Source organism: Rhizobium atlanticum (genome assembly GCF_030182485.1).
Classification (GTDB): domain Bacteria; phylum Pseudomonadota; class Alphaproteobacteria; order Rhizobiales; family Rhizobiaceae; genus Rhizobium.
In genome coordinates this window covers 113,580-167,765 of sequence record NZ_JAQJCJ010000018.1, presented here as the reverse complement: position 1 = coordinate 167,765, position 54,186 = coordinate 113,580, and the positions used below count along the sequence as shown (strand labels likewise).

The following is a 54,186-nucleotide window of genomic DNA, read 5'->3' as shown; positions in this document are numbered from 1 at the left end:
GCCAAGGGCGACATCGTCATCCTCGACAATCTCGGCAGCCATAAGGGCCAAGCTGTCCGTCGTGCCATCCGGGCCGCAGGCGCGCACCTCTTCTTCCTGCCGCCTTACAGCCCGGACCTCAATCCCATCGAGCAAGTCTTTGCCAAGCTCAAGCACCTAATTAGGAGAGAACAGCCTCGCACAGTCGAAGCGACATGGCGCAAGGCTGGTGAAATGCTCGACTGCTTCTCGCCAGCAGAATGCGCAAACTACCTCACAAACTCAGGATATGCTTCCGTATGAAAGCAGCAGGCTCTAGCTGCCCCAGGCGGGTTCATAAAGGCTCCTTATGCCCAACGCTCTTTGGCGGCAGTCATCAACGGTTTTAGAGCAACGCCATTCATCGTGTTGCTCGTCGCGCTGTTACCCCTCACTCGGTTGATCACAGGAACCACAATCGGGGTGTGGGCCGCGGTCGTGCCGCTTTCAATAAGTGCGACGCCGTTCTTCGCTAGAATTGCGGAAGTCAGCCTGCGCGAGGTCGATGGCGGGCTGATTGAGGCAGCCCAGGCCATCGGCTGCAGGAGATGGCATATCGTCAGGCACGTCCTGCTTCCGGAGGCGCTTCCTGGAATCGTTGGCGGCTTCACGATCACCATCGTCAGCATGATCGGTGCCTCAGCGATGGCAGGTGCCGTGGGTGCAGGAGGCCTGGGTGATATGGCAATCCGGTACGGGTATCAGCGTTTTGACACGACGGTTATGGTGGCGGTAATCGTCGTGCTCATTGCCTTGGTATGTGTCGTACAGCTTGGCGGCGACGCTGTAGTACGCCGCCTGAAGGCACGATGAGGTCAATGATGGCTGACAATGTGTCTCATCGGCCGGTTGAAAATCGACTACCGCGTCCACCCGCAAAGCCGCATTTGATCACAAGCGACCTCGAGGCCCTGGCAATAGCGGAAAAATTGGCCGCGCGTTTCAAAATCGGGGCGTCGTCACGAGACCGCGAACGACGACTGCCTTGGGATGAAATAGAGGAATACACTGCGAGCGGTCTTGGCGGTATCACGGTTCCAGGCGAGTTTGGCGGCGCTGATGTCTCGTTGGTAACTGTCGCGAAGGTGTTTGAAACGCTGTGTGAGGCCGATCCATCCCTCGGCCAACTTCCGCAAAATCAGTTCGGCGTGCTCGCTTTGCTCCGTGATATCGGGGCCGAGACCCAAAAGACCCGCATTTTCGGTGACGTGCTCAACGGTCATCGGATTGGAAATGCCGGACCGGAGAAAGGCAGCCGGCTGGTTACGGCGAGCACAACTCGACTATCGATGGTCAACGGAGAGTCGAGGCTCACGGGGAGGCGTTTCTATTCGACCAGTGCAATATTCGCCCATTGGATTCCAACCCGTGCGGTTGATGACGACGATAACCCAGTCCAGGTCTGGCTTCGTCGAGACCAGCCCGGTGTGAAGGTTGTCGACGACTGGTCTTCCTTCGGGCAACGGACAACGGCAAGCGGATCGGTCATCTTCGACGACGCAGCGGCCGATCCCGATCTTATTTTCCGGATGGCCGAGTTCAAGGACAGGCCGGGGCTCGCCGGTCCCACTTCGCAATTGATACAGGCCGCGATCGATTGCGGCATTGCTGGCGCGGCAATATCCGATGCGGTGTCCTTCGTTCGAGACCGGGTACGCCCTTGGGTCGATTTCGGCGGCGAGCGCGCCGCGGACGACCCGACTATCATCCACGAAATAGGAAACCTTTACACGAGCTACCATGCGGCCCAGGAGGTACTCTATGAGGCCGCTGCCGCGCTAGATGAGATCGCGAGGCGGCCTGTGACCGAACGTTCCAGCGCAGAGGCCTCTGTAGCGGTGGCGAACGCAAAGATACTCACGACCGAAGTCGCGCTGGAGGCAAGCGAGATGCTTTTCGATCTAGCGGGTTCCTCGGCCACGCGCGCCTCCCACAATCTTGACCGCCATTGGAGGAATGCAAGAACGCACACTCTGCACGATCCGGTTCGTTGGAAGTATCACCTTGTGGGCAATTTCGAACTGAACGACATTTTTCCCAAGCGGCATCAATGGAACTAGTGATGAGTGATGAAGCAAAAGCTGCCGCGCCGGCCCCTCGGCCGTCAGGTGTCCCGCCGGTCATTGGTAGCCATGTGCAAGCCCTCGAAGTAGCCGATAAGCTCGCCGCCGGTTTTGCGGTGACGGCTTCCGAAAGGGATCGCGGCCGCGAACTTCCCTGGAGCGAGGTTGAACAGTTCTCCCAGAGTGGCCTTTGGGGTGTCACCGTTCCAAAGGAGTTCGGCGGCCCGGCGCTCGGCTCCAAGACGGTCGCGGATATCATATCGACGATCGGGGCGGCCGACGGATCGCTTTCGCAGATTCCTCAGAACCATTTCTATGCCCTTGAGGTGCTACGCGTCGGCGGAAGCTGGGAGCAGAAGCGCTTTTTCTACGATCGCGTCCTCGCCGGCGAGCGTTTTGGCAATGCGCTTGCGGAGATTGGCAATAAGGATTTCAAAAGAAGAACCTCCTTGCGCCAGGAGAACGGCGATTGGATCGTCAGCGGGCGCAAATTCTATTGCACCGGGGCGATCTTTGCGCATTGGATACCGACCCTTGCTGTCGCGCAGGAGGGAGGCGGGCAGGTTTCCTATCTGGTGATGGTTCCAAGATCATCGGACGGCGTCGCCGTCATCGACGACTGGGACGGCTTCGGGCAGCGCGTAACCGGCAGCGGCTCCGTGACGTTCGATAACGTTCGCGTCGAAGAACGGTGGATCATACCATTCCAGGCTTCGTTCGATACGCCGACTACGATCGGGCCTTTCGCCCAGCTGATGCACGCGGCCATTGATTACGGCATCGGCGTCGGAGCACATGAAGAAATGAAGCGCTTCGTCCGCGAGCGAGCCAGGCCGTGGATTGACGCCAATGTCGGTAGAGCCTCCGACGACCCGCTAACGGTCAGCGCAGTGGGCCAGGTGAACGTCAAGCTAAAAGCCGCCGCGGCATTGTTGCGTCGGGCATCCCGCTTTGTGCATGACGCACAATCCACGCCGACAGAAGCCACGGTAGCCGCGGCATCGGTGGCAGTAGCCGAAGCCAGAATTCTAACGACAAAAGCTGGTCTGCTGGCCGCAACGAAATTGTTCGAATTGTCAGGCACCTCCGCCACGGCGAGTGAGCTTAACCTCGACCGATACTGGCGCAATGTCAGAACGCACACACTCCACGACCCGGTTCGTTGGAAGTACCAGGCTATCGGAAACTATTACCTAAATGAGCGCGCCCCGCCGCGACACGGTGCCATCTAGGCGATTTTACGATGACAAAAAAACTGCTGATCAACGCGTTCAACATGAATTCGGTGGGCCACATCAATCACGGTCTATGGGCGCACCCGCGTGATCAATCCCACAAATACAAGACACTCGACTATTGGACGTCGCTTGCGAAGACGCTCGATCGCGGTCTTTTCGACGGAATTTTCCTGGCGGATATCGTTGGCGTCTACGATGTTTATCAGGGATCAGCCGATCTGACGCTCCGGGAATCGATCCAGCTGCCTGTCAATGATCCACTCTTGCTGATCTCGGCAATGGCGGCCGTGACACAACACCTTGGTTTCGGTGTCACCGTAAACGTGAATGGTGAGCCGCCCTATCTGTTTGCGCGCCGGATGTCGACCCTCGACCACCTTACCGGGGGTCGGCTTGGGTGGAACATCGTTACGGGCTATCTCGACAGTGCGGCGCGTGCGGTCGGGCAAGACGCGCAATCGGAGCATGACAGCCGATATGAGCGGGCCGACGAGTACCTCGAGGTCCTCTATAAGCTCTGGGAGGGGAGCTGGTCAGACGAGGCCGTCTTGCTGGACAAGGAAGGCCGCAGATACGCAGATCCGAACAGAGTGAGGCCGGTCATGCACGATGGCCTCTACTACAAGGCCACCGGTTATCATTTGGCGGAGCCTTCCCCTCAACGCACGCCGGTCCTTTATCAGGCCGGCACCTCGGGTCGTGGAAAGGAATTCGCTGCGAAGCATGCGGAATGTGTATTCATCACCGCAGTCGACAAGGCAGCCGCTCGCAAGACCGCGCGCGCCATCCGCGAGGGAGCGGTCAGTGCCGGTCGGAATGCCGACGATGTAAAGATATTCGTCGGCATAACGGTCATAACCGGCGCGACACGGAGCGCGGCGCAGGATCTATACCGGGATTATCTCAGCTACGCCAACCCCGAAGCCGGGCTGGCTCACTTTTCTGCTGGCACCGGGATCGACCTCTCCAGGTTCGGGCTGGACGAACCGATCTCCTACGGAACCTCCAACTCCATCCAATCTGTCACTCAGCTGGCGCAGGAGAAGCGTTGGACGAAGCGTCAGCTTTTGGAGGAACTCAAGATTGGAGGGCGCTATCCACTCATCGTAGGGGATGGCGACAGCGTGGCGTCGGAGATGATTTCGTGGATGGACGAGGGCGAGATCGACGGCTTCAATCTCACCAGAACTGTCGTTCCGGAGAGCTACGAGGATTTCGTCAATCACGTCGTTCCGAGATTACAGGAGCGCGGACGATACAAAACCGCTTATTCGGACGGTACGCTGAGGAAGAAGCTTTTCGGAGCAGGGGACCGACTGCCAGATCGGCATTTTGCTCGCTCGTTCGCGATCTGACCTTACATTTCGGTCGGCTCTCGACAGCAACAAGCAGTCAGTTGTTAGAACAGGATTTGGAAAGGCGGTGCGACAAGTGAAGCGCCTCCTTGTGGGGAGGGGTGTCCTGCCTGGTGACTACGACGCCGGCTTTCCCAGCGCCCTTTCCATCGCCGGATACAGGCCTTCCTTCAGGCTGATCTCGTCGAAGGGGCCGACGCGTTTGTAGAGGATGGTGCCGTCCGTGCCGACGAGGTAGCTTTCCGGAATGCCGTACACGCCCCAGTCGATCGCCGCCTTGCCGTTCGGATCGATTCCGATCGCCTGATAGGGATTGCCGAGTTCGCCGAGGAAGCGCAGGGCGTTCTCGTTCTTGTCCTTGTAATTGATGGCGACAATGTTTAGCCGGCCGTCTTTCGCCAGTTCCTTCAGGATAGGGTGCTCGTCGCGGCAGGGGATGCACCATGAGGCGAAGACGTTGACGAGGGTCAGCTTGCCGCTGACTGCGGCGTCGGTCAGCGCCGGCAGGTTGGCGCCCTCGAGCGGAGGAAGGCTCAGCGACGGCGCCTTGGTGCCGATCAGGGCGGAAGGGATTTCGGCGATGTTCTTGCCGTGGAAATCCTGGTCGTAGAGCATCTTCGCGGCCGTCGCGGCAATGCCGCCGAACACGATCAGCGGCAGAAGCGCCAGTGCATAGCGGCCAAATCCACGTGGCTTGGCAGTTTTGGTATCGGGCGTCTCGGTCATTCGCCATCCTTTGGCCGCGCCGAGCGGCGGCGGATACCGGCGGCTTCGAGCCTTGCAAGCTCGCGGCGGCGCGCCCGGCCGTCGGCCCAGGTCCACAGGATGACGGCGATCGTCACCAAAGCGGCGATGCCATAGGATGCATAGACATAGAAGGCGTGCGGCACGGCCTATTCCTCCCGGCTCGCCATGCGGGCGGCGAGACGGCGCTGGGCGGCGACACGGCGGCGCCAGATCTCGTTTCTCATGGCCATGATATGCAGCGTGAAGAACAGCAGGGTGAAGGCGATCGCCATGACGAAAAGCGGGCGCAGGAATTCCGGATCAATCGCCGGGCCGCCAAGGCGCATCACGCTTGCCGGCTGATGCAGCGTGTTCCACCAGTCGACGGAAAACTTGATGATCGGGATGTTGACGAAGCCGACCAGGATGAGCACGGCGCAAACGCGCGCCGCCCGCGACGGATCGTCGATGGCGCGGCTCAGCGCAATGAGGCCGAGATACATCAGGAAGAGGATGAAGACGGAGGTCAGCCTGGCATCCCAAACCCACCAGGTGCCCCACATCGGCTTGCCCCAGAGCGAACCGGTGACGAGCGCAATCAGGGTGAAGGCGGCGCCGAGCGGAGCTGCGGCCTTGGCGGAGACATCGGCGAGCGGGTGGCGCCAGACGAGCGTGCCGATCGCCGAGAGGCTCATGATCGTGTAACACATCATCGACAGCCAGGCGGCAGGCACATGGATATACATGATGCGCACGGTCTCGCCCTGCTGGTAATCGCCTTCTGTCGCAAAGCTCAGATAAAGGCCGACCGCAAAACAGAGGGTAGTGATGCCGGCCAACCAGGGAATGATGCGCGCCGCCAGCGCGAGAAACCGCGTCGGGTTGGCGAGATCGCTGATTTTGCTGATGGCAAGGCTGGTTTGGCTCATGGGCGCTTTCCTTACCTTGAACCGGCTTTTCCCGCAATCGAAAGGCATTCAATCCGCCGTGTTTCGCAGCGCCAGAGCGGCGGCGGCCGGGCCGATGACCGCGAAGAAGAGCGTCAGTGCGATCAATATCAGGAAGGGCGGCAGGAATGGCGCTGGTTCTTCGACCGCAGCATAGGTGGCGCTGACGCCGAAGATCAGCACGGGGATGGTCAGCGGCAGCACGAGGATCGAGACCAGCAGGCCGCCGCGGGGCAGAGCGACGGCGACGGCAGCGCCGACGGCGCCGATGAAGGTGATCGCCGGCGACCCGACGAAGAGCGTCAGCACTGTGGCGCCGATCGCCCTCTCGTCCATGTTCATGAACAGGCCGAGCAGCGGCGAAGCGATGACCAGTGGCAGGCTGGTCGCGGTCCAGTGGGCGAAGCATTTGAGGAGCACGGTCAGGACAAGCGGCGTTTCCTGCATCAGCATCAAGTCGAGCGATCCATCGTCGCGCTCGGCCTGGAACAGGCGGTCGAGGCCGAGAAGGGCAGCGAGCAGTGCGCCGATCCAGACGATGGCGGGGCCGATGCGGGAGAGAAGCTTGAGGTCAGGGCCGACGCCGAAAGGGATGACGGCGACGACGGTCAGGAAGAACAACACGCCGATCAGTGCGCCGCCGCCGGCGCGAATCGAGAGTTTGAGGTCGCGGAGGAAGAGGGCGGTCATGCGGGGTGGCTCTCTGCATCTACGGAGGACGGGGCACCCCCCTCTGCCCTGCCCGGCATTTCCCCCACAAGGGGGGAGATCGGCCGGGGGCGCGCTCTTGCCCCCATCAAACGCAGCGGATGAGGGGAGCCGATTTGTGCAGGATTAAGCTTTCGCAAAGTCGGCGCATCTTGCCGATCTCTCCCCTTGTGGGGGAAATGCTCGGCAGGGCAGAGGGGGGGGACCACACGGAAAACCATCACCCCCACACCCCCTGATCCACACCGGCGAAGCCCGTCATCTTCATTTCCTGCACAGTCTTCAGCCCCAGCGGCTGATGCGTTGCCGCGAGCACGATTCCACCCTTGGCCAGATGCGCCTCGATCAGTGCGGCAAACAGCCGGTCGGCGCTCGCATCCAGTGCCGCCGTGGGTTCATCGAGGATCCAGATGGGGCGGTGGGCGACGAGCAGCTTGGCGAAGGCGAAGCGGCGCTGCTGGCCGGCGGAGAGATAGCCGAAGGGAAGGTGGGTGATCCCTAAGAGGCCGACGGCTTCGGCGGCGTCTTCGAGAGGGAGGCCGGCGGCGCCCGGGCTGCTGAGGAAGGACTGCCAAAATTCCAAATTCTCTGCAACCGTAAGTTCATTCTTCATCGCATTTCGGTGGCCTAGGTAGTGGCTGACCTCGCCCGGATGGCGGCCTTGAGGGCTCTTATCGCGGAAGATGACAGTTCCCTTTTCGGGCTTGAGAAGACCGGCGGCAACGCGCAGCAAAGTGGATTTTCCCGATCCATTTTTGCCGGTCAGGACAAGGGCTTCTCCTGCTGTCAAGTGAAAGGAAATGTTTACGAAAATGAGATCCTCACCGCGCCTTGCAGCCAGATTTTCGGCAGTGAGTTGCATGCGTCGGCTCTTTCTTCGTTTCGGCTCGCGGGAGGGTCAAAAAATCTCCGATTTTGACCGTGGTCGGGTATGGCAAGTTTTTAGGAAATTATCTATAAGACCGGCAACCACGCCAGCGGTCGGCGTGAATTTCATCCTTGTGCCGAACTTGGAGCGTCTGCTTCACGTGCGGACAGCGGAAATGGCCGTACCCGCATCCTGATGTGCATTAAGTGCATAGGCGTTCGCACGACTGTGTTGGCTATCAGAACGGGGTCTCTCGTGTCTAAATCTCTTGACAGTTTCAATTGTCGTTCCACGCTTTCCGTGAACGGGAAGGACTATGTCTATTACAGCCTGCCCAAGGCTGAGGCAAACGGTCTGGCCGGCGTATCGAAGCTTCCCTATTCGATGAAAGTGCTGCTCGAAAACCTGCTGCGCTTCGAAGACGGCCAGTCGGTCACCAAGGAGCACATCCTCGCCGTCGCCGCGTGGCTGAACAACAAGGGTGCGGTCGAAAACGAAATCGCCTATCGCCCGGCGCGCGTGCTGATGCAGGACTTCACCGGCGTTCCCGCCGTCGTCGATCTGGCCGCGATGCGCGACGCGATGGTGTCGCTCGGCGGTGATCCCGAGAAGATCAACCCGCTCGTTCCCGTCGATCTCGTCATCGACCACTCCGTCATCGTCGACGAATTCGGCACGCCGCAGGCTTTCGCCAAGAATGTCGAGCTGGAATATCAGCGCAACGGCGAACGCTACCGCTTCCTGAAGTGGGGCCAGCAGGCATTCAAGAACTTCCGGGTCGTTCCCCCCGGCACCGGGATCTGTCACCAGGTCAACCTCGAATATCTCGGCCAGACCGTCTGGACCAAGGAAGAGGACGGCGAGACGATCGCTTATCCGGATACCTGCGTCGGCACCGACAGCCACACGACGATGATCAACGGTCTCGGCGTTCTCGGCTGGGGTGTGGGCGGTATCGAGGCCGAAGCCGCCATGCTCGGCCAGCCGGTTTCGATGCTTCTGCCCGAAGTAATCGGCTTCAAGCTGACCGGCAAGCTCAAGGAAGGTGTCACCGCGACCGACCTCGTTCTGACCGTCGTGCAGATGCTGCGCAAGAAGGGTGTCGTTTCCAAGTTCGTCGAATTCTTCGGCCCCGGCATGGACAACATGCCGCTCGCCGACCGTGCGACGATCGGCAACATGGGTCCGGAATACGGCGCGACCTGCGGCTTCTTCCCGGTTGACGGCGAAACCATCAACTATCTCACCATGTCCGGCCGCACGCATGATCGCATCGCGCTTGTCGAAGCCTATTCGAAGGCCCAGGGCATGTGGCGAGAAGGCGACGGTTCCGACCTCGTCTTCACCGATACGCTGGAGCTCGACCTCGGCGACGTCGTGCCGTCGATGGCAGGCCCCAAGCGTCCGGAAGGCCGCATCGCGCTTGAAAACATCGCTTCCGGTTTCGCGACATCGATGGAAGCCGACTACAAGAAGCCCGGGCAGCTCAACAACCGCTATGCAGTCGAAGGCACCGATTTCGATCTCGGCCATGGTGACGTCGCGATTGCCGCCATCACCTCCTGCACCAACACCTCCAACCCGTCGGTGCTGATCGCTGCCGGCCTTCTCGCCCGCAACGCCGTTGCCAAGGGGCTGAAGACCAAGCCGTGGGTCAAGACGTCGCTCGCGCCCGGATCGCAGGTCGTCGGCGAATATCTCGCCAAGTCGGGCCTGCAGGCCGACCTCGATAAGCTCGGCTTCAACCTCGTCGGCTTCGGCTGCACCACCTGCATCGGCAATTCCGGTCCGCTGCCGGCGCCGATCTCCAAGACGATCAATGACAAGGGTCTGATTGTTTCCGGCGTGCTCTCCGGCAACCGCAACTTCGAAGGCCGCATCTCGCCCGACGTCCAGGCGAACTATCTCGCGTCGCCGCCGCTCGTCGTCGCCTACGCTCTTGCCGGCACGGTCCAGAAGGACCTGACCAAGGAGCCAATCGGCGAAGACCAGAACGGTAACCCTGTTTACCTCAAGGACATCTGGCCGACCTCGCACGAGGTGCAGGAGTTCATTCAGAAATACGTCACCCGCGAACTCTACGAAACCAAGTATGCCGACGTTTTCAAGGGTGATGCCAACTGGCAGGCCGTCCAGGTCCCGCCGGGCCAGACTTATGCCTGGGACGACAACTCCACCTATGTCCAGAATCCGCCCTATTTCGTCGGCATGGGCAAGAAGGGCACCGGCGTCTCCGACATCAAGGGCGCCCGCGTCCTCGGCCTGTTCGGTGACAAGATCACCACCGACCACATCTCTCCGGCCGGTTCGATCAAGGCGGCATCGCCGGCCGGCGCATACCTCATCGGCCATGACGTTGCCGTTGCCGACTTCAACCAATACGGCACGCGGCGCGGCAACCATGAAGTGATGATGCGCGGCACCTTCGCCAATATCCGCATCCGCAATCACATGCTTGGCCCGAACGGCAAGGAAGGCGGCTACACGATCCACTATCCGTCGAAGGAAGAGACATCGATCTATGACGCCGCCATGCAGTACAAGGCCGAAGGCGTGCCGCTCGTCATCTTTGCCGGCGTCGAATACGGCAACGGCTCCTCGCGCGATTGGGCTGCCAAGGGCACCAACCTGCTCGGCGTCAAGGCCGTGATCGCCCAGAGCTTCGAGCGCATCCATCGCTCGAACCTGGTCGGCATGGGCGTCATCCCCTTCGTCTTCGAAGAGGGCACGACCTGGCAGAGCCTCGGCCTCAAGGGCGACGAGCTCGTCACCATCGAGGGGCTGGACAAGATCAAGCCGCGCGAGAGGAAGATCGCCAAGATCACCTATGGCGACGGCACGGTGAAGGAAGTTCCGCTGCTGTCGCGCGTCGATACGCTCGACGAGGTGATCTACCTCAACAATGGCGGCATCCTGCAGACGGTTCTGCGTGATCTCGCTGCCTGATTGTCGAGCATGATGCCGAAAAGTGTGAGCGGTTTTCGGACAACATCATGCTCTGCTTCTTTGATGTAGATCCGGATTCAGATTTTAGGCCGAATCGGCCTGAAATCATCCGGATCTAGGAGCTTGCTATGATAATGGCGGCCGCCGGAGAGCAATTTCCGGCGGCTCTTCTTTGCGGCGACAGTATTCGATGGGGCTCACGATGATTTGTTTTCAGCGCCTTCCGGGCGAGCTACGTCTCACCCGTTCGTGACTTTTCGTTTGGATCCGGAAGGATTATTCCTACGGTCATGTCTCAGAGCCTTCGGTTCCTAAACGCCGCCGGCGCTGAAAAAGAGGTGCAGGTGAATGTCCCCCCGTTTCTTGATTCCGCTGGTCGCCGGCGTTGCTCTTGCAGGCTCGGCGCATGCCGAAGACGGCAAGCCCAAAGGCGTCGTCGAGCTTTTCACGTCGCAAGGCTGCTCCTCCTGTCCTCCCGCTGATGCCGCCTTCCGCAAGCTGGTGAACCAGGGCGATGTTATCGCGCTCGCCTATCACATCGACTACTGGAATTATCTCGGCTGGGCCGATACGCTGAGCTCGAAGGAAAATACCGAGCGGCAGTATGGCTATGCCAGGACGATGGGTCGCAGCAACGTCTATACGCCGCAGGCCATCGTCAATGGGCGCGGCCATTTGGCCGGCGCCGATCTCACCGGCATCAACAGCAAGATCGACACCTACAGCAGCGAAGGCAATGGGCTGACCGTTCCCGTCAGCGCGGCGATGCGCGGCGACGAGCTGGAGATCAAGATCGGTGCCGGACAGGGCAAGGCCAATGTCGTCATGGTCTATTTCGACAAGGAGAAGACAATCGACGTTGAAAAAGGGGAAAACAGCGGAAAGAAAATCTCCTATCTGCACAGCGTAACCAACGTCGAAACCGTCGGCATGTGGGATGGCAAGGCGACCAGTCTGACGCTACCGGCGAGCGTCTTGCAGCGGCCGCAGCTCGAGGGCTGCGCAATCCTGCTACAGTCGGCCACGGCCGACGGCGATCCGGCGGCGATCCTCGGCGCGACCGTGGTGATGGCGGGAAAAAGCATCTGATATTTCACCCGAGTACGGGTGAAATGCGGGCGGCCCGGCCGAGCGTATTCGGGGCTGGGGTTAAGGTCGATACGCTCCGCCGGGCCCTTTGGCGCGCTGGCGCCAAACCGGGATGCATAAATCTCCCGCAAATGAGGCGCTGTTTTGACTGAAATGCGGCACTGGGGAGAAAGCATTGCTTGGTCCCCAGCGAACGTGACTGGACGTGCGGCGAATGGAAGGAGCGCCGCTCTTGCAATTTGCGGCGGCTCGGGCAAACTGTCACTCTCCTGTCACAAGCGGAGGCCTTGGAGACCTGATGACAGATCAGCCGGATTTGCGACACGGCGAAAGCCGCTCCGTCGACAATAGTTCCTCGGTCATCGTCGATCTCAGGGAATACAAACAAAGCAAGGACCCGCTTCCGGTGACTTTCCACCGGCGCGAGCTGGATGCGATCCTGTGGATCTACGGCCGCATGGTGGGCGAGGGGGAATGGCGTGATTACGCCATCGACCATCTGAAGGACAGAGCGGTCTTTTCCGTCTTCAAGCGCTCCGGCGAGATGCCACTCTTCCGGATTGAGAAGAACCCGAAGCTTGCCGCCAAGCAGGGTGCCTATTCCGTGATCAATATCAACGGCATGATCCTGAAGCGCGGACACGAGTTGAACCAGGTCCTCAAGGTATTCGACAAAACCTTGAAACTCGTGGACAAATAACTCTTATCAGCCCGCAAACAGCGTACCGGGGTAGGTGGAGGGATTCGGATCGGTTGTCATGCCCTCGCCGAGGCTGCGCTGCATGAGCATCGTGTCCAGCCAGTGGCCGTGCTTGTAGCCGGTGCCCTTCATCAGGCCGACCTCCACAAAACCTGCCTTCAGATGAAGCGCGATCGAGGCCGGGCTCGCGCCACCGATGACGGCTACCATCTGACGAAAACCAAGCGCGGTGCAGCGGTCGATCAGCTCGATCATCAGTGCCTTGCCGATGCCACGGCCGCGGGCTTCGCGGGCCAGGTAGATTGAATCCTCCACCATCCAGCGATAGGCGGGGCGGGTGCGGAAGGCCGACGCATAAGCGTAGCCCAGGAGTTTTCCGTCCGCATCGGCCGCGGCGATGTAGGGATATTGCTGACTGACTATCGTGGAAAAACGCTGGGCCATTTCGGCCTCGGAGGGCGGCGCAATCTCGTAGCTTGCAACGCCATTCAGGACCGAGTCACCATAGATCTCCGTGATGGCGGGGATGTCGGCTTGGGCGGCGTTGCGCAGGAGGAAGGACATCGGGGCGGCAGGTCCATCGGAAGAGCAGGCTCCTCTAAAATCATCCCTGCGAAACCGGCGCAACAAAAAAGGCGGCCAAAGCCGCCTTTTCGATCTCATTGCGCCTGTTATCTGCGGTTGCCCATGAACTGCAGCAGGAACATGAAGAGGTTGAGGAAGTCGAGGTAAAGCGTCAGTGCGCCCATGATCGCCTTGCGACCGGCGACAGCGACGTCATCGGCTTCATAGTAGAGTTCCTTGATCCGCTGCGTGTCGTAGGCGGTGAGGCCTGCGAAGATCAGCACGCCGATCACCGAGATCGCAAACTGCAGCGCGGATGAAGCCAGGAAGATGTTGACGAGCGAGGCGATGATCAGGCCGAAGAGACCCATGATCAGGAACGAACCCATCGCCGACAGGTCACGCTTCGCGGTATAGCCGTAAAGCGACAATGCGCCGAAGGAGGCGGCGGTGACGAAGAAGGTCTGAACGACGCTCTGGCCGGTATAGACCAGGAAGATCGACGAGAGCGACAGCCCTACCAGGGCGGCGTAGATCCAGAAGGTGGTCTGGGCGGCGGAGACGCTCATCTGATGAATGCGGAAGCTCAGGAAGAAGACGACCGCAAGGGGGGCAAGGATGACGACCCAGCGCAACGGCGACTGGAACAGAAGCGCGCCAAACTGGGTGAGCTGGCCGTCCTGGACCGCGAAGTTGAATCCGAGATATGCGGCCACGCCGGTGATCGCCAGGCCGAGCGCCATCAGGTTGTAGACCTTGAGCATATATGCGCGCAGGCCTTGATCAATCATCTCGCCGGTCTGGACGCGGCTTTGATAGTTACGAAGATCAGCCATAGTTTCCTCTTACAAGCTCCGAAGGAGATACGGTGTCGGGGTTCTCGACCCGGGCGCCGCTGCGGAGCTCCAGCATGCCTGCAGACAATATGAGGCTTTCGCCCTTTGCAAACAAGGGCCTGCAACGGCGCGGCCGGTTAAATCGCCGTAAGGTGAAGGCCTTGGGACAGCTTCAAAGCTCGCGCAGCACGGGCGCCGCCTTCTGCCCGAGGATGCGCCAGGTGCCGATGAGGCCGATGCCGACTGTCAGAACGAGTGCCGTCACCAGCGTCAGGCCCGCCACGTCAGGCAGGAAGGCAGACGGCAGTCGCATGATGCGGGCGACGATGAACCAGGCGGCGATGGCGCCGGCAAAGAGTGCGAAGATCGCAGTCGCCAGTCCGAGGATCAGATATTCGTAGCTGAAGGCACGAATCAGCATGGCGCGGGTGGCGCCGAGCGTCTTCAGCACCACCGCATCGTGGGTGCGCGTCCTGTTGCCGGCGGCGAGCGCACCGGCCAGGACAAGAATCGAGGCGATGAGCGCCACCGATGCGGCGGCACGGATCGCTGTCGCAAGCTGCTCGACGAGCTGGTTGACGATGTCGATCGCGTCCTTGACTCGCACGCTGGTGATCGTCGGATAGGTATTGGTGACGGATTTCAGGATCGCCGCATCTTCGGCCGGCGTCGAGGAGGGATCGGTCAGGGTCGCCAGCCAGGCATGCGGGGCGCCGCGGAAGGTGTTCGGTGAGAAGACCATCACAAAATTGATCGACAGTGATTCCCATTGGACGCGGCGCAGATTGGCAATCTTTGCCGTGATATTGCGCCCCAGCACGTTCACGGTCACCGTGTCTCCGATCTTGAGCCCGAGTTCATGCGCCTCTTCCGAGGAGAAGGAGACGAGCGGCTCGCCGCTATAATCCTTGTGCCACCAGATGCCTTCGGTGAGGGCGGCATTTTCCGGCAGCGTGTCGGCGTAGGTGATGCCTCGATCGCCGTTCAGCACCCATCGGCCGGCGGCCGGCACATTCATCTTGGTGACGTCTTCGCCGTTGAAGGCAACGATCCGGCCGCGCAGCATCGGCACCTCCATCAACTTGCCCTTCGGCGCCTGCGTCTGGACAAGATTGCGGAAGGCGTCGACCTCGGCACTCTGAATATCGACGAAGAAGAAGTTGGGTGCACCCTCGTTCATTCGGCCGGTCAGCTGCTGGCGCAGGTTGCCGTCGATCAGGGTCAGGGTCACCAGCAACGCCAGGCCAAGGCCGAGCGAGAGCACGACCGATGGCGTCAGCGCGCCGGGGCGGTGGATGTTGCCGATTGCGAGCCTGAGCGCCGGCGAATGAACGCGCGGGCTGCGGCGCGCGAGCCAGGCGATCAAGGCGGCGACGAGGCGCAGGACGACGAAGGCGAAGACGATTGCGCCGACGAAGACGACGGCGATGAAACGATCATAGGCGGTGAGGATGGCAAGGCCGGCAAGGGCAGCCATGAAGAGGGCGGCAAGCAGGATATAGGGCCAGGACGGTAGACGGCGGGCCTCAAAACCCTGCTCGCGGAAGAGCGCGGTGGCCGGTACTTCGCGGGCATGGCCGAGCGGCAGAATGGCGAAGGCGAGCGTGGTCAGGATGCCGAAGAGCGTCGCAAGCAGCAGGGCACTGGGATAGAGGGTCGGCTCGGTCGAGACCGGCAGGAACTGCGCCAGGAACTGTGCTGCAAAGATCGGCGACAGGGCGCCGATGACCAGGCCGGCCATAATGCCGCCAAGGGCGATGATGGCGATCTGAAAGAGATAAATCAGAACGACGACGGCGGCCGGAGCGCCGAGGCATTTGAAGGTGGCGATGGTGGTGCGCTTGGAATCGAGGAAAGCACGCACGGCGTTGGCGACGCCAACACCACCGACGATCAGGGCTGTGAGGCCGACCAGCGTCAGAAATTGCGAGAAACGGGTGATGTTTTCAGTGAGCGAGGGTGCTGCGCGGTCGCTGGTGCGGATCGCCCAGCCGGCAGAGGGAAACTCCTTGGAGGCACGCGCCTGGATGCCCGACATGGCGCGCTTGTCTTCCAATCGGATCTTATAGGCGTGTTCAACCAGACTTCCGGTCTGGATCAGCCCCGAGGCTTCGAGCGCCTGTCGGCTGACAAGCAGACGAGGCGCAAAACCGAAGCCTTCCGACAGCGCGTCCGGCTCGGTCTTCACTGTACCGGTAATGCTGAGCTTGACATTCCCGAGCAGCAATTCGTCGCCGATCGCAAGGCCGAGCCGATCGAGAAGCAGCGGGGCGGCGACCGCGCCATAGGTGCCGCCTTGGCCGGAAAGCAGGGCTGCAAGCGGATAGTCCGGTTCGGCGACGAACCTGCCGTAGAGCGGATAGGCGTCATCGACCGCCTTGACCTCGACCAGCGCCTGATCAGAACCGTCGGGCTTGCGGGCCATCGAGCGCAGACCCGTTGAAACCGAAACGGTTCCGAGGCCCTGAAGGAAGCTCATTTCCTGAGGTGTCGCCTGGCGATTGTTGAGTTCGAAGCGGACGTCGCCCGCCAGCAGTTCCTGCCCCTGCGACGCGATCGTGTCGGTGATCGACTGCGAAACGGAATTGACGGAGGCGATCGCCCCGGTGCCGAGTGCGATGCAGGCCAGGAAGATATAGAAGCCGCGGATGCCGCCTCGCAACTCGCGAAGCGCCAGGCGAAAAGCGAGCGCGACGCGTGGCGTGACCATGCTCATGCGATTGCCGCTTCGCTGCGGCGGGCAGCGCTGTCGCCCTCGATCCTGCCGGAACGGACGCGGATCTGGCGCGAGCAGCGGTTTGCAAGCGAGACGTCGTGGGTGACGAGAAGCAGGGTCATGCCGCGCTCGGCCTGCTTGGCGAAAAGAAGGTCGGCGATCTGTCGGCCGGTCTCGGTATCGAGATTGCCTGTGGGCTCGTCGGCAATCAGCAAGGCGGGCGAAGGAGCGAGCGCTCTGGCAATCGCCACGCGCTGCTGCTCGCCGCCGGAAAGCTGGCAGGGATAGTGGTTCAGCCGTTCCCCGAGACCGACCGAACTCAGTTCGCGATGGGCGATTTCGAAGGCGTTGCTGATATTGGCGAGCTCCAGCGGCACCGCGACGTTTTCCAGCGCCGTCATGTTGGCGATCAGATGGAAGGACTGGAAGACGATGCCGATGTTGCGGCCTCGGAAATCGGCGACCTCATCCTCACTGAGGGCGTGGAGCGGTGTGTCATTGATGTTGATTTCGCCGCTGTCGAGCTTCTCCAGTCCTGCAAGCACCATCAGCAGAGTGGATTTGCCGGACCCGGAAGGCCCGACGATGCCGACGGATTCGCCGGCTGATATATCGAGATCGATACCCTTCAGAACATGGACGGAGGCGGCCGCACTGCCAAGGGTGAGATCGGCGCCCTTCAACTCGATGATGGTTTTTGCCAACGGAAATCGCCCTATATTAATCTCTAACGCAATGGCCGCATAACGGCACCTCGCCAATCTAGGGAAGCCAGAATGAGATTTAAAGTTGCCGCGCTTCAATTCACCGTAATCGCGGTGTCGCTGATCTTTGCCGTTGGAGCGAATGCGCGGACGATCAATCTCGTCGGATTCGGGGACAGCCTGATGGCGGGTTATCAGCTGCCGCCCGGCCAGGGCTTTCCGGAAAAGCTGCAGGCGGCGTTGAAGGCGAAGGGGCTCGACGTTTCCATTGCCAATGCCGGGGTTTCCGGCGACACCACGACAGGTGGGCTTGCCCGGATCGACTGGTCGGTCCCCGACGGCACCGATGGCGTTATCCTCGAGCTTGGCGCCAACGATGCGCTGCGTGGAATTCCGCCGGAAGAGAGCGAGAAAAATCTCGACCAGATGATTGCCCGGCTCAAGGCGCGCGGCATAGCGGTGCTGCTTGTCGGCATGATGGCGCCGCCGAACATGGGAGCGGATTATGCGGCGCGCTTCAATCCGATTTATCGGAAACTTTCGGAGAAACACGGAGTTCGACTCTATGCCTTCTTCCTTGACGGGGTTGCGCTCGATGCGGGGCTGAAGCTCGATGACGGCATGCATCCGAACGCGAGAGGTGTCGACGTCATGGTCGAGAAAATGGAAGCTGATGTCACAAATTTCATCGATACGATTTCTTCTGTGAAGAATTAGGGGCTTGCACGGCCATTGATTGCGTGATTCCGTGTAAGCACCTGCAAAAGATTCGGGGAGTGCTCGTTATGCCGAGACTGTTTACCGCCCTCGAAATTCCGCGCAATGCGGCAATGAGCCTTTCATTGCTGCGCGGTGGCCTCCCCGGAGCACGATGGATCGATGTGGAAAATTACCACATCACGCTACGCTTCATCGGTGATGTCGACGGCCGCACGGCCGATGAAATCGTTGAACGTCTCGATCGGATCGATCGGCCGGAGTTTCAGTTCCGGCTCGAAGGCATCGGCTCGTTCGGTTCAAAGAAGCCGCATTCGGTCTGGGCAGGCGTTTCTCATTCGCCTGAAATGTACGCCCTGCAGGCCGAGATCGAACGGATCTGCCAGCGCATCGGCCTGCCGCCGGATCCGCGCAAATTCACGCCGCACGTGACGCTGGCACGGCTGAAATCCTCGCGGCTCGACGATGTCGTGCAATATCTGAGTGGGCGCGGCAACTTCCACACCGCGACCTTCACGGCGCCGCGTTTCGTGCTGCTTTCATCGCGCGAATCGGTCGGTGGCGGGCCCTATCTCACCGAGGAAGTGTTCCCGCTGCACGAAGTACGTCCGGCGACCAGCGTTTCGAGCAGGCTGCTGCAGCCGGTCAAGAGCCTGGTATAGAGCAGCTCGAAACCTTCCGGACCGCCATAATAGGGGTCGGCAATGTCCTCCCCCGTTCCCAGCGCGATATCGCCGAACAGCTGGATATTTGCCTCGGGAGGGGCGATCCTGTTGAGTTCCGCCACGTTGTCGCGGTCCATGGCGACGATCAGATCGACACTGACGAAATCGATCGAACGGATGCGCCGGGCACGTTGCCCTGCTATGTCGAGGCCATGATTGCGGGCAACAGCGATCGAACGGCGGTCGGGCGGTTCGCCTTCATGCCAGTCGCCGGTGCCGGCGGAATCGATCGTGAAGCGATCGGTCAGCCTCGCCTCGGCGACAAGATGGGTAAAAATTCCCTCCGCGAGCGGAGAACGGCATATATTGCCCATACAAACGAAAAGGATGCTGATGTCTTTCATCGGTAACCTGCTGACAGATGAGAGGACCATGGCATGAAACAGGAAAGACTGGAACGGGGCGCGGCCGAGGCACGAATGGCCGAGCTTTCAGGCTGGGCGCTCAACGATGCGGCCTCTTCGATCTCGAAAACGTTCAAGTTTTCAAATTTCATCGAGGCCTTCGGTTTTATGACGCAGGCGGCGATTACGGCCGAGAAACTCAACCACCATCCCGAATGGTTCAACGTCTATTCCAGGGTGGATGTGACGCTGAACACGCATGATGCCGGCGGGCTGACGGAACTGGATTTCAAGCTCGCCAGGGCGATGGACAAGGTGGCAGCACGCGGTGCCGTTTGAAAACGAGCGCTGATTGAAAGCCGAAGCGCCATCACCATATGTTCGCATGGACGAAAGGATTCAGGGATGGACGAGGTCAAATTCGGGGAAATCCTGCTGCCGGGCGACGAGGACACCCAGAACCGGCGGGAGGAAACCGTACGGCAAAAGTTCTGGCCGACCTTCCGCCGGGCTGTCCGGCAGATTCCCTTCTCGCGCGACGTCGTTGCTGGTTTCTACTGTGCGCTCGATCCGCAGACGCCGACCAAGGTGCGCGGCGTGCTGCTGGCAGCGCTGGCCTATTTCGTCATGCCGGTCGACATGATTCCGGATATTTTCGCCGTCATCGGCTTTTCTGACGACATCGCCGTGCTTTCCGCCGCCTTCGCCATGGTGCGCGGTCATATCCGGCCGAGCCATTACGACGCGGCGGACAGGGTCCTTGCCGACAGGCCCGCCGAAACGATGAAAACGATTTGAAGACCGCGGCTCGGTTCAGCCGAGTTCCCGCTCCAGCATCTTGCGAAGCTTTCCAAATGCAAGCCGAATACGTGTTTTCAGCGTGCCGAGCGGCAGCCCGAATGCGATTCGCCAACGAAGAAAGCTGCACGCATCACGTCGCGCTGTTCCTCCGGCAGTTGTTCGACAGCGGCGCGTAGCTTGGCGTCGCGATCGCCATTGGCGATGATTTCATCGGCGCCGGTCTCGGCCGATGGCAGCAGGGTCGGGTCGGTTTCGTCGAAAGTGCGGGTGCTGGTGCGGCGCCGCAGATCGATGCGGCGGTTGCGGGCGATGCGAAAAAGCCAGGTCGACAGAGAAGATCGCGTGGCATCGTAGGGACAGGACTTGTGCCAGAGCACGACCATGATCTCCTGGACCAGCTCTCCGGCGTCGCCTGAGGTCATCTTCTGGCGCGTCAGCCACGTCTTCAGGCGCGGGCCGAAATAGTCGAACAAGATGGAAAGGCCTGCTGGTCGCGATCGTCTGCCACGGCCTTTGCGAGGGCAGCGAAACGCTGTCATTCCGAGGACCCATCTCGTCTCACCGGCCCCCTAGGGCAAAAATTTCGTCCCGGATTTCCAAAGTGTTAATGAGGTACAGCGGATTTTTGAAAGGTCAAACTCTTGCCTGAATCTTTGTGTCTTAAGTTCAGCCGAACGGCCAGCCGTGCCCATCGGCGCACCGGCATCGCAGCCGATTTCGGCAAGGGGCAAAAGTGGCAGTCGAGCTGAAATGACACAGGCACATACAAATCGCAGCTATTGTTGACCATTTGGTAACCTGAATTAAGTCAAAATAAAGCAGATCGTGATTATGCGGCGCCCGCTATGATCGCTTCGGGCCTTGAATCGCAAGAACCGGCAGGAATCCATGTTTGTAAGAAGTATCGTATCCGCCCTCGCCCTCACCATGACAATGGCCGGAGTGGCGGCAGCGCAGCAGGCCGCGACCGCCGCCGCGCCGACCCGCATTCAGCAGTTCCAGGCCTGGGGGGCTTATTCCTACAAGTCGGGCAACAGCACCGTGTGTTACGTCCTGTCGGTCCCGACGGCAAAGCAGCCGGCAAGCGTCGACCACGGCGACAATTTCTTCATCGTTTCGCAGCGTCCGGGCCAGAACATCTCCTATGAGCCGCAGGCGATGATGGGCTATACGGTGAAGGAAAATTCGAAGATCAACGTCGTCATCGACAACAAGACCTTCGTCATGTTCACCAAGGACAAGGCCGGCTGGGTCGAGAATGCTGCCCAGGAGCCGGCCCTCGTCGCGGCGATGAAGACCGGCCATTCGATGACCGTGAATGCGGTTTCACGCAAAGGCACCGGCACGTCCTACAGCTATTCGCTCTCGGGCATCTCGGCAGCGCTCAAGCAGATCGAAAGCTGCAAGTAAGCGGCTTTTGCTGAGAGAGTTCAAAAGGCCGGCCTTGCGCCGGCCTTTGTTATTTCCATCTATAGTGACGCGCAGCCAAAATGATGCTAAAGGCCGCGTAAACAGCGGACAGTTCGCGATATCAGTCGCCGTCTGCGATCAATTTCTGCCAATGTGCCGTCATGCGCCCGCAAGTCTTCCGGATCACACCGTGAAGTCAGCGGCTTGCGGAACGGTTACGTGTTTGAATTCGAGGTCAGAAGCCTATGTCCGTCATGGATGCGATCGTCGTCAACAAACCTCAGGCCGCGCGCCCGCCTTCCGGCGCCGAGAAGCCGTCGTTGATCGGGCTCTCCCGCGAGGAAATGGCGGCAGCGCTCCGGGAAAAGGGAGTACCCGAAAAGCAGATCAAGATGCGCGTCTCGCAGCTTTGGAACTGGATCTATGTGCGCGGCGTCTCTGATTTCGACCATATGACCAATGTCGCCAAGGATATGCGTGAAATGCTGAAGACGCATTTCACCATCGCGCGTCCGGAAATCGTCGAGGAGCAGGTCTCGAACGACGGCACGCGCAAATGGCTGCTGCGTTTTCCCGCGCGAGGCGCAGGACGCCCGGTCGAGATCGAGGCCGTCTACATTCCGGAAGAGGGCCGCGGCACGCTCTGCATCTCAAGCCAGGTCGGCTGCACGCTGACCTGTTCCTTCTGTCATACCGGGACACAGCGCCTGGTGCGCAACCTGACGGCGGAGGAAATTCTGTCGCAGTTGCTGCTCGCTCGCGACCGGCTCGGCGACTTCCCGGATCGTGAAGCGCCGCAGGGCACGATCATGCCTGCCGAGGGCCGCAAGGTCAGCAATATTGTGATGATGGGGATGGGCGAGCCGCTCTATAATTTCGACAGCGTCAAGCAGGCGCTGCTGATCGCCACGGATGGCGACGGCCTGTCGCTGTCCAAGCGCCGCGTGACGCTTTCCACCTCCGGCGTCGTGCCGGAGATCTTCCGCACCGGCGAGGAGATCGGCGTCATGCTCGCGATCTCGCTGCATGCGGTGCGCGATGACCTGCGCGACATCCTCGTGCCGATCAACAAGAAATATCCGCTGAAGGAGCTGATCGACGCCTGCAAGGCCTATCCGGGCCTTTCCAATGCGCGGCGCATCACCTTCGAATATGTGATGCTGAAGGATGTCAACGACAGCCTCGAAGACGCGAAGGGTTTGATCAAGCTTCTGAAGGGCGTGCCGGCGAAGATCAACCTCATTCCGTTCAATCCCTGGCCCGGTACCAATTATCAGTGTTCGGATTGGGAGCAGATCGAGAAATTCGCCGATTTCATCAATTCGGCGGGTTACGCTTCGCCGATCCGCACGCCGCGCGGCCGCGACATTCTTGCCGCCTGCGGCCAACTGAAATCGGAATCCGAACGCATGCGCAAGACCGAGCGCCTGGCCTTCGAGGCGATGATGATCGCCAATCACGGCGCCGACGACTGATCAGCAAGTTTGATCGTCGCTACAATTCTCCTGCATTGATTTAAGCATGCGCTTTTCCTAATAGTGCCGCCAAAATCATTCAGGAGGACACCCATGCGCCCGATTCTGCTCGCTCTTGCCGCCACTTTGTCCCTTTCCCTGCCCGCAAAGGCCGACAACGTGACCGTCGCCGTCACCGCGATCGTCGAGCACCCGGCGCTGGATGCCGCGCGCAAGGGCGTTCTCGACGTGCTGACGGCCGCCGGCTATAAGGAAGGCGAGAACCTGAAATTCTTGTTCGAATCGGCGCAGGGCAATCCGGCCACCGCTGCCCAGATCGCCCGCCAGTTCGCCGGCGACGAGCCCAATGTCATCGTGCCGATCTCCACGCCCTCGGCCCAGGCGGTCGTTTCCTCGACGCGTGACATTCCGGTCGTCTTCACTGCCGTCTCCGATCCACTCGGCGCCCAGCTCGTCAAGAACATGAACAAGCCCGGCGGCAATGTGACCGGCCTTTCCGACATGTCGCCGGTCGCCGAGCACCTGGCGCTGATCAAGGAAATCGTGCCGAAGGTCAAAACCATTGGCTACCTCTACAACTCAGGTGAGGCGAACTCGGTTTCGCTGCTCGCCGTCTTGAAGGCCGAGGCCGAAAAGGCCGGCCTGACGGTCGTGGAATCGGCTGCCACCAAGTCTGCCGAGGTTCAGGGTGCGGCGCGCGCCCTCGTCGGCCGCGCCGACGCCATCTACGTTCCGACGGACAATACGATCATCTCCGCGCTCGAAGGCGCCGTTGCGGTTGCCGAAGAAAGCAAGCTGCCGCTCTTCACTGCCGATACGGATTCGGTTTCGCGCGGTTCGATCGCCGCCCTCGGCTTCAACTATTACGATGTCGGCAAGCAGACGGGCGAAATCGTCGTGCGGGTGCTGAAGGGCGAAAACCCCGGCGATATCGCAGTCAAGACTGCCGCCGGCAGCGATCTGGTCGTCAACAAGGCGGCGGCCCAGAAGATGGGCGTCACCCTGCCCGAGAGCGTGCTTTCGCGCGCCAACAAGGTCATCGAATAACCGCTCATCGCTGCATCGACCCATTCACATTCAGCCGCTCCCGTTTGCGTGGGGGCGGCTGAAGTATTAAAAGGCTGCGGTTTCGCGACGGGCGGAACGGAAACAAAAGGGGCTGAAAGCCTTGAGCCAAATCGCATTCTGGGGGGCCGTCGAGCTCGGCCTGGTCTATTCCTTCGTCGCCCTCGGCGTCTATCTCGCCTTCCGCGTCCTCGATTTCCCGGACCTGACGGTGGATGGTTCCTTTCCGCTCGGCGCGGCGGTGACCGCGGTGCTGATTATTGCCGGCGTCAATGCCTGGCTCGCGGCGCTGATTGCGATGGCGGCGGGCGCGGCGGCCGGCATGGTGACGGCGCTGCTCAACGTGCGCTTCAAGATCCTCAACCTGCTCGCCTCGATCCTGACGATGATCGCGCTCTTCTCCGTCAATCTGCGGGTGATGGGAAAACCTAACGTCGCTCTCATCAATGCCGATACGATGATCAGCTCCTTCTTCGGTCATGGCCTGCGCGATTTCTACGTGCGGCCGCTCTTTGTCGGCGTTCTGGTGATCGTCGCGCTGATCCTTGTCTGGCGCTTCCTCGAAAGCGATGCCGGGCTTGCGATGCGCGCGACCGGCGCCAATGCGCGCATGGCCCGCGCCCAGGGCGTAGACACCAGCCGGCAAATCTATCTCGGCATGGCGATTTCGAACGCGCTGGTGGCGTTCGGCGGCGCCTTGTTTGCAGACCAACGGCTTTGCCGACGTCACTTCGGGCGTCGGCACGATCGTCGTCGGGCTCGCGGCGGTCATCATCGGCGAGACGCTGTTCGGACGCCGCGGCCTGCTGATCGCGCTTGTCGGCTGCGTGCTCGGCTCGATCCTCTATCGCATCGCGATCCAGCTGGCGCTGTCGAGCGACGTCATCGGCCTGCAGGCCTCCGACCTCAATTTCGTGACGGCGGTGCTCGTGACCTTCGCGCTCATTCTTCCCCGTCTTCGCCGAGGTGCCGTGTCGTGATCAGCGTCAAAGACATCAAGGTCGTTTTCGGACGCGGCACGCCGCTGCAGAAGCAGGCGCTGAATGGCGTCAGCCTGACCATCGAGCAAGGCTCCTTCGTCACCGTCATCGGCTCCAACGGTGCCGGCAAATCGACGCTGCTCGGCGTGCTCGCCGGCGATGTCATCCCGAGCGAAGGACAGGTGCTGATCGGAAAGAGCGATGTGACGCGCAAATCGACGGCGGCGCGCGCCGGCCTGGTGGCACGCGTCTTCCAGGACCCGCTGACGGGCAGCTGCGGCTCGTTGTCGATCGAAGAGAATCTTGCTCTGGCTGCCCGGCGCGGCGAAAAGCGCGGGCTTGTGCCGGCGCTTGGCGGCAAACGTCGGGACTATTTCAAGGAGCGGATCGCCGAGCTCAATCTGGGGCTGGAGAACCGGCTGAAGGATCGCATGGATCTGCTCTCGGGCGGGCAGCGGCAGGCGGTGTCGCTCGTCATGGCGACACTTGCCGGCTCCGAAGTGCTGCTGCTCGACGAACATACGGCGGCCCTCGATCCCGGCATGGCCGAGTTCGTGATGAACCTCACGCAGAAGATCGTTGCCGAGCGCAAGCTGACGACGATGATGGTCACGCACTCCATGCGCCAGGCGCTTGATTACGGCCACCGCACGATCATGCTCCATGGTGGCGAGATCGTTCTCGACGTGGCGGGCGACAGCAGGAAGGACCTGCAGGTCGAAGATCTGATCGCCATGTTCCGCAAGATGCGCGGCCAGACGCTCGATGACGATGCTTTGCTGATTGGCTGAACCAACAGCGTGCTGATCGGCTGAGCTGTCAGCGTGCGGATCGGCAAAGCCGACCGCGACCTATCGGGCCTGGGTGAGCAGGATTTTGGCGGCGAAGATCGAGAAGACGCCGGCGAAGGTGTAATCCATGCCGCGCAGAACCTTCTTGTTGTTCTGCAGCCAGGACGCCAGCCAGTCGGCGGCAAAGACGACAGCGGCATTGACGGGCATGCCGATCAGGATGAAACAAAAGCCGAGAAACAGCAGCTTCTGCGTGACGGCGGGATCGCCGGCGCTGACGAATTGCGGCAGGAAGGTCATGAAGAAGATGATGACTTTGGGGTTCAGGAGATTGACCCAGAAGCCGGATGAGACGTTGGCAAGCGCGGTGCCCTTCTGCGTCTCGACCTTGGCGACCGTCAGCTTCGAGCCAAAGCGGATCGCCTGCACTGCGAGCCAGAGCAGATAGCCGGCGCCGCCGGTCTTCAGGATCAGGAAAGCGGTCGGCGAAGCGGTGATCAGCGCCGAAATGCCGAAGGCGACCAGCATGGTGTGGACGACGATGCCGAGGCTGGTGCCGACGACGACGAAAAGGGCCGCCTTCTTGCCCTGGGCGAGTGAACGGCTGATCGACAGCGTCATATCGGGACCTGGGGTCGCCGCGAGCAGCAGCGTCGCGGCGGCAAAGGCGAGAAGGGTCGGCAGGTTCGGCAGGAAATCCATGGCACGCTCGGAAAGCTGGACAGTCAAGGTGACTACTTATCCAGCCTTCAGAAAATTACCAATCAAACCTTCTCATGCGCGTCGCACTAAACTTGATTCATGTGGCGCGCATTCGCTGTTTGTTTTGTGCATGTCGTTATCCCGGGACCGCTGCACGCTTCCGGGTGAAATGCAGTGGCACCGATTACTTCTCTTCGAGGAAGGCCTTGAACTTGTCGGCGTAATCCTTGTGCCAGCGCGACAGCGGCGGGCGGTTCTCGATGATATCGCCGGCGGCCCAGGCCATGCGGCGTTCATCGACCGCGCGGGTCACGTCGTTGTCGGGGCAGAGGATATAGAAATCGCCGCGTTCCAGGCTTTCGACCATGAAATCGACCGTCTGTTCCGGTGTCCAGGCGCCGGCTGGCTTTTCCGCCCGGTCGCCCTTGGTGAGGCCGGTGAAGACGAAGCCGGGGATCAGCAGATGCGCCGAGATCTTTGAACCCGCGGTGTTGCGCAGTTCGTGTTCGAGCGCCTCGGTAAAGACTTTTACGCCAGCCTTGGAGATGTTGTAGGCGGGGTTGCCCGGCGGCGTGGTGATGCCCTGCTTGGAGCCGGTATTGATGATCAGGCCGGGCTCGCCGTGGGACAGCATCTTCGGCCCGAAGACGCGCGTGCCGTTGACCACGCCCATCAGGTTGACGGCGAAGATATGGTCCCAATTTGACTGCGAACTGAAGATCGAGGTTTCCGGGCCGATGCCGGCATTGTTCATCAGCACGTGCACGCGGCCGAAACGCTGGAGTACGACGCGTTCCAGCGCCTCCAGGGATTCCCGGCTGGCGACGTCGGTCTCAACTGCCATCACATCCTCTTCGCCGGCAATGGCCTTGAGCTCCTCGGCGGCGTTGGCCAGCCGATCGCCGCCGAGATCGGCGATGACGATGCTCATGCCGCGTCCGGCAAAATACTTCGCCGCCGCAAGTCCGATGCCGGAAGCGCCGCCGGTGATGACGGCAACATTGGACTTCTTGAAAATATCTTGAATATTCGTCACGGGGACAGCCCCTCCTCGAGCATTGTTCGCACGCAGCCGAATATGGGTGCCGCTTGCGCACTGTCAAACGCTATCGGCGCCTCAGCCATCGCACTTGCCCTTGCGTCACGCGCCAATCTCGCTAAAAGTGCCGCGACACCGGGTTTTCGCCGGCCTTTATGCAACGGACCTCATCATCATGGCATCATACAAAGACGTGAAGAAAGTCGTGCTCGCCTATTCCGGCGGCCTCGACACCTCGATCATCCTGAAGTGGCTGCAGACGGAACTCGGCGCCGAAGTCGTCACCTTCACCGCCGATCTCGGCCAGGGCGAGGAGCTGGAGCCGGCGCGCAAGAAGGCCGAAATGCTCGGCATCAAGGAGATCTATATCGAGGACGTCCGCGAGGAATTCGTGCGCGACTTCGTCTTTCCGATGTTCCGCGCCAATGCCGTCTACGAGGGCGTCTACCTGCTCGGCACCTCGATCGCCCGTCCGCTGATCTCAAAGCATCTGATCGATATCGCCCGCAAGACCGGCGCGGATGCGATCGCCCACGGCGCGACCGGCAAGGGCAACGACCAGGTTCGTTTCGAGCTCTCCGCCTATGCCCTGAATCCTGACATCAAGATCATTGCGCCGTGGCGCGATTGGGCGTTCAAGAGCCGCACGGAGCTGCTGGCCTTTGCCGAACAGCACCAGATCCCGGTCGCCAAGGACAAGAAGGGCGAGGCTCCCTTCTCCGTCGACGCCAACCTGCTGCATTCCTCCTCCGAAGGCAAGGTTCTGGAAGATCCGGCACAGGAAGCCCCGGAATATGTGCACATGCGCACGATCTCGCCGGAGGCCGCTCCCGACAAGGCGACGACAATCAAGGTCGGCTTCCGCAAGGGCGATGCCGTCTCGATCAATGGTGTCGAGATGTCGCCGGCGACGCTGCTGGCCACGCTCAACACCTATGGCCGCGACAACGGCATCGGCCGTCTCGATCTCGTCGAGAACCGTTTCGTCGGCATGAAGTCCCGCGGCGTCTATGAAACGCCCGGCGGCACCATCCTGCTCTCGGCGCATCGCGCCATCGAATCGATCACGCTCGACCGCGGCGCCGCCCATCTCAAGGACGAGATCATGCCGCGCTACGCCGAGCTGATCTATTACGGCTTCTGGTTCTCGCCGGAACGCGAGATGCTGCAGGCGCTGATCGACAAGAGCCAGGAGCATGTCGAAGGCGAAGTGACGCTGAAACTCTACAAGGGCAATGTCATGGTCATCGGCCGCGAGAGCGAAAAGTCGCTCTATTCCGATAAGCTCGTCACTTTCGAGGACGACCAGGGCGCTTACGACCAGAAGGATGCAGCCGGCTTCATTAAGCTGAACGCGCTGCGCCTGCGCACGCTCGGCAAGCGTAACCTCGCGAAGTAATCACGATTCGCTTTTTAACAGAGATGAGCCCGCCGGCTTTGCCGCGCGGGCTCTTTCGTGTCTCCTGGGAGCGCTCGAGACGACCGCAGAGGTCACTCCAGAGCAAGCAATGTCTTTCCCGGGGCAAATTGGCGATCGTAGAAGATTCGCACCGACAGAACGACACCGGCGACCAGGACCGCCACCCCAGCGACTTCGTTCAAGGTCGGCCAGCGGGCATGGACAACAAGTCCTCCGATGACGCCGAAGGCTGTTTCCGACACGATCAATTGCGCGGCCAAGGCGACGGGCAGGCTGCGTGACGCAATGTTCCAGGCCCAGACGCCGCCTACGGTTGCCAGAAGCGCTAGAGACGCACCCCAAACATACAAGCTGCCGGCGGCACTCCAGCCGAATCCCAATGCCGGGAGCTTGAAAAGGTCCATCGCGGCACCGAGTGGATAGAAGGCGAGCATCAAGACGCCGCCGCCCACCAGTATCAGCGCCGACCACACACCGGAGGGCATTTCCGGTCGGGCGGCGAGTGCAGCCTGATTGGCGAGAGCGAACCAGACCCAAAGTCCCACGGCAGCCAGCGCCAGCGGCACGCCGACCAACAAGGATTCGACCGAATTCAGTCCTTCAGCCGTGAATGCAGTCCCATTGACCAGAACAAGGCCGATCAGCACCAGCGCCAGAGGCGCCATAAGCGACCGCCATGGCAGGGATACCTGACGCCGATTGCCAATGACCATCAAGACGATCGGCACCAGACCGAGGAAGGCCGGCGCGATGACGGGGCCGGCATAGACGGCTGCTCCCGTTACCGTGAGGAAGTAGCCGACATATCCGACGAAGGCGAGCCAAAGGGCCTGTGAACAGTTCCGGAGCGTAAGATGGCGTGCGGCGTGCTTCTCCGAGAACAGGATGAACAGGCCAACGAGGGCCGAGACGAAATGGCGGATGAGAGCGAAATCGAACGTGGAATAGTCACCGATGACGAAGGGCACGATAAAGTTGAGCGAAAAGGCAAAGGCCGCAAAGAGAGCGGCCGACACGCCGACATAGAAGGAGCTGTCCATAATCTTCACCCTTTGACGTTACGCCCCGAGCCTTTGCCTCGTGACGCCGAACGCTTTGATCGAATAACCGAAGTCTACTTGCCGCGAGCCTTTGCCGGTACTCGGTGAAAATGAGAGCCACCTTCTCAATGCTCATCGTTTCTCGGGTGTGTCCCGCGCCCCGAGCGGCAATCGTGCTATAGGTTCAATCGGACAGCTGCACCGCCTATTCAGCAGAACCGATTTTTCATATTCTCCACCATCGCGGCTCTAATCATCGGGGCGTTATGGATCGGCTTGATGCAATGCGGGTTCTGCTTGCGGTGGTGGACGCCGGCAGCTTGTCGGCGGGCAGCCGGAAGCTGAACGCGCCGCTTCCGAGTGTCAGCCGCAAGGTCACCGATCTGGAGCGATATCTCGGCACCAACCTCATCATCCGAACGAGCCGCAATCTTCAGCTCACCGATGCCGGTCGCGACTATGTCGAGGCGGCGCGCAAGATTATCGCCGATCTGGAGGAGGTCGAACGCAGGGCGTCGGGCGAATATCAGATGCCGCGGGGGCAGCTGACCATCTCGATGCCGATCGAGTTCGGCCACCGCTATGTTCTGCCGATCGCACTCGACTTCATGAACAAGCATCCGGAGGTGACGCTGAACGTTCTTTCGCTCGACCGATCCGTTCATCTGGTCAACGAGCAGGTCGATGTCGCCATCCGTCTTGGCGAGTTGGTCGACAGTTCGCTCTATGCCGTCAAGGCCGGCGAGTTCCGTCTCCTGACTTGCGCAAGCCCGGCCTATCTGGAACGGCATGGCGTTCCTCAACATCCCACCGAGCTCGCCAATCATGATGGGATCATGTTCCACAAGCGGTCGTTCTTTTGGAGCTTCGAGATCGAGGGGAAGCCCGTCGAGGTCATGCCGCGGAGCCGGATCGAAGTGAACACGGCGCCCAATTGCGTTGCCGCCGCGTCGAATGGGGTCGGAATCGCCCGCCTCTTCGACTACCAAGTTCCGGCGGAGGTGTCCTCGGGCGCGCTCGTGCAGATTTTGAAGGACTATGACGGCGAGCCCAAGCCGATCCACATCGTCTATTCGCGTCAGGGCTTGCTCGCTCTGAAGGTGCGCGCCTTCATCGATTGGGCGCTCCCCCGACTTCGCGCAGCTTGCGGCAGCTATGGCGATGCGCAGTCACCGGAATGAAGCGCCCATTTCTTTGACTGCGGCCGCGGCGAAGCGTGGCCAATGTCATCTTGATGTTCCTCCTACGCGTCTCGGATGACGCGGTCGATCTGCGCCTGAAGGCGAGGGCCGATCATCAGGATGGCGGGGATGACGATGAGATAGGCGATGCCCCACGAGCGGAGCCATGTCAGGATGAACCCCTTCGAGAGGCCCAGATTGAACGCGAGCAGCGTGAAAGAGATCAGCCCTGTCGTCACGACGCCCATCGACAGAGCGAAGACGATCTTGCGTTTGAAATGCGTGTTCATGTCGGTCTCCCGGACGGATGTGAAAGCGGATCGCTTCAGCGGTCGCGATTTCGGTTGCTGCCCTAAAGATCGCGCAACGCGGGCACCGGCGGTAGCGCGAGAAAACGAGAGGCTCACTCTCGCTTCTGCTCGCTACCGGACCGGTCTTGCGAAACTCATCTTCCCGTCATCGCAACCTAAAGCCCCATTGATCCTGGGCGGCGCGTGCCAGCCGCGGCTCTCTTCCCGGCTGAAATCCAACAAGGAGTATCCGAATGTCGACTGTCATCTACACAGGCAAAACAAGCACCACCGGGGGGCGTGACGGCGCGTCGCGCAGTTCCGATGAACGCCTCGACGTCAAATTATCCCCGCCCGGTTCCTCGGGTGCAGGCACCAATCCCGAGCAGCTCTTCGCTGCCGGCTGGTCCGCCTGCTTCCTCGGCGCGATCGGGAGAGCGGCAGCGGAGCGCCAGATTCGCGTTCCCGCCGACGCTGCCATCCACGCCGAGATTGACCTAGTCTCAAATGACGGCGGCTATGTGCTGCAGGCACGGCTGAATGCGAAGCTGCCGGGCATCGAGGCGGATCTCGCCAGGTCTCTGATCGAGCGCGCTCACCAGCTCTGCCCTTATTCGAAGGCCACCCGCGGTAATATTGCCGTCGAACTCAACGTTGCTTGATCGGTCTCCGATCAAGGCATTCCAACCCGATATCGCGGCGTCCCGAGAAGATGTAGGCTAGGACCGGCGCGAACACTAGAGGATGTCGTCATGACCACGGTCGCAAGAGCCCTCACAACGGCAGCTTTACTGCTAGCCGCCGGCACGCCCATCCACGCGGAAACCCCGACGCAGTTCCTTCCCATCAAGAACGAGCCCGCACCCAAACTCGTCGTGGATCAGCCCCTTGCGGGACCGCTCGCGAGCCGGGCGGTGGCAATCATTCCCTACCGAACCGAGAATTTCCGCATCCTGCCAATCTTCGGCGCGAGCGCCAGCGACGTCTCGCCGAGGGTCGGTCACCTTCATGTCAGCATTGACGATCTGCCTTGGCGGTGGGCTGACGCGGGCGGCGCCGGCGCAATCGTCCTGACGGGCCTGCCGCCAGGCGAGCATAAAGTGCTCATCGAAATGGCTACGCCGGAACATGAAGTGCTGGGCGGAAAGGTCGTGAAGTTTACCGTACCGGCAATCGGCAGCGCACACCAGTAATGCGCCAATTCGGCAATTTCCGCTTCGAGCCGGAAGCCGCGCCCATGCCCTTGACGGATGCCGGGGATGACTTACCCTGCGGCAGTCACCCTCGGAGCATTTCCATGACGCAGTCTCTGCTCTTCGGCGCCTTTCTGGCGGCACTTTTATACGTGCTCATTCCCGGACCCGCCTTCCTGCAACTGCTCGGCATCGGCGCCGGGCAGGGGCGTAAGGCGGGCGCCTTGTTCATGATGGGGCATCTGGTCGGGGATCTCATTTGGTCGTCGCTGGCGCTGATTGCGATCGTCGGGGCGAAGACGATCGGGACCTTCGTCTTCGATCTGCTCGGGCTCGCCTGCGGTTTCTACCTCGCCTGGATCGGTTGGGGCGCAGTCAACGCCAAACCGAAACCGGACGGGCAGGCGCTTGTTATGGTCGAGCGGCCGTTCCGGCGTGGCCTGATTTTCGGCGTCACCAACCCCAAGGGTTATCCAGTGGCGCTTGCTACCTTCACGGCGCTGGTCGCGGGCTCGGCCGGCGCGCTCGATTTCGAGGCGCTTCCGATGCTTCTCGTTGTGTCCTTCCTGGGTTTCGTGACAGCCGACGTCATTCTGATCGGCATCATCGGGGCGGGGGCGGTGCGCCGTTTCTATCGCGCGCATGAGCGGCTGATCGTGCGCTCGTCCGGCGTACTGTTCATGGGCTTTGCCGCCCAGGCGCTATGGCATGCAACGCCCGGCCTCATCGGCTGGCGCAAGGCTTGAAGCGCCTCATTTCATGCGAGGCGCATTCGCTCAGCCGTTCAGGAAAGTGACGATCGACTTTAGCGTCTGGACTTCATGAGGATCGCCGATCGACATGGCGACCTGCAGCTGATTCTTGTAATAATCGAGGAAATTGAAACTCGTGCCGTCGGTGACGCTGGAGAGATCGATGATATTGCCCAGTGGATCGATCGCATGCATCGGCAATGGTTCGGAGATCGCGGCGTAAGTGTTCTGATCGATCAGGCCGCTATCGAAGCTTTGGCGGGCGTAGTTGCGCAGCTCGCCAGGGCTGACGGCGGTGAAATCCGGCCCCTCGTCGAGATTATCTTCGAGCTGGAACGAAACCGGGGCCGGAGCCTTGGTCTCGATTTGAATATCGGCAGTCTTCGAATTTCTTGCGTTATTAGGGTTGTTTTTAAATAGCAAACTCTGAGAAGACCGCAGGGAAAAAATTTCCATGGCGTATGTCCCCTGGCAGGAAGATTATCGGGAAACTAGCGCCTGTGGGTGATTCGCGTCAATCGTTAACAAATAGTTAATTTTCAATTGTCAAATCTTGTGTCCCGGCTTTGGCTGACCTGCGTCAGATCGCCCGACGAGGCAAACGCCTAACGCGGCGACATACCAATTCTGCGGCGGCTCTCCTATATTGACCATCCGTTCGCATACCAAAAGGAATTCTCCGATGGCTTCTCCCCATGATTTCAATCCGGCGCTCGTCAACTGGGACGCTCTCCACGGTCTGCCACGTTTCGATGCCATCGATGATGGCGATTTTTCTGCCGCTTTCGACGCGGCGCTCGCCGCGCATGAACAGGAGATCGATGAGATTGCCGGAAATAGCGATGCGCCGACATTCGACAATACGGTGGTGGCGCTGGAGATCGCCGGCGATGCACTGTCGCGCGTTTCGGCGCTGTTCTGGAATAAGGCGGGCGCACATACCAACGAAGTCATCCAGGCGCTCGAGCGGGAGATTTCGCCGAAGATGTCACGGCACTATTCGAAGATCGGGATGAATGCCGCCCTCTTTGCACGCATCGATACGCTTTGGGAGAACCGCGCGAGCCTCGGCCTGACGCTGGAGCAGACGCGGGTGCTGGAACGCCATTGGAAAGGCTTCGTCAAATCCGGCGCAAAGCTCGAAAAGCCCAAGCAGGAGAAACTTGCGGCGATCAACGAAAAGCTCGCGGGTCTCGGCACGCAGTTCGGCCAGAACGTGCTGGCCGACGAGAAGGCCTGGGCGCTGATGCTATCCGAGGGTGCAGAGCTCGACGGGCTGCCGGAATTCCTGCGCGACGCGATGGCAGCGGCGGCGCGCGAACGCCGCGAGGAGGGCAAATATGCGGTAACGCTGTCGCGCTCGATCATCGAGCCGTTCCTGACCTTTTCGGAGCGCCGGGATCTGCGCGAACAGGCTTTCAAGGCATGGGTGGCGCGCGGCGCAAACGGCGGGGAGACGGACAATCGCGGCGTCATCAAGGAAACGCTGGCCCTGCGCCACGAGGTGGCGAAGCTGCTCGGCTACGGGAATTTCGCTGAGCTGAAGCTCGACAACACGATGGCCAAGACGGCCGATGCGGTGAACGACCTGCTGAGGGCCGTCTGGGCGCGGGCGGTGAAACGCGCCGGCGAGGAAGAGCTCGACATCGCGGCGCTAATCGCCGAGGAGGGGCGGAACCATGAGGTGATGCCGTGGGACTGGCGCCACTACGCCGAAAAGATCCGGGCGCGGAAGTTCGATTTTTCCGAGGCCGAGCTCAAGCCCTACCTGCAGCTCGAAAAGATCATCGACGCCTGCTTCGACGTGGCTGGCCGGCTGTTCGGCATCCGCGCGGTCGAGAAGAAGGGTGTCGCGGCTTATCACCCCGACGTCAGAGTGTTCGAAATCAGGGATCGGGACGACAGACTGATCGCCCTTTTCCTCGGCGATTATTTCGCCCGCAGCTCGAAACGCTCAGGCGCCTGGATGAGCTCGCTGCAATCGCAGCACAAGCTGCAACTGAAGAACGGCCGCCGGGGCGAATTGCCGATCATCTACAATGTCTGCAATTTCGCCAAACCCGCTGAAGGCAAGCCGGCGCTGCTGTCGCTCGACGATGCCCGCACGCTGTTTCATGAATTCGGCCATGCGCTTCACGGCATGCTTTCAAACGTCACCTATCCCTCGGTTTCCGGCACCGGCGTCTCGCGCGATTTCGTGGAGTTGCCCTCGCAGCTTTATGAGCACTGGCTGACTGTTCCAGCCATCCTCAAGGAATACGCCGTGCATTTCGAGACAGGCGAGCCGATGCCACAGGCGCTGCTCGACAAGGTGCTGGCGGCCCGCACCTTCAATGCCGGCTTCAATACCGTCGAATTCACCTCGTCGGCGCTTGTCGATATGGCGTTTCATACGCGCGAAGCGGTTGACGATCCGATGGCGGTGCAGGCGGAGGTGCTGGCCGAGATCGGCATGCCGAAGTCGATCGTCATGCGCCATGCCACACCGCACTTCCAGCACATCTTCTCCGGCGGTTATTCGGCCGGCTATTATTCCTACATGTGGTCGGAAGTTCTCGACGCCGATGCCTTTGCCGCCTTCGAGGAGACGGGAGACGCCTTCAACGGCGAGATGGCGCGCAAGCTCAAGGAGAATATCTATTCCACCGGCGGCTCAGTTGATCCCGAGGATGCCTATAAGGGCTTCCGCGGCAAGCTGCCGAGGCCGGATGCTATGCTGGTCAAAAAGGGACTCGCCACCTTCGAGGAATTGACAGGCAGCGACGCTTAAGACAGTTTGATGACAGAGAAGCGAGCGGCATGGCGGCAGCCATGCCGCAGCTTTCGCGCGCGACCCCCTTTCGCAATCGCGAAAAAACCGGTAAGAGCGCGCCAAACGTAAATGGCGCGTCCACTTGGCGTAGCGCCCCAGCCTCAGAGATTATGACATATGGCACTTCGCAACATCGCGATCATCGCGCACGTTGACCATGGCAAGACCACTCTCGTTGACGAGCTTCTGAAACAGTCCGGCTCGTTCCGCGAGAACCAGCGCGTCATGGAACGCGTGATGGATTCCAACGACATCGAAAAAGAGCGCGGCATCACCATTCTCGCCAAGGCGACTTCCATCGAATGGAAGGACACGCGCATCAACATCGTCGACACGCCCGGCCACGCCGATTTCGGCGGTGAAGTCGAGCGCATTCTGTCGATGGTGGACGGTGCCATCGTTCTCGTGGACGCTGCCGAGGGCCCGATGCCGCAGACCAAGTTCGTCGTCGGCAAGGCCCTCAAGGTCGGCCTGCGTCCGATCGTTGCGATCAACAAGATCGACCGTCCCGATGCGCGCGCCGATGAAGTGGTCAACGAGGTTTTCGACCTTTTCGCGGCGCTTGATGCGACCGACGAGCAGCTGGACTTCCCGATCCTTTACGGTTCCGGCCGCGCCGGCTGGATGAACTACGATCCGGCAGGCCCGAGCGACGAAGGTCTCGCGCCGCTGCTCGACCTCGTCGTCAAGCACGTGCCCGAGCCGAAGGTCGAAGAAGGTCCGTTCCGGATGATCGGCACCATCCTCGAGGCCAACAACTTCCTCGGTCGCATCATCACCGGCCGTATCGCCTCCGGCTCGATCAAGCCGAACCAGGCCGTCAAGGTTCTCGGTCAGGATGGCAAGCTCATCGAGCAGGGCCGCATTTCCAAGATTCTCGCCTTCCGCGGCATCGAGCGTCAGCCGATCGAAGAAGCGCATGCGGGCGATATCGTCGCCATCGCCGGCCTTTCCAAGGGCACCGTCGCCGACACCTTTTGCGATCCGTCCGTGACGGAAGCCCTGAAGGCACAGCCGATCGATCCGCCGACCGTCACCATGTCGTTCATCGTCAACGACTCACCGCTTGCCGGCACCGAAGGCGACAAGGTGACCTCTCGCGTCATCCGCGACCGCCTGTTCAAGGAAGCCGAAGGCAACGTTGCCCTGAAGATCGAGGAAAGCGCCGACAAGGACTCGTTCTTCGTCTCCGGCCGTGGCGAACTTCAGCTCGCCGTTCTGATCGAAAACATGCGCCGCGAAGGCTTCGAGCTTGCCGTTTCGCGTCCGCGCGTCGTCATGCACAAGGACGAGAGCGGCCAGCTTCTTGAGCCGATCGAGGAAGTTCTGATCGACGTCGACGAGGAGCATTCCGGCGTCGTTGTGCAGAAGATGTCGGAGCGCAAGGCCGAAATGGTCGAGCTTCGCCCGTCGGGCGGCAACCGCGTCCGTCTGGTTTTCTACGCGCCGACCCGCGGCCTGATCGGCTATCAGTCGGAACTGCTGACGGATACGCGCGGTACCGCGATCATGAACCGCCTGTTCCACAGCTACCAGCCCTACAAGGGTGAGATCGGCGGCCGCGTCAACGGCGTGCTGCTCGCCAACGAAGCCGGTGAAGCCGTTGCTTACGCGTTGTTCAACCTGGAAGACCGCGGGCCGATGATCATCGACGCCGGCGAAAAGGTCTATATGGGCATGATCATCGGCATTCACACCCGCGACAACGACCTCGAGGTCAACGTTCTGAAGGGCAAGAAGCTGACCAACATCCGCGCCGCCGGCAAGGACGAAGCTGTCAAGCTGACCCCGCCGATCCGCATGACTCTGGAGCGCGCGCTCTCCTGGATCCAGGAAGACGAACTGGTCGAGGTCACGCCGAAGTCCATTCGCCTGCGCAAGATGTATCTCGACGCCAACGACCGCAAGCGGTTCGAAAAGACCAAGGCGGCTCTCTAAGAGCTCAGTCGTTACCGCTTTCAAACCCCGGCCTTCGAGCCGGGGTTTTTTATTGTGCGCTGCGCTGATTCCGACTTGTGACAATCGTTAAAAAAGCGTTAAATTTTATCTGTCGTCCACATATCAAGTCTGTGGGCAATCGATCACGATGCGCTCGCCGCATATGGTTAATTGCCTGCGGCAGGACCAGAGTAAGCGTTATGAAGACGTTGTCGATCGATGTCCGGCGGGCCGAACCGCACGATGCCCGAGCCATTTCGGAAACGCACAGGCTCGCGTGGCAACATACCTATGCAGGCATCATTCCGCATCGCGCGCTGACGCAGATGATCGAGCGTCGCGGCGAGAACTGGTGGCGCAAGGCCACGCGCGGGCCTGCGACATTGCTGGTCCTTGATGTGGCAGGGACGGTCGCCGGTTATGCGACGCTCGGTCTCAACCGTGCCCGCGCCCTGCCGCAGGAAGGCGAAATCTACGAGCTTTATCTTCGCCCCGAATATCAGGGCATCGGTCTCGGCCACATGCTGTTCGGCGAGGCGCGCCGGCTGTTGAAGTCGCTCGGCTGCAACGGGCTGGTCGTCTGGTGCCTCGAGGAAAACGAGGCCGCCAGCCGCTTCTACCGCCACCACGGCGGGACCGATTTCTGCGAAGGCATGGAAAATTTCGACCACAAGCAGTTGAAGAAGATAGGTTTCATCTGGAACTGATCGGCCTGCTCAAGCGTCGCACACCTCTCCTTTAAAGTTTTTGCCGCATCACGCCGGTGTCATCACGCATCGGTGATCTGCCGTGTTGCGTTGCGAGATGAAACTGATTATCTGGCTTCGAGCAATTCAACCCCGCGGGAGTATCCTATGCGCATCGACGCCATTTCAATCGGTAACAATCCACCTGAAGACGTCAACGTTATCGTCGAGGTTCCTGTTGGCGGTCATCCGATCAAGTATGAAATGGACAAGGAGGCCGGCACGCTGGTCGTCGATCGTTTCCTCTATACGCCGATGACCTATCCGGGCAATTACGGTTTCGTACCGCACACGCTGTCTGAAGATGGCGACCCGATCGACGTGCTGATCGCCAGCACCCGGCCGCTGGTTCCGGGTTGCGTCATCAACGTGCGTCCGATCGGCGTGCTGAAGATGGAAGACAATTCCGGCAAGGACGAGAAGATCATTGCCGTGCCGTCGCCGAAGCTGACGCTGCGCTATGAGAAGGTGAAGGACTTTACCGATCTCCCCGAGATCACGCTGAAGCAGATCGAGCACTTCTTCGAACACTACAAGGATCTGGAGCCCGGCAAGTGGGTGAAGATCTTCGGCTGGGGCGATTCCAAGGAAGCCGGCCAGCTCATCATCGAAGCCGTCGAGCGCGCCAAGAAGGTGAAAGGCTGAACCCTCGGCCTAATAACGCTTCGAGCTTTTTTACCAGATCCTCCGGACCTCCGTCGATCCGGAGGATTTTTTTGCGCGCCGTCTCGCCGGAGACGAGGCTGATGCTGGATTTCGGAATGCGCAGCGACCGGGCGATCAGAAGGATCAGCGCCTTGTTGGCCTTGCCCTTCTCGGGCACTGACGTGACGCGTGCCTTCAGCAGGGTCTCGCCGTCGCCATCCGCTTCGACGCCATCGATCGCGTCACGCCCGCCATTCGGTGTCAGCCGAACGGCGAGGCGAAGATGGTCGGCGAACAGCCTCCAGGGAGGGTTCAAGCGACCAGCGGGTATAGGGTGGTCCAAAGGAATGTGCGCAGGAAGAAGATGATCACCAGCAGGATGATCGGAGAAATATCGATGCCGCCCAGATTCGGCAGCAGACGGCGGATCGGCTTCAGCGCGGGTTCGGTGACATTATAGAGGAACATGCCGACCGAATTGACGAACTGGTTGCTGGAATTGATGACGTTGAACGCATAGAGCCAGGAGAAAACGGCACTGGCAATGAGTATCCAAGTGTAAATATTCAAAACCAAATCAATGGTTTGAAACAAGGCAAACATCGTCGTCTCCAATTGGTTGTTGACAGACATGTAGACATTGGCGACTAAACGGGCAAGTGCCGTGTCGAAACGCATGGCAGATCATGTTTAACGGGCGGCTTCGCAGCCATTCCGGCGCCCGCTTCCTCGGACAAGGCCCATGTCGTTTTCGCCCACCGGAGACCGTTTCGCCGCGTTTCGGCATCCGTCGTACACGCGCTTCTTCTTTGCGCGTTTCCTGCTTTCCTTCTCGCAGCAGATCGTCAGTGTCGCCGTCGGCTGGCAGATGTACGATCAGACCGGCAAGGCGATCTATCTCGGTCTGATCGGGCTGGTACAGTTCCTGCCGTCGCTGCTGCTCATCCTGGTCACCGGTTCGGTGGCCGATCGGCACAATCGCCGGGCCATCGCCGCTCTTTGCTCTCTGGTAAGCGCGCTCTGCACGCTGGCGCTGCTGATCATGACGGCGACGGAGACCTTCGCGCCCTGGCCGGTCTTTGCGGTGCTTCTTATTTTCGGGATCGAGCGCGCCTTCATGTCGCCGGCGGTGCAGTCTCTCGCACCCAATCTCGTGCCCGAGCACGCCCTTTCCAATGCGATCGCCTGGAATTCATCGTCTTGGCAGCTGGCGGCGATCACCGGGCCGGTGATCGGCGGCCTGCTCTATGGCGTCAGTGCGACGACCGCCTATACGGTGGCGGTCATCTTTTCCATCCTCGGCGCGGCTCTCCTCTTCATGATCCCCAAGCCGGAACAGAAGACGACGGGCGAGTCCAAGAGCTGGGCGATGATTCTCGGCGGCTTCAGCTTCATCCGCGCCGAAAAGGTGGTGCTCGGCGCGATCTCGCTCGATCTCTTCGCCGTTCTGCTCGGCGGTGCGACTGCACTGATGCCGATCTTCGCCCGCGATATTCTGACGCTCGGCCCCTGGGGACTCGGACTGCTGCGGGCAGCGCCAGGACTCGGCGCCATCGTCATGGCGATCTTCCTCGCCGCCTACCCGCTGAAACACCGCGCCGGTCTCTATATGTTCATCGGCGTTGCCCTGTTCGGTGTCGGCACCATCATCTTCGGCGCCTCGACCAATACCGAAATTTCGATCGCAGCACTGGCGCTGATGGGCGCGGCCGACATGGTGTCGGTCTATGTGCGCGAGAGCCTGATCGCGCTCTGGACGCCGGACCAACTCCGCGGCCGGGTCAATGCGGTCAACATGGTCTTTGTCGGCGCTTCCAACGAACTTGGGGAGTTCAGGGCGGGCACGATGGCGTCCGTCTTCGGCGCGGTGCCAGCAGTCATCATCGGCGGGATCGGAACTCTGGCGGTTGCGGCGATCTGGGCTTCCAGTTTCCCGAAGCTGCGCAGGATCGACACGCTCGACGCACCCGCCTGACCGCTAAGCGGGATTATGCGTGCAGAGTAATAGACGGTGTCGCCTTCGCCGTCTTTCCCTCGAAGACGAGATCGAGGAATTCTGTCAGCCAGGCTCTCAGCGGCGCGTCGAACAGCATGCGGCCCTCAAGGTGTTCGCGGCCCTGCTGGGCGTTCGGCAGAATGAAGCGATGCGCACCGTGCACGACCCAGCGATGCATCATCACCCGGGTGAGCTCGGCATGGAACTGCAGGCCCCAGGCGTTGCCGTCGTAGCGGAAGGCCTGGTTCGGGTAGGCATCGCCTTCGGCGAGCAGGTCGGCGCCGTGTGGCAGCTCGAAGCCTTCGCGGTGAAAATGATAGACCATCTTCGGCCAGTGCATCAGCAGGCGGCCCTTCTCGGTCGGGTGCAGCGGGTACCAGCCGATCTCCGTCGAGCCGTCGGCATTCGGCTGCACCTTGCCGCCGAGATGACGCACCAGCATTTGGGCACCGAGGCAGATACCGAGAAAAGGGCGCTTTTCCCGTAGCGGGACCTCGATCCAGTCGATCTCCTTCTTGACAAAGTCATCCGGATCGTTGGCGCTCATCGGTCCGCCGAAGACGACGGCGCCGGCATGGTCTGCGAGCGTCGTCGGAAGCGGATCACCGAGGACCGGGCGACGGATATCGAGGCAGTAGCCTTTTTCGACCAGCAATTGCCCGACACGTCCGGCACTGGATCGCTCCTGATGCAGGACGATAAGGATCGGGCGCCGGTCCCGGTTCGGGTTTTGCTCAGTCGGCATCGTCTTGCGCAACCTGGATATCCGTTACCCTGGCGGCCGCCTCCTGCCGCTTTTGAATGCGTTCGCGTGAGGAGACCCCGAGCAGATCGGCGATACGCCAGATGACATGATCTTCCATCTCGCTGCGCTCGCCGTCGGCATAAACGATGTCCCAGAGAATGCCGATCAGCTCCAGACGTTGCTCGGTATCGAGATGGCGTTTCAGATCGGCGGTGAAGCGATAATAGTCGACGGCGGAGCTTTCGGCTTCGAGGCCGGCGGCCATCAAAGCATCGAGCTGCTTGCTGTCGAGCGAATACTGCTCCTTCAAGAGCTTGCGCAGCCGCTTCTTTTCACTGGCCTTGATCTGGCCGTCGGCTTCCATGACCTGCATGCAGAGTGCTGCCACCGCGATGCGCGGGTCATCGGGGGCAAAGCCTTTCTTCGGACGATCGGCGGTGAGATTCTGGAAGAATGCCTGAAAGCGTTCGAACATGCGGGTTTCGTTCCGTGTCAGAAAAGGCGAAGCCGTGTCTTGGGTTCCGGTTCCGTCCTGGGATCGCGAACGCCGGGATCATCCGGCAGCCCGCCGAAAAAGGGCTTTGCTTCGTTCGGTGCTGGCGCTTTGCCGCTGGCGGCGGCTTCGACGGGTTTCGGCTTTGCCGGCGCCGGGCGCACAGCCTCGGCGATCGTCGCGGCGCGTTCCAGCTCAATAATGCGGTGATCGTTGACCGGGCTTTCCGGTTTGACGTCACGCAGCGGCGGCAGGGTCTTCAGAGCAGTTTCTATGGAAGCGGGTGCATAACCGTCTTCGAGCGGCCCCTCGATCTGACCGAAGGGCGCTTTCCATTCGAAGGCGTCCAAACGGCCGGTGACCGGCGACACCGGCAGCCATTTGTCGGAGACGAAACCATCCGCAACCCAGGCAGGATCGCGCGGAGCTTTCAGTGCCTGCGCCAGCCAGTGGCGCACGCGGCCCTGGTCGCCGGTCTCGGCCTCCTCGATGTCGGCCAGGAGCAGGAAGGCCGCTTCACGCGGCTCAATGCGCGCAGCCGCTTCCGCCTTGGCGCGCGCCTTGGCAAATTCCTGCGCGTCGAGCGCCGCCTTAGCGACGACAAGAAGAGATTCGACATTGTTCGGGCGCATCGCTTCCAGCCGTTCGGCGCGCTTCAGCCGGTCGAGTGTGGAATCGCCGCTGCGGGCTCTGACATAGGTCTGGCCGATCTCGGGATGAGGCGCCGATTTCCATACTTGTTCGAGGATCGAAGCGGCCTTGCGCAGACCGCCTTCGCGGAACAGTGCCTTTGCGGCAATGAGAGCGGCCGGAACGAAATCGGCGGCGAGCTTCAGCGCCTGCAGGGCGTCGTCGCGGGCGCCGGCCGGGTTGCCTTCCAGCTTCTCGGTGGCGCGTGCCGTCAGCAGCACGGCGTGCAGGCGGTTGGCCTCGGGTTTGTCAACGACGCGGGCAGCCTTCTGCTGCTCGAGCAGTCGGATCGCATCGTCCCAGCGGCCGGCTTGGCTGCGATATTCGAGGGTCGCCTGGGCGGCCCAGGGCAGATAGGGGGCGTTGTCGGCGGCCTTTTCGGCATATTGGCGGGCGGCCTCGTTGGCTCCGAGGCGGCGGGCTTCGAGATAGAGGCCGCGCAGGCCAAGTTCGCGCGTTTCCGGGTCGTTGGCCATGGCTTCGAACTTGGCGCGCGCCTCATCATGGCGGCCTTCGATCAGTGCCGCCTGAGCCTCGAGCAGATTGATCAGCGGCTCCTGATCGGCGCGGATGAGGCCACGCGAACGAGCCGCCATCTTGCGGGCGAGCAATGCATTGCCGGCGCCCGCGGCGATCAGGCCGGTCGACAGCGCCTGATAGCCGCGATCGCGCTTGCGGGCGCGGAAATAGCGTGTCACCGAATGCGGCGAAGTCCAGATCAACCGGGCGAACCACCAGGCGATCATCACGGCGGCGATAAGCGCGATGATCGCGCTGACGGCGACGATCAGTTTCGTCTGGTAGATCTGGCCCTCCCAGATCAGCGAGATGTCCCCGGGGCGGTCGGCGAACCAGGAGAAGCCGTAGGCAAGAAGCAGGACGAGCAAGGCGAAGATGACTAGCCTGGTCATGGTCTCACCCTTCCTTGCCGGCGCCGCTGACGGCTTTCGACAGCGCCCCGCCGACCAGTTCCTCGACACGGATGCGCGCTTCCAGCGACTGCTTGAAGGCGGCGGATGCCTGCTTGCCGGGGGGCGGCAGATTGTTCCATTCGGCGGACGCGCCGGGCAGATCGCCGTTCTTCACCTTGTCCTCCATGCGGGCGGCGATCGCTTCGACGCTTTCGCCTTCGATATTGCCGACGGGTCGGACCGTCACCAGCGATTTTGCACTCGCCATCAGCCGATCCGACCAGCTCTGGTTCGGATCCGGCTGATTAATCGATTCGATGATGGCGGTTGCAACGTCGGGAACCTGGCGCATCAGGTCGGCGCGTGAGGGAACGCCGGTCTCGGCAAAGCCACGCAAGTCGGCGACAGCAGGATCGTCAGGTGCGACGCCGGCGAACGTATCCAGCTCGGCCAGGAACGGCCCGCCGCGATCGATCGCCGCCTTCAGGGCGGCGGCCGCGATGGCTCGCGCGACCGCAACATCCTCGCGCGGCTCATTGAGTTTCTTTTCGGCCTCGGCGAGGCGCTTGGCGATATCGGCGTCGCTGCTCGTCTGTTGGTCGGAGGACTGGGCAAGCATCGAGCGCAGCTGGTCGACCTGACTGCTGAGCTCTGCAACCTTCTGGTTGAGCGCCTCGACATTTGCAGGATCTGCCGATGGCGCCGCTGCGGTGTTCTTCGCAGCCGTTTCCAGCGCGGCAATCCGCGTCTCGAACGCGCCGTCACCCGTGTTTACGGGATTGGCGGCAAGGTTGGCGACGGTCTGTTTCAAGCCTTCGATCTCACCGGAGAGATCGGCGATCTCGGACGAGGTCTGCGGGGCGGAGGAACCCGGGAGGTAACCTGCATATTGAATGACACCCGCGCCAAGCAGCGCCACGAGACCGCCGAAAATGCCGGCGGCGATAAGACCGGAGGTGCCGGCGCCCCGCCGCGCGGGCTGTTCGGCAGGGGGTGTGAAGGAAGATTCGGCGGCTGCCGACTTCTCCTCCTCCTCCGGCTCCGATTCGGGCCTGCTTTCGGGTTCAGGCTGCGACGCCGCTTCGGTTTCGGGCGGCGGGCCGAGATCCGCAGGGTGGGTGTCGGCGTCGCCGGAATGATTGTTCACCGGCTTTTCGGTATCGGCTTCGGAGGCGAAGTCCTGTGCATCGAGGTCGATCGTGACCGGCTCATCGGCGCTCTTCGAATGGCGTGGCGGGTTTCCCGATACCATGAGGTCCTCTTTATCCTGCATTGCAACGAAACTAGACAGTGATGCCAGTTAAGGGAAGAGGTTAGATCAAATTTGGGCGGCTAGAGCCTTCAAAGCAGCGACAAAAGACTTTGCTCATCCGGCATGGACGAAATCGCCACGGTTTTTTTCAGGGACATCGGAATGGCCTGTGCTACCGCTTCGCTCAGGCAGAGAAGGCGGGTTTCGCGGTGTTCCGACAGGGCTGATCGCAGCTCTGCCAGGTGAAAAAAATCTTCCACCGCCTGCCGGGAATAGAAGAGAACGGCGTTCGGGCGGCCGCCGGAAAAGAGAGCTTCGATCTCAATCGGGCTCGGAACAACCGGCGTCATGCGATAGCATTCGGCGACGGAAAAACGGATGCCGCGTTCAAGCATTCCTTGTTCAAAAGTTTCGGCGCGCGGTATCCCAGCAAGATAGAGCAAACGATTCACCCCTTGCGCCGCGACGAGCTCGGCAAGATCGCGTCCGTTGCCAGAGGAAGAGGCGACCGATCGGAAGCCGAGGCTTTCCGCGGCTTGCGCCGTCGCGTCTCCGACCGCGAAAAGCGGGCGGGCCAGATGCGGGTAGAGCTGATCGCCGAGGGCGGAAACGACCCTGACCGCTTCGGCGCTGGTCACAGCGATTGCACCGCTGCTGGCCGTAAGCGCGCTTGCGGCTGCGGCCCTGTCGTGCACCGGCCGACGCAGCGGCAGCAGCAGCGGCTCGTGGCCCATGTCGCGCAGACGTTGTGCTGTTCTTGTCGCCGAATGCGCGGGGCGGGTGACGAGCACACGCATGGCCGCTTCAGTGCCAGTCGTCGAAGAAGGCGCTGCCGGCTCTAGCGCGCACATCCTGGCCGGCGCGGGTGCCGAGTGCGGCCGCGTCGCGGCGGTGGCCATCGGTGGTCACCGCATGCTGGCTGCGGCCGTCGGGCGTGATGATCAGGCCGGAGAATCGAATGAGGTCGCCCTCGCAAACGGCATAGCCGCCGATCGGCGTGCGGCAGGAGCCGTCGAGAGCAGCGAGGAAGGCGCGTTCGCAGGAGACGGTGTCGAAGGTCGCGGCATCGTTGACCGCCGCCAAGAGGTCATCGATTTTTGTGTCGCCGACGCGGCTTTCGATGCAGATCGCCCCCTGCGCCGGCGCCGGTGGGAAGCTATCGGGGTCGAGGATATCGGTGATCACCTCGACCTTGCCGAGTCGTTTGAGGCCGGCTAGCGCCAGCAAGGTTGCATCCGCTTGCCCCTCTTCGAGCTTGCGCAGGCGGGTTTCGACGAGACCGCGGAAGGTGATGACGTTGATGTCGGGCCGCATGCGGCGGATCAGCGCCTGGCGGCGCAGCGACGCAGAGCCGACGGTGGCGCCATGCGGCAGGTCGATCAGTCTGGGTGCGGTGCGGCCGACGACGGCGTCGCGGATATCCTCGCGCGGCAGATAGGCAGAGAGGTGAAGGCCGTCCGGCAGGTGCGTCGGCATGTCCTTGGCGGAGTGCACGGCGAAATCCAGCTCGCCCGACACAAGCTTCTGTTCGAGTTCCTCGGTGAAGAGGCCCTTGCCGCCGATCTCGGCCAGCGATCGGTCGGTGATGCGGTCGCCCTTGGTGGTCAGCACGACGATTTCGAACATCTCTTCAGGCAGATGATGCGCCGCCATCAGCCTGTCGCGGGCCTCATGCGCCTGGGCAAGCGCCAGCGGGCTGCCCCGCGTGCCGATCCGGAAAGGTTTTGTTTGCATCCGCTCTGTTCCGTTGTTACCGGAATTCTCGTAAACGGGTTTCCGTTCCATCGCAATCAACGAACAGGCCAATGGTTCCCTTTCTGCGCATCCTCGGCATCGAAACAAGCTGCGACGAGACCGCCGCCGCCGTCGTCGAGCGTGATGCGGAGGGGCATTGCAACGTCCTGTCGGACGTCGTGCTTTCCCAGCTCGACGAGCACAGCGCCTATGGCGGCGTGGTGCCGGAGATCGCCGCGCGCGCCCATGTCGAGGCGTTGGACGAACTGATCGAACAGGCGCTGAAACGCGCCAATGTGTCGCTTGATGATGTCGACGCCATCGCCGCCACGTCAGGCCCGGGTCTGATCGGCGGATTGCTTGTCGGATTGATGACCGGCAAGGCGATCGCCAAGGCCGCCGGCAAACCGCTCTATGCTGTCAACCATCTCGAGGGCCATGCGCTGACGGCGCGGCTGACCGACGGGCTCTCCTTTCCCTATCTGGTGCTGCTCGTCTCCGGCGGCCATACCCAGCTGATCCTGGTGCGTGGCGTCGGACAGTATGAACGTTGGGGCACGACGATCGACGATGCACTCGGCGAAGCTTTCGACAAGACGGCAAAACTGCTCGGCCTGCCCTATCCCGGCGGTCCGGCGGTGGAGCGGATGGCGCGCGACGGCAATGCCGATCGTTTCGATTTTCCGCGCCCGCTCGTCGGCGAGGCGCGGCTCGACTTCTCGTTTTCCGGCCTGAAGACGGCGGTGCGGCAGGCGGCGCAAGAGATCGCGCCGCTCAGCGATCAGGATGTGGCTGATATCTGCGCTTCGTTCCAGAAGGCGATTTCGCGCACGCTGAAGGACCGCATCGGCCGCGGCCTGCAACGGTTCAAGACGGAGTTCCCGACCAGCGGCGAGAAGCCGGCGCTGGTCGTTGCCGGCGGCGTCGCTGCTAATCTCGAGCTGCGCGGCACGCTCCAGGCGCTCTGCGACAAGAACGGTTTCCGCTTCATTGCGCCGCCGCTCAGCCTTTGCACCGACAATGCGGTGATGATCGCCTGGGCGGGGCTCGAGCGCATGGCGACCGGTGTAGCGCCTGATACACTCGACGTGCAGCCGCGTTCGCGCTGGCCGCTCGATGCCAATGCCGAAACGCTGATCGGCTTTGGAAAGAGAGGAGCCAAGGCATGAGTGAAAAGATCGCCGTCATCGGATCGGGCGCATTCGGCACGGCGCTTGCCGCTGTGATCGTCCTTGCCGGCCGCAGCGCCGTGACGCTCGTCGGGCGCGATCCGTCCCTGATCGAGGATCTGAAAGAAGAACGGCTGCATGATGCCGTGCTGCCCGGCATCCCGCTGCCCGAAGCCCTGGAATTTTCCGCCGAGGCGGATGCGATCACCGGGGCGTCCATCGTGCTTTTTGCGATGCCGTCGCAGGCGCAGGCGGACGCGGCGCGGCAATATGGTCCCTACCTGTCAAAGGATGCCGTTGTCGTCACTTGCGCCAAGGGCATTGAGCGGACGACGGGCAATCTTTTGACCGATATGCTCGAGCGGGAACTGCCGGACCATCCGGTGGCGGTTCTCTCCGGCCCGGGATTTGCCGCCGATATCGCCAAAGGGCTGCCGACGGCGATGGCGATTGCGGCTAATGACATGGAGACGGCCGAGCGGCTCGCTCAGGCGATCTCCGGACGGACCTTCCGGCTCTATGCCTCCACCGACCGCGTTGGCGTGCAGCTCGGCGGCGCGCTCAAAAATGTGCTGGCAATCGCCTGCGGCATCGTCGAAGGCCGCGGCATCGGCGAATCCGCCCGCGCCGCGTTGATTGCGCGCGGTCTCGCGGAAATGTCGCGCTTCGTCGTCGCCAAAGGCGGGCAGGCCGATACGGTGCGCGGACTTTCCGGTCTCGGCGATCTGGTGCTGACGGCAACGAGTCATCAATCGCGAAACCTGCGTTTCGGCATTGCGCTCGGGCGCGGCGAAAAGACCGATCCCACCCACGGCGCCCTGGTGGAGGGTGCGTTTGCCGCTTCCGTCGCCTCCCGGCTTGCCGCGGGGCTTGCGATCAGCATGCCGATCACGGATGCCGTTTCCGCCATCATCGACAGCCGGCTCGACATATCAGACGCCATCGAGCAGTTGATGACGCGTCCAATCACCACCGAATAGGAGAATAGACATGCTTTTCGCCCTGCTCTGCAAGGACAAGCCGGGACATCTGAACGTTCGCATGGAGACGCGGCCGACGCATCTTGCCTATCTCGACAAACTCAATGCCGAAGGCAAGCTCTCCATGGCCGGCCCTTTTCTTGACGACGAAGGCAAGGCCTGCGGCAGTCTGGTGCTTGTCAAGGCGGAGACAGCGCAAGAGGCAAAGGCGCTCGCCGATGCCGACCCTTACGCCATGGCCGGTTTGTTCGAAAGCGTCGATATCAAGCCCTTCAACTGGGTCTTCAACAAGCCGGAGGCGTGAGCATGGCGCATTGGCTCTATAAATCCGAACCTGCCTCCTGGTCCTGGGAGCAGCAGAAGGCCGCCGGTGAAAAAGGCACGGAGTGGACCGGCGTGCGCAACTATCTGGCGCGCAACAACATGCGGGCGATGCAGATCGGCGACAAAGGGTTCTTCTACCATTCCAATGACGGGCTGGAGATCGTCGGCATCGTCGAAGTCGCAGCGCTGTCGCATCCCGACTCCAGCGCCAAGGGCGATCCGAAGTGGGATTGCGTCGATATCCGCGCCGTCATGGACATGCCGAAGCCGGTAACGCTGAAGGACATCAAGGCGAATGCGAAACTCGCCAAAATGTCGCTCGTCACCTCCATGCGCCTTTCCGTGCAGCCGGTGACTGATGACGAATGGGCCGAAGTCTGCCGCATGGGCGGCCTCGACAATCCGCCGCGCTGAAGACCATTGAAGACCGACCCGGAAACCTTCATTCGCGCCAATACGAGTCTGCTGCCGCCGCCGCATGTGCCGGAGATTTCGCTCTTTCTGGCGAACGAGGCGCATGAACTCTGGCTGAAAACGGAAGAGGAGCTGGAAGCCATCGGCCTGCCGCCGCCCTTCTGGGCTTTTGCCTGGGCGGGCGGGCAGGGGCTGGCGCGCTACATCCTCGATCATCCGGACATGGTGCGGGGCAAACGCGTGCTGGATTTTGCCAGCGGCTCCGGCCTTGTCGGCATTGCGGCGGCCATGGCCGGCGCCGGGGAGGTGATGGCTGCCGATATCGACCCCTGGGCAAAGACGGCAATCCGGCTGAATTCAGAGGCCAATCATGTTGCGCTCGGATTTACCGGCGCCGATCTGGTCGGTGCGAGTGTTGAGGCGGACATCGTGCTAGCCGGCGATGTCTTTTACGATCGCACATTCGCCGATGCGCTCGTCCCCTGGTTCGCGCGGCTGGCGGCCGAGGGCAGGCCGGTACTGGTCGGCGATCCCGGGCGCAGCTACCTTCCGCGGGACCGGCTGGAATTCTGCGCTGTCTTTCAGGTGGCGGTGACGCGGGCGCTAGAGGATAGCGACATCAAGAAGACGACCGTATGGCGCTTCGCGCCCGGCTGATACGGAACTCTAACGCGCGTCGCGATGCGCCATGCGGTTAAGGCCGGATGACGCAGACATTGGCTTCATAGGAGCAGGGATCGTCCTGGATGGCGACGTCGATGACCTTTGCCTTCGGCGCCAGCGTCTCAGGCCGGGCTGCAGGATAGTAGCCGTAGCCGTTGCCACCGACATAGGTCCCGCCGTCGGTCTCGTAGACATAGGAAGACCCGGCATAGGTGCCGCCGCCGTATCCGCCCGCTGTCTGGGGCAGGAGGACGACGAGACTGCCGCGGGTGAGGCGATTGGCTGTCGGCGGCGAAAACCGTTCCAGCATCGGCATCCGCTTTCTGCCGTATCGATAGCCATAAGTGCTGTCGAAACGAATGCCGCGATCGCGCCAACTCAGCCTTTCGCCGAGATAAAGTCCATCGTGAAAGACACGGCGATGGGGAAAGCGACGATCGTCGCGGTGCTCGCCCGCCATGGCGGGAAGTGCGGCCAGCGCGGCAAGGGTAAGCAAGGTAGCTCTCGACAGACTGCGAAACATCGACGCCGGCCTCCGGAATTGCAATCGTTAACAAATCGTTAACGCCAGATTGCGCCAAAAGCTGCAGCTTGTCCATGCGCGCCTGAGAAGTGGCCGAAATATTGAGCGGAAAAGACCAGTTTCGTTAGTCCGCAAACTTCGCGGTAACCCGAATCGATTAAATTAGAAGCAGACAGCGATTGTGCTTGTCGTATGGCTTTCCGGTGATTAAACGTGCGCAATTGATGCAACGCACACAGAGAATTTTGTCATTCGTGTGGTTGACTGAGCATGCTCCGAAATCCGGGAGCGCAGAGAAGCCGCCGCGAGGTTCTGATGGCGAACGTGACAAATAACCGGCCCCTGTCGCCGCATTTGCAAGTCTATAAACTTATTCCCACCATGGTCATGTCGATCGTCCACCGCATCACCGGTGGCGCGCTCTACGTCGGTACGCTGCTGGTCGCCTGGTGGCTGATCGCAGCGGCAAGCGGCCAGAGCTCTTACGACTGGGCCAACTGGGTGCTCGGCAGCCTTCTCGGCAAGCTCGTGCTGCTCGGCTATACCTGGGCACTGCTGCACCACATGCTCGGCGGTTTCCGCCATCTCATGTGGGACCTCGGCTACGGCTTCGAGAAGGAAGTCTCGACCAAGCTCGCCATCGCCAACGTCATCGGCTCGCTCTGTCTGACCGTGCTGGTCTGGGCGATCGGCTTTCTCATTCGCTTCTGAAGGTCCTCTCATGGATATGCGTACCCCCCTCGGCAAGGTTCGCGGGCTCGGCTCCGCCAAGGAAGGCACAAGCCATTTCTGGCGTCAGCGGCTGACCGCGGTCTCCAATATTCCGTTGATCCTGTTCTTCGTCATCTTCATGATCACCTATGCCGGCGCGCCCTATGCGGATGTTGTTCGCGCCCTGTCGAACCCCTTTGTCGCCGTCGTCATGGGATTGATGGTGATATCGGGCGTCATCCATATGAAGCTCGGCATGCAGGTCATCATCGAGGATTATGTGCATGGCGAATTCGGAAAGATCGCTCTGCTGATGCTGAACACGTTCTTTGCGATCGTGGTCGCCAGCCTCTGTCTCTTCGCCATTTTGAAAATTGCATTCGTAGGATAAGCTCGACATGGCACCGACTTCACCAGCCCAGAATGGCAAGGCCTACAAATATGTCGACCACTCCTATGACGTGATCGTCATTGGCGCCGGCGGTGCGGGTTTGCGCGCGACGCTCGGCATGGCCGAGCAGGGATTCCGTACCGCCTGCATCACCAAGGTTTTCCCGACCCGCTCGCACACCGTAGCGGCGCAGGGCGGCATCGCCGCCTCGCTGCGCAACATGACGCCGGATAGCTGGCAGTGGCATCTCTACGACACCGTCAAGGGTTCGGACTGGCTCGGCGACGTCGACGCCATGCAGTATCTGACCATGGAAGCGCCGAAGGCGGTCTATGAGCTCGAGCATTACGGCGTGCCGTTCTCGCGTAACGAGGAGGGCAAGATCTATCAGCGCCCCTTCGGCGGCCACATGCAGAATTACGGCGAGGGCCCGCCGGTGCAGCGCACCTGCGCCGTCGCCGACCGTACCGGCCACGCCATCCTGCATACGCTCTACGGCCAGTCGCTGCGCAACAATGCCGAATTCTTCATCGAATATTTTGCGCTCGACCTGATCATGTCCGAAGACGGCAGCCGCTGCACCGGTGTCGTCGCCTGGTGTCTCGATGACGGCACGATCCATCGCTTCGCCGCCAAGATGGTGGTGCTGGCGACCGGCGGCTACGGCCGTGCCTATTTCTCGGCAACGTCTGCCCATACCTGCACCGGCGACGGCGGCGGCATGGTGGCACGCGCCGGCCTGCCACTGCAGGACATGGAATTCGTGCAGTTCCACCCAACCGGTATCTACGGATCGGGCTGTCTGATCACCGAAGGCGCGCGCGGCGAAGGCGGTTACCTCGTCAACTCCGAGGGCGAACGCTTCATGGAGCGTTATGCGCCTTCGGCCAAGGATCTTGCCTCGCGCGACGTCGTTTCGCGCTGCATGACGCTGGAGATCCGCGAAGGCCGTGGCGTCGGCAAGAACAAGGACCACATCTTCCTGCATCTCGACCATCTCGATCCGGCCGTTCTGCATGAGCGCCTGCCGGGCATTTCCGAGAGCGCCAAGATCTTCGCCGGCGTCGACGTCACACGCGAGCCGATCCCGGTTCTGCCGACCGTTCATTACAATATGGGCGGCATCCCCACCAACTATTGGGGCGAAGTGCTGAACGCCGATGGCGCCAATCCGGAGCGGATCATTCCCGGCCTGATGGCTGTGGGCGAAGCAGGCTGCGCTTCGGTGCACGGCGCCAATCGCCTCGGTTCCAACTCGCTGATCGACCTCGTGGTCTTCGGCCGCGCCGCCGCAATCCGCGCCGGCGAGGTCATCGACCGGGCGGCGCCGATCCCGCATCTCAACGTAGCCGCCTGCGACAAGATCATGGACCGCTTCGACGGCCTGCGCCACGCCAGCGGCGGCACGCCGACGGCTGTGCTGCGCGAGAAGATGCAGCGCGCCATGCAGGAAGACGCGGCGGTGTTCCGCACCCAGGAATCGCTGGAATCCGGTTGCCGGCGTATTTCGGCGATCTGGGGCGAAATGAAGGACATCAAGGTCACCGACCGGTCGATGGTCTGGAACTCCGATCTCGTGGAAACACTCGAGCTGCAGAACCTGATGGCCAACGCCATCACGACGATCTACGGCGCCGAGGCCCGCA

57 protein-coding genes and 3 pseudogenes (1 of these 60 cut by a window edge) are annotated in these 54,186 nt (G+C 61.3%); 35 read left to right on the top strand and 25 right to left on the bottom strand.

Annotation, left to right across the window (positions count from 1 at the left end):
• The 5 genes and pseudogenes from PH551_RS24605 to PH551_RS24585 all read left to right on the top strand — a co-directional run.
• A partial coding sequence (locus PH551_RS24605) for a transposase (RefSeq protein ID WP_285195385.1) occupies positions 1 to 282 on the top strand: 282 nt, incomplete at its 5' end.
• A gap of 12 nt (positions 283 to 294) precedes the next feature.
• A pseudogene (locus PH551_RS24600) lies at positions 295 to 831 on the top strand (methionine ABC transporter permease); the annotation flags it as partial.
• An 8-nt stretch (positions 832 to 839) separates the two neighbouring features.
• A complete protein-coding gene (locus PH551_RS24595; RefSeq protein WP_285195384.1) occupies positions 840 to 2,078 on the top strand; it encodes an SfnB family sulfur acquisition oxidoreductase in 1,239 nt (412 codons plus the stop codon).
• A gap of 2 nt (positions 2,079 to 2,080) precedes the next feature.
• Positions 2,081 to 3,313, top strand: coding sequence for an SfnB family sulfur acquisition oxidoreductase (locus tag PH551_RS24590; protein WP_285195389.1), 1,233 nt, complete (start codon positions 2,081 to 2,083; stop codon positions 3,311 to 3,313).
• An 11-nt stretch (positions 3,314 to 3,324) separates the two neighbouring features.
• Positions 3,325 to 4,674, top strand: coding sequence for an LLM class flavin-dependent oxidoreductase (locus PH551_RS24585; protein WP_285195383.1), 1,350 nt, complete (start codon positions 3,325 to 3,327; stop codon positions 4,672 to 4,674).
• A gap of 117 nt (positions 4,675 to 4,791) precedes the next feature.
• Here PH551_RS24585 and PH551_RS24580 read toward each other — a convergent pair whose 3' ends face one another.
• The 5 genes from PH551_RS24580 to ccmA form a co-directional block, all read right to left on the bottom strand.
• Positions 4,792 to 5,400 carry a DsbE family thiol:disulfide interchange protein gene (locus PH551_RS24580; RefSeq protein WP_285195382.1) on the bottom strand — a complete coding sequence of 203 codons (609 nt, stop codon included), beginning with the start codon at positions 5,398 to 5,400 and terminating at the stop codon, positions 4,792 to 4,794.
• Complete coding sequence (gene ccmD / locus PH551_RS24575) at positions 5,397 to 5,564, bottom strand: heme exporter protein CcmD (protein WP_285195381.1); 168 nt, start codon at positions 5,562 to 5,564, stop codon at positions 5,397 to 5,399. Before ccmD ends, PH551_RS24580 begins: the two co-directional genes overlap by 4 nt.
• A gap of 3 nt (positions 5,565 to 5,567) precedes the next feature.
• A complete protein-coding gene (locus PH551_RS24570) occupies positions 5,568 to 6,329 on the bottom strand; it encodes a heme ABC transporter permease (RefSeq protein ID WP_285195380.1) in 762 nt (253 codons plus the stop codon).
• Between the two features lie 48 nt (positions 6,330 to 6,377).
• A complete protein-coding gene (gene ccmB, locus PH551_RS24565; RefSeq protein ID WP_221113740.1) occupies positions 6,378 to 7,037 on the bottom strand; it encodes a heme exporter protein CcmB in 660 nt (219 codons plus the stop codon).
• Positions 7,038 to 7,275: 238 nt separating this feature from the next.
• Positions 7,276 to 7,917 (bottom strand): heme ABC exporter ATP-binding protein CcmA, encoded by a 642-nt coding sequence (gene ccmA, locus PH551_RS24560; RefSeq protein ID WP_285195379.1) that lies wholly within the window; start codon positions 7,915 to 7,917, stop codon positions 7,276 to 7,278.
• A 261-nt stretch (positions 7,918 to 8,178) separates the two neighbouring features.
• Here ccmA and acnA point away from each other — a divergent pair, with 261 nt between their 5' ends.
• The 3 genes from acnA (at position 8,179) to PH551_RS24545 (ending at position 12,658) form a co-directional block, all read left to right on the top strand.
• Positions 8,179 to 10,869, top strand: coding sequence for an aconitate hydratase AcnA (gene acnA / locus PH551_RS24555; protein WP_285195378.1), 2,691 nt, complete (start codon positions 8,179 to 8,181; stop codon positions 10,867 to 10,869).
• Positions 10,870 to 11,217: 348 nt separating this feature from the next.
• Positions 11,218 to 11,958: a DUF1223 domain-containing protein gene (locus PH551_RS24550; protein ID WP_285195377.1), complete on the top strand. Its 741-nt coding sequence runs from the start codon at positions 11,218 to 11,220 to the stop codon at positions 11,956 to 11,958.
• Positions 11,959 to 12,256: 298 nt separating this feature from the next.
• Positions 12,257 to 12,658, top strand: coding sequence for a DUF2794 domain-containing protein (locus PH551_RS24545; protein ID WP_085779745.1), 402 nt, complete (start codon positions 12,257 to 12,259; stop codon positions 12,656 to 12,658).
• 6 nt (positions 12,659 to 12,664) lie between these two features.
• Here PH551_RS24545 and PH551_RS24540 read toward each other — a convergent pair whose 3' ends face one another.
• From PH551_RS24540 to PH551_RS24525, 4 genes are all read right to left on the bottom strand, one after another.
• On the bottom strand, positions 12,665 to 13,222 hold the full coding sequence (locus PH551_RS24540; RefSeq protein ID WP_285195376.1) for a GNAT family N-acetyltransferase: 558 nt from the start codon (positions 13,220 to 13,222) through the stop codon (positions 12,665 to 12,667).
• A gap of 107 nt (positions 13,223 to 13,329) precedes the next feature.
• Positions 13,330 to 14,058, bottom strand: coding sequence for a Bax inhibitor-1/YccA family protein (locus tag PH551_RS24535; protein ID WP_085779743.1), 729 nt, complete (start codon positions 14,056 to 14,058; stop codon positions 13,330 to 13,332).
• 172 nt (positions 14,059 to 14,230) lie between these two features.
• A complete protein-coding gene (locus PH551_RS24530) occupies positions 14,231 to 16,774 on the bottom strand; it encodes an ABC transporter permease (RefSeq protein ID WP_285195375.1) in 2,544 nt (847 codons plus the stop codon).
• Complete coding sequence (locus PH551_RS24525) at positions 16,771 to 17,478, bottom strand: ABC transporter ATP-binding protein (protein ID WP_285195374.1); 708 nt, start codon at positions 17,476 to 17,478, stop codon at positions 16,771 to 16,773. Before PH551_RS24525 ends, PH551_RS24530 begins: the two co-directional genes overlap by 4 nt.
• 72 nt (positions 17,479 to 17,550) lie before the next feature.
• Here PH551_RS24525 and PH551_RS24520 point away from each other — a divergent pair, with 72 nt between their 5' ends.
• Both PH551_RS24520 and thpR read left to right on the top strand, forming a co-directional pair.
• A complete protein-coding gene (locus PH551_RS24520; protein WP_183705157.1) occupies positions 17,551 to 18,195 on the top strand; it encodes an arylesterase in 645 nt (214 codons plus the stop codon).
• 68 nt (positions 18,196 to 18,263) lie between these two features.
• On the top strand, positions 18,264 to 18,857 hold the full coding sequence (gene thpR / locus PH551_RS24515; protein WP_097598187.1) for an RNA 2',3'-cyclic phosphodiesterase: 594 nt from the start codon (positions 18,264 to 18,266) through the stop codon (positions 18,855 to 18,857).
• Here thpR and PH551_RS24510 read toward each other — a convergent pair.
• The gene (locus tag PH551_RS24510) at positions 18,764 to 19,264 is read right to left on the bottom strand and encodes a low molecular weight protein-tyrosine-phosphatase (protein WP_285195373.1); all 501 of its coding nucleotides are present in this window, start codon (positions 19,262 to 19,264) and stop codon (positions 18,764 to 18,766) included. The genes thpR and PH551_RS24510 overlap by 94 nt on opposite strands.
• 33 nt (positions 19,265 to 19,297) lie before the next feature.
• Between PH551_RS24510 and PH551_RS24505 the strand changes: the two genes are divergently transcribed.
• Both PH551_RS24505 and PH551_RS24500 read left to right on the top strand, forming a co-directional pair.
• Positions 19,298 to 19,603 carry a 4a-hydroxytetrahydrobiopterin dehydratase gene (locus tag PH551_RS24505; RefSeq protein WP_285195372.1) on the top strand — a complete coding sequence of 102 codons (306 nt, stop codon included), beginning with the start codon at positions 19,298 to 19,300 and terminating at the stop codon, positions 19,601 to 19,603.
• Between the two features lie 66 nt (positions 19,604 to 19,669).
• A complete protein-coding gene (locus PH551_RS24500) occupies positions 19,670 to 20,062 on the top strand; it encodes a YkvA family protein (protein ID WP_085780227.1) in 393 nt (130 codons plus the stop codon).
• A 15-nt stretch (positions 20,063 to 20,077) separates the two neighbouring features.
• On the opposite strand, the pseudogene PH551_RS24495 reads toward PH551_RS24500, so the two are convergent.
• Positions 20,078 to 20,573: pseudogene (locus PH551_RS24495) on the bottom strand (sigma-70 family RNA polymerase sigma factor).
• A gap of 380 nt (positions 20,574 to 20,953) precedes the next feature.
• On the opposite strand from PH551_RS24495, the gene PH551_RS24490 reads away from it, so the two are divergent.
• From PH551_RS24490 to PH551_RS24470, 5 genes and pseudogenes are all read left to right on the top strand, one after another.
• Positions 20,954 to 21,475, top strand: a complete 522-nt coding sequence (locus PH551_RS24490; protein ID WP_085779735.1) for an invasion associated locus B family protein — start codon at positions 20,954 to 20,956, stop codon at positions 21,473 to 21,475.
• Between the two features lie 245 nt (positions 21,476 to 21,720).
• Positions 21,721 to 22,950, top strand: coding sequence for a dual-specificity RNA methyltransferase RlmN (gene rlmN, locus PH551_RS24485; protein WP_221113732.1), 1,230 nt, complete (start codon positions 21,721 to 21,723; stop codon positions 22,948 to 22,950).
• A gap of 93 nt (positions 22,951 to 23,043) precedes the next feature.
• The gene (locus PH551_RS24480) at positions 23,044 to 23,997 is read left to right on the top strand and encodes an ABC transporter substrate-binding protein (RefSeq protein WP_285195371.1); all 954 of its coding nucleotides are present in this window, start codon (positions 23,044 to 23,046) and stop codon (positions 23,995 to 23,997) included.
• 121 nt (positions 23,998 to 24,118) lie between these two features.
• Positions 24,119 to 24,995: pseudogene (locus tag PH551_RS24475) on the top strand (ABC transporter permease).
• The gene (locus tag PH551_RS24470) at positions 24,992 to 25,786 is read left to right on the top strand and encodes an ABC transporter ATP-binding protein (RefSeq protein WP_085779731.1); all 795 of its coding nucleotides are present in this window, start codon (positions 24,992 to 24,994) and stop codon (positions 25,784 to 25,786) included. The pseudogene PH551_RS24475 and the gene PH551_RS24470 overlap by 4 nt, the downstream one beginning before the upstream one ends.
• Positions 25,787 to 25,846: 60 nt before the next feature.
• Here the strand turns inward: PH551_RS24470 and PH551_RS24465 are convergent, their stop codons facing one another.
• Positions 25,847 to 26,488, bottom strand: coding sequence for a LysE family translocator (locus PH551_RS24465; protein ID WP_085779730.1), 642 nt, complete (start codon positions 26,486 to 26,488; stop codon positions 25,847 to 25,849).
• A 184-nt stretch (positions 26,489 to 26,672) separates the two neighbouring features.
• Positions 26,673 to 27,524 carry an SDR family NAD(P)-dependent oxidoreductase gene (locus PH551_RS24460; RefSeq protein ID WP_285195370.1) on the bottom strand — a complete coding sequence of 284 codons (852 nt, stop codon included), beginning with the start codon at positions 27,522 to 27,524 and terminating at the stop codon, positions 26,673 to 26,675.
• A gap of 178 nt (positions 27,525 to 27,702) precedes the next feature.
• Between PH551_RS24460 and PH551_RS24455 the strand changes: the two genes are divergently transcribed.
• Positions 27,703 to 28,926, top strand: a complete 1,224-nt coding sequence (locus PH551_RS24455; RefSeq protein ID WP_138396359.1) for an argininosuccinate synthase — start codon at positions 27,703 to 27,705, stop codon at positions 28,924 to 28,926.
• 92 nt (positions 28,927 to 29,018) lie between these two features.
• On the opposite strand, the gene PH551_RS24450 is transcribed toward PH551_RS24455, so the two are convergent.
• On the bottom strand, positions 29,019 to 29,987 hold the full coding sequence (locus PH551_RS24450; RefSeq protein WP_285195369.1) for an EamA/RhaT family transporter: 969 nt from the start codon (positions 29,985 to 29,987) through the stop codon (positions 29,019 to 29,021).
• 266 nt (positions 29,988 to 30,253) lie between these two features.
• Here PH551_RS24450 and PH551_RS24445 point away from each other — a divergent pair, with 266 nt between their 5' ends.
• Positions 30,254 to 31,168, top strand: a complete 915-nt coding sequence (locus PH551_RS24445; RefSeq protein WP_285195368.1) for a LysR family transcriptional regulator — start codon at positions 30,254 to 30,256, stop codon at positions 31,166 to 31,168.
• Between the two features lie 62 nt (positions 31,169 to 31,230).
• Here the strand turns inward: PH551_RS24445 and PH551_RS24440 are convergent, their stop codons facing one another.
• Entirely contained in the window at positions 31,231 to 31,458 is a 228-nt protein-coding gene (locus PH551_RS24440) for a DUF2798 domain-containing protein (RefSeq protein ID WP_285195367.1), read from the bottom strand.
• Between the two features lie 254 nt (positions 31,459 to 31,712).
• On the opposite strand from PH551_RS24440, the gene PH551_RS24435 reads away from it, so the two are divergent.
• From PH551_RS24435 to PH551_RS24425, 3 genes are all read left to right on the top strand, one after another.
• The gene (locus tag PH551_RS24435; RefSeq protein WP_285195366.1) at positions 31,713 to 32,120 is read left to right on the top strand and encodes an organic hydroperoxide resistance protein; all 408 of its coding nucleotides are present in this window, start codon (positions 31,713 to 31,715) and stop codon (positions 32,118 to 32,120) included.
• Between the two features lie 90 nt (positions 32,121 to 32,210).
• Complete coding sequence (locus tag PH551_RS24430) at positions 32,211 to 32,651, top strand: DUF6130 family protein (protein ID WP_285195365.1); 441 nt, start codon at positions 32,211 to 32,213, stop codon at positions 32,649 to 32,651.
• Between the two features lie 104 nt (positions 32,652 to 32,755).
• Entirely contained in the window at positions 32,756 to 33,397 is a 642-nt protein-coding gene (locus PH551_RS24425; RefSeq protein ID WP_285195364.1) for a LysE family translocator, read from the top strand.
• Between the two features lie 30 nt (positions 33,398 to 33,427).
• On the opposite strand, the gene PH551_RS24420 is transcribed toward PH551_RS24425, so the two are convergent.
• Positions 33,428 to 33,859: a hypothetical protein gene (locus PH551_RS24420; protein WP_085779726.1), complete on the bottom strand. Its 432-nt coding sequence runs from the start codon at positions 33,857 to 33,859 to the stop codon at positions 33,428 to 33,430.
• A 226-nt stretch (positions 33,860 to 34,085) separates the two neighbouring features.
• Between PH551_RS24420 and PH551_RS24415 the strand changes: the two genes are divergently transcribed.
• From PH551_RS24415 to ppa, 4 genes are all read left to right on the top strand, one after another.
• Positions 34,086 to 36,173 (top strand): M3 family metallopeptidase, encoded by a 2,088-nt coding sequence (locus tag PH551_RS24415; RefSeq protein WP_285195363.1) that lies wholly within the window; start codon positions 34,086 to 34,088, stop codon positions 36,171 to 36,173.
• A 159-nt stretch (positions 36,174 to 36,332) separates the two neighbouring features.
• Positions 36,333 to 38,153 (top strand): translational GTPase TypA, encoded by a 1,821-nt coding sequence (gene typA / locus PH551_RS24410; RefSeq protein WP_085779724.1) that lies wholly within the window; start codon positions 36,333 to 36,335, stop codon positions 38,151 to 38,153.
• Positions 38,154 to 38,353: 200 nt separating this feature from the next.
• A complete protein-coding gene (locus tag PH551_RS24405; RefSeq protein WP_011427107.1) occupies positions 38,354 to 38,860 on the top strand; it encodes a GNAT family N-acetyltransferase in 507 nt (168 codons plus the stop codon).
• A gap of 147 nt (positions 38,861 to 39,007) precedes the next feature.
• A complete protein-coding gene (gene ppa, locus PH551_RS24400) occupies positions 39,008 to 39,544 on the top strand; it encodes an inorganic diphosphatase (RefSeq protein WP_285195362.1) in 537 nt (178 codons plus the stop codon).
• Here the strand turns inward: ppa and PH551_RS24395 are convergent.
• Both PH551_RS24395 and PH551_RS24390 read right to left on the bottom strand, forming a co-directional pair.
• The gene (locus tag PH551_RS24395; protein ID WP_285195361.1) at positions 39,504 to 39,860 is read right to left on the bottom strand and encodes a DUF167 domain-containing protein; all 357 of its coding nucleotides are present in this window, start codon (positions 39,858 to 39,860) and stop codon (positions 39,504 to 39,506) included. The two genes, ppa and PH551_RS24395, sit on opposite strands and share 41 nt — an antisense overlap.
• The gene (locus PH551_RS24390; protein WP_011427104.1) at positions 39,857 to 40,147 is read right to left on the bottom strand and encodes a YggT family protein; all 291 of its coding nucleotides are present in this window, start codon (positions 40,145 to 40,147) and stop codon (positions 39,857 to 39,859) included. The genes PH551_RS24395 and PH551_RS24390 overlap by 4 nt, the downstream gene beginning before the upstream one ends.
• Positions 40,148 to 40,286: 139 nt before the next feature.
• Between PH551_RS24390 and PH551_RS24385 the strand changes: the two genes are divergently transcribed.
• Positions 40,287 to 41,519, top strand: a complete 1,233-nt coding sequence (locus tag PH551_RS24385; protein WP_285195360.1) for an MFS transporter — start codon at positions 40,287 to 40,289, stop codon at positions 41,517 to 41,519.
• 13 nt (positions 41,520 to 41,532) lie between these two features.
• Here the strand turns inward: PH551_RS24385 and PH551_RS24380 are convergent, their stop codons facing one another.
• The 6 genes from PH551_RS24380 to hemC all read right to left on the bottom strand — a co-directional run bounded on the left by PH551_RS24380 (position 41,533) and on the right by hemC (position 47,365).
• A complete protein-coding gene (locus tag PH551_RS24380; RefSeq protein WP_097598174.1) occupies positions 41,533 to 42,285 on the bottom strand; it encodes a glutamine amidotransferase in 753 nt (250 codons plus the stop codon).
• The gene (locus PH551_RS24375; protein ID WP_085779719.1) at positions 42,275 to 42,760 is read right to left on the bottom strand and encodes a tellurite resistance TerB family protein; all 486 of its coding nucleotides are present in this window, start codon (positions 42,758 to 42,760) and stop codon (positions 42,275 to 42,277) included. Before PH551_RS24375 ends, PH551_RS24380 begins: the two co-directional genes overlap by 11 nt.
• Before the next feature lie 17 nt (positions 42,761 to 42,777).
• On the bottom strand, positions 42,778 to 44,379 hold the full coding sequence (locus PH551_RS24370; protein ID WP_285195359.1) for a heme biosynthesis protein HemY: 1,602 nt from the start codon (positions 44,377 to 44,379) through the stop codon (positions 42,778 to 42,780).
• Between the two features lie 4 nt (positions 44,380 to 44,383).
• Positions 44,384 to 45,652, bottom strand: coding sequence for a COG4223 family protein (locus tag PH551_RS24365; protein ID WP_285195358.1), 1,269 nt, complete (start codon positions 45,650 to 45,652; stop codon positions 44,384 to 44,386).
• A 68-nt stretch (positions 45,653 to 45,720) separates the two neighbouring features.
• Positions 45,721 to 46,428, bottom strand: coding sequence for a uroporphyrinogen-III synthase (locus PH551_RS24360; RefSeq protein ID WP_285195357.1), 708 nt, complete (start codon positions 46,426 to 46,428; stop codon positions 45,721 to 45,723).
• Positions 46,429 to 46,435: 7 nt separating this feature from the next.
• On the bottom strand, positions 46,436 to 47,365 hold the full coding sequence (gene hemC / locus PH551_RS24355; RefSeq protein ID WP_085779715.1) for a hydroxymethylbilane synthase: 930 nt from the start codon (positions 47,363 to 47,365) through the stop codon (positions 46,436 to 46,438).
• A 71-nt stretch (positions 47,366 to 47,436) separates the two neighbouring features.
• Between hemC and tsaD the strand changes: the two genes are divergently transcribed.
• The 5 genes from tsaD to PH551_RS24330 are packed head-to-tail and all read left to right on the top strand — an operon-like array spanning position 47,437 to position 50,909.
• On the top strand, positions 47,437 to 48,534 hold the full coding sequence (tsaD, locus tag PH551_RS24350; RefSeq protein WP_085779714.1) for a tRNA (adenosine(37)-N6)-threonylcarbamoyltransferase complex transferase subunit TsaD: 1,098 nt from the start codon (positions 47,437 to 47,439) through the stop codon (positions 48,532 to 48,534).
• Positions 48,531 to 49,514: an NAD(P)H-dependent glycerol-3-phosphate dehydrogenase gene (locus PH551_RS24345; RefSeq protein WP_285195356.1), complete on the top strand. Its 984-nt coding sequence runs from the start codon at positions 48,531 to 48,533 to the stop codon at positions 49,512 to 49,514. Before tsaD ends, PH551_RS24345 begins: the two co-directional genes overlap by 4 nt.
• Before the next feature lie 10 nt (positions 49,515 to 49,524).
• A complete protein-coding gene (locus PH551_RS24340; RefSeq protein WP_085779712.1) occupies positions 49,525 to 49,818 on the top strand; it encodes a YciI-like protein in 294 nt (97 codons plus the stop codon).
• Positions 49,819 to 49,820: 2 nt separating this feature from the next.
• Complete coding sequence (locus tag PH551_RS24335; RefSeq protein ID WP_285195355.1) at positions 49,821 to 50,252, top strand: EVE domain-containing protein; 432 nt, start codon at positions 49,821 to 49,823, stop codon at positions 50,250 to 50,252.
• Positions 50,253 to 50,258: 6 nt separating this feature from the next.
• On the top strand, positions 50,259 to 50,909 hold the full coding sequence (locus PH551_RS24330; protein WP_285195354.1) for a class I SAM-dependent methyltransferase: 651 nt from the start codon (positions 50,259 to 50,261) through the stop codon (positions 50,907 to 50,909).
• Positions 50,910 to 50,946: 37 nt separating this feature from the next.
• Here PH551_RS24330 and PH551_RS24325 read toward each other — a convergent pair whose 3' ends face one another.
• Entirely contained in the window at positions 50,947 to 51,438 is a 492-nt protein-coding gene (locus PH551_RS24325; RefSeq protein ID WP_285195353.1) for a hypothetical protein, read from the bottom strand.
• Positions 51,439 to 51,753: 315 nt separating this feature from the next.
• Between PH551_RS24325 and sdhC the strand changes: the two genes are divergently transcribed.
• The 3 genes in view from sdhC to sdhA are tightly spaced (at most 10 nt apart) and all read left to right on the top strand, a layout consistent with a single transcriptional unit that may run on beyond the window.
• Positions 51,754 to 52,149 (top strand): succinate dehydrogenase, cytochrome b556 subunit, encoded by a 396-nt coding sequence (sdhC, locus tag PH551_RS24320; protein WP_064811779.1) that lies wholly within the window; start codon positions 51,754 to 51,756, stop codon positions 52,147 to 52,149.
• 10 nt (positions 52,150 to 52,159) lie between these two features.
• Positions 52,160 to 52,540, top strand: a complete 381-nt coding sequence (gene sdhD / locus PH551_RS24315; protein ID WP_085779708.1) for a succinate dehydrogenase, hydrophobic membrane anchor protein — start codon at positions 52,160 to 52,162, stop codon at positions 52,538 to 52,540.
• A gap of 7 nt (positions 52,541 to 52,547) precedes the next feature.
• Positions 52,548 to 54,186: the 5' portion of a succinate dehydrogenase flavoprotein subunit gene (gene sdhA, locus PH551_RS24310; protein ID WP_285195352.1), read on the top strand. Its footprint extends 203 nt past the window's final position; the window shows 1,639 of its 1,842 coding nt (coding positions 1-1,639); its start codon is at positions 52,548 to 52,550; its stop codon lies beyond the right edge, outside the window.

Coding starts and splice junctions, on each gene's coding strand:
- PH551_RS24595 (WP_285195384.1), top strand. CDS start 840: ATGGCTGACAATGTGTCTCATCGGCCGGTTGAAAATCGACTACCGCGT.
- PH551_RS24590 (WP_285195389.1), top strand. CDS start 2,081: ATGAGTGATGAAGCAAAAGCTGCCGCGCCGGCCCCTCGGCCGTCAGGT.
- PH551_RS24585 (WP_285195383.1), top strand. CDS start 3,325: ATGACAAAAAAACTGCTGATCAACGCGTTCAACATGAATTCGGTGGGC.
- PH551_RS24580 (WP_285195382.1), bottom strand. CDS start 5,400: ATGACCGAGACGCCCGATACCAAAACTGCCAAGCCACGTGGATTTGGC.
- PH551_RS24570 (WP_285195380.1), bottom strand. CDS start 6,329: ATGAGCCAAACCAGCCTTGCCATCAGCAAAATCAGCGATCTCGCCAAC.
- ccmB (WP_221113740.1), bottom strand. CDS start 7,037: ATGACCGCCCTCTTCCTCCGCGACCTCAAACTCTCGATTCGCGCCGGC.
- ccmA (WP_285195379.1), bottom strand. CDS start 7,917: ATGCAACTCACTGCCGAAAATCTGGCTGCAAGGCGCGGTGAGGATCTC.
- PH551_RS24550 (WP_285195377.1), top strand. CDS start 11,218: ATGTCCCCCCGTTTCTTGATTCCGCTGGTCGCCGGCGTTGCTCTTGCA.
- PH551_RS24545 (WP_085779745.1), top strand. CDS start 12,257: ATGACAGATCAGCCGGATTTGCGACACGGCGAAAGCCGCTCCGTCGAC.
- PH551_RS24540 (WP_285195376.1), bottom strand. CDS start 13,222: ATGTCCTTCCTCCTGCGCAACGCCGCCCAAGCCGACATCCCCGCCATC.
- PH551_RS24535 (WP_085779743.1), bottom strand. CDS start 14,058: ATGGCTGATCTTCGTAACTATCAAAGCCGCGTCCAGACCGGCGAGATG.
- PH551_RS24530 (WP_285195375.1), bottom strand. CDS start 16,774: ATGAGCATGGTCACGCCACGCGTCGCGCTCGCTTTTCGCCTGGCGCTT.
- PH551_RS24520 (WP_183705157.1), top strand. CDS start 17,551: ATGAGATTTAAAGTTGCCGCGCTTCAATTCACCGTAATCGCGGTGTCG.
- thpR (WP_097598187.1), top strand. CDS start 18,264: ATGCCGAGACTGTTTACCGCCCTCGAAATTCCGCGCAATGCGGCAATG.
- PH551_RS24510 (WP_285195373.1), bottom strand. CDS start 19,264: ATGAAAGACATCAGCATCCTTTTCGTTTGTATGGGCAATATATGCCGT.
- PH551_RS24505 (WP_285195372.1), top strand. CDS start 19,298: ATGAAACAGGAAAGACTGGAACGGGGCGCGGCCGAGGCACGAATGGCC.
- PH551_RS24500 (WP_085780227.1), top strand. CDS start 19,670: ATGGACGAGGTCAAATTCGGGGAAATCCTGCTGCCGGGCGACGAGGAC.
- PH551_RS24490 (WP_085779735.1), top strand. CDS start 20,954: ATGTTTGTAAGAAGTATCGTATCCGCCCTCGCCCTCACCATGACAATG.
- rlmN (WP_221113732.1), top strand. CDS start 21,721: ATGTCCGTCATGGATGCGATCGTCGTCAACAAACCTCAGGCCGCGCGC.
- PH551_RS24480 (WP_285195371.1), top strand. CDS start 23,044: ATGCGCCCGATTCTGCTCGCTCTTGCCGCCACTTTGTCCCTTTCCCTG.
- PH551_RS24465 (WP_085779730.1), bottom strand. CDS start 26,488: ATGGATTTCCTGCCGAACCTGCCGACCCTTCTCGCCTTTGCCGCCGCG.
- PH551_RS24455 (WP_138396359.1), top strand. CDS start 27,703: ATGGCATCATACAAAGACGTGAAGAAAGTCGTGCTCGCCTATTCCGGC.
- PH551_RS24450 (WP_285195369.1), bottom strand. CDS start 29,987: ATGGACAGCTCCTTCTATGTCGGCGTGTCGGCCGCTCTCTTTGCGGCC.
- PH551_RS24445 (WP_285195368.1), top strand. CDS start 30,254: ATGGATCGGCTTGATGCAATGCGGGTTCTGCTTGCGGTGGTGGACGCC.
- PH551_RS24440 (WP_285195367.1), bottom strand. CDS start 31,458: ATGAACACGCATTTCAAACGCAAGATCGTCTTCGCTCTGTCGATGGGC.
- PH551_RS24435 (WP_285195366.1), top strand. CDS start 31,713: ATGTCGACTGTCATCTACACAGGCAAAACAAGCACCACCGGGGGGCGT.
- PH551_RS24430 (WP_285195365.1), top strand. CDS start 32,211: ATGACCACGGTCGCAAGAGCCCTCACAACGGCAGCTTTACTGCTAGCC.
- PH551_RS24425 (WP_285195364.1), top strand. CDS start 32,756: ATGACGCAGTCTCTGCTCTTCGGCGCCTTTCTGGCGGCACTTTTATAC.
- PH551_RS24420 (WP_085779726.1), bottom strand. CDS start 33,859: ATGGAAATTTTTTCCCTGCGGTCTTCTCAGAGTTTGCTATTTAAAAAC.
- PH551_RS24415 (WP_285195363.1), top strand. CDS start 34,086: ATGGCTTCTCCCCATGATTTCAATCCGGCGCTCGTCAACTGGGACGCT.
- typA (WP_085779724.1), top strand. CDS start 36,333: ATGGCACTTCGCAACATCGCGATCATCGCGCACGTTGACCATGGCAAG.
- PH551_RS24405 (WP_011427107.1), top strand. CDS start 38,354: ATGAAGACGTTGTCGATCGATGTCCGGCGGGCCGAACCGCACGATGCC.
- ppa (WP_285195362.1), top strand. CDS start 39,008: ATGCGCATCGACGCCATTTCAATCGGTAACAATCCACCTGAAGACGTC.
- PH551_RS24390 (WP_011427104.1), bottom strand. CDS start 40,147: ATGTTTGCCTTGTTTCAAACCATTGATTTGGTTTTGAATATTTACACT.
- PH551_RS24385 (WP_285195360.1), top strand. CDS start 40,287: ATGTCGTTTTCGCCCACCGGAGACCGTTTCGCCGCGTTTCGGCATCCG.
- PH551_RS24380 (WP_097598174.1), bottom strand. CDS start 42,285: ATGCCGACTGAGCAAAACCCGAACCGGGACCGGCGCCCGATCCTTATC.
- PH551_RS24375 (WP_085779719.1), bottom strand. CDS start 42,760: ATGTTCGAACGCTTTCAGGCATTCTTCCAGAATCTCACCGCCGATCGT.
- PH551_RS24370 (WP_285195359.1), bottom strand. CDS start 44,379: ATGACCAGGCTAGTCATCTTCGCCTTGCTCGTCCTGCTTCTTGCCTAC.
- PH551_RS24365 (WP_285195358.1), bottom strand. CDS start 45,652: ATGCAGGATAAAGAGGACCTCATGGTATCGGGAAACCCGCCACGCCAT.
- PH551_RS24360 (WP_285195357.1), bottom strand. CDS start 46,428: ATGCGTGTGCTCGTCACCCGCCCCGCGCATTCGGCGACAAGAACAGCA.
- hemC (WP_085779715.1), bottom strand. CDS start 47,365: ATGCAAACAAAACCTTTCCGGATCGGCACGCGGGGCAGCCCGCTGGCG.
- tsaD (WP_085779714.1), top strand. CDS start 47,437: ATGGTTCCCTTTCTGCGCATCCTCGGCATCGAAACAAGCTGCGACGAG.
- PH551_RS24345 (WP_285195356.1), top strand. CDS start 48,531: ATGAGTGAAAAGATCGCCGTCATCGGATCGGGCGCATTCGGCACGGCG.
- PH551_RS24340 (WP_085779712.1), top strand. CDS start 49,525: ATGCTTTTCGCCCTGCTCTGCAAGGACAAGCCGGGACATCTGAACGTT.
- PH551_RS24335 (WP_285195355.1), top strand. CDS start 49,821: ATGGCGCATTGGCTCTATAAATCCGAACCTGCCTCCTGGTCCTGGGAG.
- PH551_RS24325 (WP_285195353.1), bottom strand. CDS start 51,438: ATGTTTCGCAGTCTGTCGAGAGCTACCTTGCTTACCCTTGCCGCGCTG.
- sdhC (WP_064811779.1), top strand. CDS start 51,754: ATGGCGAACGTGACAAATAACCGGCCCCTGTCGCCGCATTTGCAAGTC.
- sdhD (WP_085779708.1), top strand. CDS start 52,160: ATGGATATGCGTACCCCCCTCGGCAAGGTTCGCGGGCTCGGCTCCGCC.